Annotated in this window: 48 protein-coding genes, 1 tRNA gene and 1 pseudogene (1 of these 50 cut by a window edge); 22 read left to right on the top strand and 28 right to left on the bottom strand. The window is 73.0% G+C overall.

Annotated features, from left to right (window positions below; genetic code table 11):
• Together ACFQ79_RS17910 and ACFQ79_RS17905 are read left to right on the top strand one after the other, a co-directional pair.
• On the top strand, window positions 1–411 hold the 3' portion of the coding sequence (locus ACFQ79_RS17910) for a methyltransferase domain-containing protein (RefSeq protein ID WP_383584385.1). 759 nt of this gene lie to the left of the window's left edge; 411 of the gene's 1,170 nt are visible here — the last part of the coding sequence; its start codon lies beyond the left edge, outside the window; its stop codon occupies window positions 409–411.
• Between the two features lie 260 nt (window positions 412–671).
• On the top strand, window positions 672–1,448 hold the full coding sequence (locus ACFQ79_RS17905) for a class I SAM-dependent methyltransferase (protein WP_383584383.1): 777 nt from the start codon (window positions 672–674) through the stop codon (window positions 1,446–1,448).
• On the opposite strand, the gene ACFQ79_RS17900 is transcribed toward ACFQ79_RS17905, so the two are convergent.
• A complete protein-coding gene (locus ACFQ79_RS17900) occupies window positions 1,426–1,944 on the bottom strand; it encodes a universal stress protein (protein WP_383584380.1) in 519 nt (172 codons plus the stop codon). The genes ACFQ79_RS17905 and ACFQ79_RS17900 overlap by 23 nt on opposite strands.
• Window positions 1,945–2,614: 670 nt before the next feature.
• Here ACFQ79_RS17900 and ACFQ79_RS17895 point away from each other — a divergent pair.
• Both ACFQ79_RS17895 and ACFQ79_RS17890 read left to right on the top strand, forming a co-directional pair.
• A pseudogene (locus ACFQ79_RS17895) lies at window positions 2,615–4,108 on the top strand (carboxylesterase/lipase family protein); the annotation flags it as partial.
• 41 nt (window positions 4,109–4,149) lie between these two features.
• On the top strand, window positions 4,150–5,352 hold the full coding sequence (locus tag ACFQ79_RS17890; RefSeq protein WP_383584378.1) for an ABC transporter substrate-binding protein: 1,203 nt from the start codon (window positions 4,150–4,152) through the stop codon (window positions 5,350–5,352).
• On the opposite strand, the gene ACFQ79_RS17885 is transcribed toward ACFQ79_RS17890, so the two are convergent.
• The 3 genes from ACFQ79_RS17885 to ACFQ79_RS17875 all read right to left on the bottom strand — a co-directional run bounded on the left by ACFQ79_RS17885 (window position 5,300) and on the right by ACFQ79_RS17875 (window position 7,702).
• Window positions 5,300–6,085 (bottom strand): DUF4239 domain-containing protein, encoded by a 786-nt coding sequence (locus ACFQ79_RS17885; protein ID WP_383584376.1) that lies wholly within the window; start codon window positions 6,083–6,085, stop codon window positions 5,300–5,302. The two genes, ACFQ79_RS17890 and ACFQ79_RS17885, sit on opposite strands and share 53 nt — an antisense overlap.
• 185 nt (window positions 6,086–6,270) lie before the next feature.
• Window positions 6,271–7,509 (bottom strand): hypothetical protein, encoded by a 1,239-nt coding sequence (locus ACFQ79_RS17880; protein ID WP_383584374.1) that lies wholly within the window; start codon window positions 7,507–7,509, stop codon window positions 6,271–6,273.
• A gap of 119 nt (window positions 7,510–7,628) precedes the next feature.
• A tRNA-Ser gene (locus ACFQ79_RS17875) sits at window positions 7,629–7,702 on the bottom strand.
• Window positions 7,703–8,079: 377 nt separating this feature from the next.
• Here ACFQ79_RS17875 and ACFQ79_RS17870 point away from each other — a divergent pair.
• Entirely contained in the window at window positions 8,080–9,279 is a 1,200-nt protein-coding gene (locus ACFQ79_RS17870) for a serine hydrolase domain-containing protein (protein WP_383584371.1), read from the top strand.
• Window positions 9,280–9,368: 89 nt separating this feature from the next.
• Here the strand turns inward: ACFQ79_RS17870 and ACFQ79_RS17865 are convergent, their stop codons facing one another.
• Window positions 9,369–10,373 carry an FAD-dependent oxidoreductase gene (locus ACFQ79_RS17865; protein WP_383584419.1) on the bottom strand — a complete coding sequence of 335 codons (1,005 nt, stop codon included), beginning with the start codon at window positions 10,371–10,373 and terminating at the stop codon, window positions 9,369–9,371.
• A gap of 243 nt (window positions 10,374–10,616) precedes the next feature.
• Here ACFQ79_RS17865 and helR point away from each other — a divergent pair, with 243 nt between their 5' ends.
• Both helR and ACFQ79_RS17855 read left to right on the top strand, forming a co-directional pair.
• Window positions 10,617–12,857: an RNA polymerase recycling motor ATPase HelR gene (helR, locus tag ACFQ79_RS17860; RefSeq protein ID WP_383584369.1), complete on the top strand. Its 2,241-nt coding sequence runs from the start codon at window positions 10,617–10,619 to the stop codon at window positions 12,855–12,857.
• 141 nt (window positions 12,858–12,998) lie between these two features.
• Window positions 12,999–13,418 carry a hypothetical protein gene (locus ACFQ79_RS17855; protein WP_383584366.1) on the top strand — a complete coding sequence of 140 codons (420 nt, stop codon included), beginning with the start codon at window positions 12,999–13,001 and terminating at the stop codon, window positions 13,416–13,418.
• Between the two features lie 100 nt (window positions 13,419–13,518).
• On the opposite strand, the gene ACFQ79_RS17850 is transcribed toward ACFQ79_RS17855, so the two are convergent.
• Window positions 13,519–14,010, bottom strand: coding sequence for an SRPBCC domain-containing protein (locus ACFQ79_RS17850; protein ID WP_383584363.1), 492 nt, complete (start codon window positions 14,008–14,010; stop codon window positions 13,519–13,521).
• Between the two features lie 406 nt (window positions 14,011–14,416).
• Here ACFQ79_RS17850 and ACFQ79_RS17845 point away from each other — a divergent pair, with 406 nt between their 5' ends.
• Window positions 14,417–14,938 carry a molybdopterin-dependent oxidoreductase gene (locus ACFQ79_RS17845; protein WP_383584360.1) on the top strand — a complete coding sequence of 174 codons (522 nt, stop codon included), beginning with the start codon at window positions 14,417–14,419 and terminating at the stop codon, window positions 14,936–14,938.
• Window positions 14,939–15,138: 200 nt separating this feature from the next.
• Entirely contained in the window at window positions 15,139–16,893 is a 1,755-nt protein-coding gene (locus tag ACFQ79_RS17840; RefSeq protein ID WP_383584358.1) for a beta-galactosidase family protein, read from the top strand.
• 68 nt (window positions 16,894–16,961) lie between these two features.
• Here ACFQ79_RS17840 and ACFQ79_RS17835 read toward each other — a convergent pair whose 3' ends face one another.
• Window positions 16,962–17,759, bottom strand: coding sequence for a helix-turn-helix domain-containing protein (locus ACFQ79_RS17835; RefSeq protein WP_383584355.1), 798 nt, complete (start codon window positions 17,757–17,759; stop codon window positions 16,962–16,964).
• A 245-nt stretch (window positions 17,760–18,004) separates the two neighbouring features.
• Here ACFQ79_RS17835 and ACFQ79_RS17830 point away from each other — a divergent pair, with 245 nt between their 5' ends.
• Window positions 18,005–18,670: a DUF4097 family beta strand repeat-containing protein gene (locus tag ACFQ79_RS17830; protein ID WP_383584352.1), complete on the top strand. Its 666-nt coding sequence runs from the start codon at window positions 18,005–18,007 to the stop codon at window positions 18,668–18,670.
• Between the two features lie 82 nt (window positions 18,671–18,752).
• On the opposite strand, the gene ACFQ79_RS17825 is transcribed toward ACFQ79_RS17830, so the two are convergent.
• Both ACFQ79_RS17825 and ACFQ79_RS17820 read right to left on the bottom strand, forming a co-directional pair.
• A complete protein-coding gene (locus ACFQ79_RS17825; protein WP_383584349.1) occupies window positions 18,753–21,185 on the bottom strand; it encodes an RICIN domain-containing protein in 2,433 nt (810 codons plus the stop codon).
• Window positions 21,186–21,355: 170 nt separating this feature from the next.
• On the bottom strand, window positions 21,356–22,810 hold the full coding sequence (locus tag ACFQ79_RS17820) for an RICIN domain-containing protein (RefSeq protein WP_383584346.1): 1,455 nt from the start codon (window positions 22,808–22,810) through the stop codon (window positions 21,356–21,358).
• A 463-nt stretch (window positions 22,811–23,273) separates the two neighbouring features.
• Between ACFQ79_RS17820 and ACFQ79_RS17815 the strand changes: the two genes are divergently transcribed.
• Entirely contained in the window at window positions 23,274–24,269 is a 996-nt protein-coding gene (locus tag ACFQ79_RS17815; protein ID WP_383584343.1) for a LacI family DNA-binding transcriptional regulator, read from the top strand.
• 70 nt (window positions 24,270–24,339) lie between these two features.
• On the opposite strand, the gene ACFQ79_RS17810 is transcribed toward ACFQ79_RS17815, so the two are convergent.
• Together ACFQ79_RS17810 and ACFQ79_RS17805 are read right to left on the bottom strand one after the other, a co-directional pair.
• Complete coding sequence (locus ACFQ79_RS17810; protein WP_383584340.1) at window positions 24,340–24,501, bottom strand: hypothetical protein; 162 nt, start codon at window positions 24,499–24,501, stop codon at window positions 24,340–24,342.
• Window positions 24,502–24,604: 103 nt separating this feature from the next.
• Complete coding sequence (locus ACFQ79_RS17805; RefSeq protein WP_383584417.1) at window positions 24,605–25,588, bottom strand: LacI family DNA-binding transcriptional regulator; 984 nt, start codon at window positions 25,586–25,588, stop codon at window positions 24,605–24,607.
• A 298-nt stretch (window positions 25,589–25,886) separates the two neighbouring features.
• On the opposite strand from ACFQ79_RS17805, the gene ACFQ79_RS17800 reads away from it, so the two are divergent.
• The 4 genes from ACFQ79_RS17800 to ACFQ79_RS17785 all read left to right on the top strand — a co-directional run bounded on the left by ACFQ79_RS17800 (window position 25,887) and on the right by ACFQ79_RS17785 (window position 30,721).
• Window positions 25,887–26,813: a carbohydrate ABC transporter permease gene (locus ACFQ79_RS17800; protein ID WP_383584337.1), complete on the top strand. Its 927-nt coding sequence runs from the start codon at window positions 25,887–25,889 to the stop codon at window positions 26,811–26,813.
• Window positions 26,814–26,817: 4 nt separating this feature from the next.
• Window positions 26,818–27,819 (top strand): carbohydrate ABC transporter permease, encoded by a 1,002-nt coding sequence (locus ACFQ79_RS17795; protein WP_383584334.1) that lies wholly within the window; start codon window positions 26,818–26,820, stop codon window positions 27,817–27,819.
• Window positions 27,820–27,937: 118 nt separating this feature from the next.
• Window positions 27,938–29,275: an ABC transporter substrate-binding protein gene (locus ACFQ79_RS17790; protein WP_383584331.1), complete on the top strand. Its 1,338-nt coding sequence runs from the start codon at window positions 27,938–27,940 to the stop codon at window positions 29,273–29,275.
• 165 nt (window positions 29,276–29,440) lie between these two features.
• Window positions 29,441–30,721, top strand: coding sequence for a radical SAM protein (locus ACFQ79_RS17785; protein ID WP_383584414.1), 1,281 nt, complete (start codon window positions 29,441–29,443; stop codon window positions 30,719–30,721).
• A gap of 82 nt (window positions 30,722–30,803) precedes the next feature.
• On the opposite strand, the gene ACFQ79_RS17780 is transcribed toward ACFQ79_RS17785, so the two are convergent.
• Complete coding sequence (locus tag ACFQ79_RS17780) at window positions 30,804–32,390, bottom strand: MFS transporter (protein ID WP_383584329.1); 1,587 nt, start codon at window positions 32,388–32,390, stop codon at window positions 30,804–30,806.
• Between the two features lie 189 nt (window positions 32,391–32,579).
• On the opposite strand from ACFQ79_RS17780, the gene ACFQ79_RS17775 reads away from it, so the two are divergent.
• Window positions 32,580–33,305 (top strand): TetR/AcrR family transcriptional regulator C-terminal domain-containing protein, encoded by a 726-nt coding sequence (locus ACFQ79_RS17775; protein ID WP_383584326.1) that lies wholly within the window; start codon window positions 32,580–32,582, stop codon window positions 33,303–33,305.
• Here ACFQ79_RS17775 and ACFQ79_RS17770 read toward each other — a convergent pair.
• The 4 genes from ACFQ79_RS17770 to ACFQ79_RS17755 all read right to left on the bottom strand — a co-directional run bounded on the left by ACFQ79_RS17770 (window position 33,254) and on the right by ACFQ79_RS17755 (window position 36,609).
• Complete coding sequence (locus ACFQ79_RS17770) at window positions 33,254–34,951, bottom strand: MFS transporter (protein ID WP_383584323.1); 1,698 nt, start codon at window positions 34,949–34,951, stop codon at window positions 33,254–33,256. The two genes, ACFQ79_RS17775 and ACFQ79_RS17770, sit on opposite strands and share 52 nt — an antisense overlap.
• A 101-nt stretch (window positions 34,952–35,052) precedes the next feature.
• Complete coding sequence (locus ACFQ79_RS17765) at window positions 35,053–35,418, bottom strand: ArsR/SmtB family transcription factor (protein ID WP_383584320.1); 366 nt, start codon at window positions 35,416–35,418, stop codon at window positions 35,053–35,055.
• A gap of 160 nt (window positions 35,419–35,578) precedes the next feature.
• Complete coding sequence (locus ACFQ79_RS17760) at window positions 35,579–35,785, bottom strand: cold-shock protein (protein WP_383584317.1); 207 nt, start codon at window positions 35,783–35,785, stop codon at window positions 35,579–35,581.
• Window positions 35,786–36,012: 227 nt separating this feature from the next.
• On the bottom strand, window positions 36,013–36,609 hold the full coding sequence (locus tag ACFQ79_RS17755; RefSeq protein ID WP_383584314.1) for a TetR family transcriptional regulator: 597 nt from the start codon (window positions 36,607–36,609) through the stop codon (window positions 36,013–36,015).
• A gap of 209 nt (window positions 36,610–36,818) precedes the next feature.
• Between ACFQ79_RS17755 and ACFQ79_RS17750 the strand changes: the two genes are divergently transcribed.
• A complete protein-coding gene (locus tag ACFQ79_RS17750; protein WP_383584312.1) occupies window positions 36,819–38,327 on the top strand; it encodes a right-handed parallel beta-helix repeat-containing protein in 1,509 nt (502 codons plus the stop codon).
• A gap of 167 nt (window positions 38,328–38,494) precedes the next feature.
• On the opposite strand, the gene ACFQ79_RS17745 is transcribed toward ACFQ79_RS17750, so the two are convergent.
• Both ACFQ79_RS17745 and ACFQ79_RS17740 read right to left on the bottom strand, forming a co-directional pair.
• Window positions 38,495–39,508, bottom strand: a complete 1,014-nt coding sequence (locus ACFQ79_RS17745) for a LysR family transcriptional regulator (RefSeq protein ID WP_383584309.1) — start codon at window positions 39,506–39,508, stop codon at window positions 38,495–38,497.
• A 151-nt stretch (window positions 39,509–39,659) separates the two neighbouring features.
• A complete protein-coding gene (locus tag ACFQ79_RS17740; RefSeq protein WP_383584305.1) occupies window positions 39,660–40,208 on the bottom strand; it encodes a carboxymuconolactone decarboxylase family protein in 549 nt (182 codons plus the stop codon).
• Window positions 40,209–40,352: 144 nt separating this feature from the next.
• On the opposite strand from ACFQ79_RS17740, the gene ACFQ79_RS17735 reads away from it, so the two are divergent.
• Entirely contained in the window at window positions 40,353–40,931 is a 579-nt protein-coding gene (locus tag ACFQ79_RS17735; RefSeq protein ID WP_383584302.1) for a TetR/AcrR family transcriptional regulator, read from the top strand.
• A gap of 77 nt (window positions 40,932–41,008) precedes the next feature.
• Here the strand turns inward: ACFQ79_RS17735 and ACFQ79_RS17730 are convergent, their stop codons facing one another.
• From ACFQ79_RS17730 to ACFQ79_RS17700, 7 genes are all read right to left on the bottom strand, one after another.
• The gene (locus ACFQ79_RS17730; RefSeq protein ID WP_383584299.1) at window positions 41,009–42,718 is read right to left on the bottom strand and encodes an acyl-CoA synthetase; all 1,710 of its coding nucleotides are present in this window, start codon (window positions 42,716–42,718) and stop codon (window positions 41,009–41,011) included.
• A complete protein-coding gene (locus ACFQ79_RS17725; RefSeq protein ID WP_383584296.1) occupies window positions 42,715–46,014 on the bottom strand; it encodes an FAD/NAD(P)-binding protein in 3,300 nt (1,099 codons plus the stop codon). The genes ACFQ79_RS17730 and ACFQ79_RS17725 overlap by 4 nt, the downstream gene beginning before the upstream one ends.
• Window positions 46,011–46,970, bottom strand: a complete 960-nt coding sequence (locus ACFQ79_RS17720) for a cobalamin B12-binding domain-containing protein (protein WP_383584294.1) — start codon at window positions 46,968–46,970, stop codon at window positions 46,011–46,013. The genes ACFQ79_RS17725 and ACFQ79_RS17720 overlap by 4 nt, the downstream gene beginning before the upstream one ends.
• 186 nt (window positions 46,971–47,156) lie before the next feature.
• Window positions 47,157–47,582 (bottom strand): cupin domain-containing protein, encoded by a 426-nt coding sequence (locus tag ACFQ79_RS17715; protein WP_383584291.1) that lies wholly within the window; start codon window positions 47,580–47,582, stop codon window positions 47,157–47,159.
• On the bottom strand, window positions 47,575–48,486 hold the full coding sequence (locus tag ACFQ79_RS17710) for a sulfurtransferase (protein ID WP_383584289.1): 912 nt from the start codon (window positions 48,484–48,486) through the stop codon (window positions 47,575–47,577). The genes ACFQ79_RS17715 and ACFQ79_RS17710 overlap by 8 nt, the downstream gene beginning before the upstream one ends.
• 73 nt (window positions 48,487–48,559) lie before the next feature.
• Complete coding sequence (locus ACFQ79_RS17705; protein WP_383584287.1) at window positions 48,560–49,099, bottom strand: HPP family protein; 540 nt, start codon at window positions 49,097–49,099, stop codon at window positions 48,560–48,562.
• Between the two features lie 193 nt (window positions 49,100–49,292).
• Entirely contained in the window at window positions 49,293–50,843 is a 1,551-nt protein-coding gene (locus tag ACFQ79_RS17700; RefSeq protein ID WP_383584285.1) for a vanadium-dependent haloperoxidase, read from the bottom strand.
• A 329-nt stretch (window positions 50,844–51,172) separates the two neighbouring features.
• Between ACFQ79_RS17700 and ACFQ79_RS17695 the strand changes: the two genes are divergently transcribed.
• Window positions 51,173–51,673 carry a hypothetical protein gene (locus ACFQ79_RS17695; RefSeq protein ID WP_383584283.1) on the top strand — a complete coding sequence of 167 codons (501 nt, stop codon included), beginning with the start codon at window positions 51,173–51,175 and terminating at the stop codon, window positions 51,671–51,673.
• A gap of 420 nt (window positions 51,674–52,093) precedes the next feature.
• Window positions 52,094–52,744, top strand: coding sequence for a ScbR family autoregulator-binding transcription factor (locus ACFQ79_RS17690; RefSeq protein ID WP_383584281.1), 651 nt, complete (start codon window positions 52,094–52,096; stop codon window positions 52,742–52,744).
• Window position 52,745: 1 nt separating this feature from the next.
• Here ACFQ79_RS17690 and ACFQ79_RS17685 read toward each other — a convergent pair whose 3' ends face one another.
• From ACFQ79_RS17685 to ACFQ79_RS17675, 3 genes are read right to left on the bottom strand one after another with little or no spacing between them, the layout of a single operon-like run.
• The gene (locus tag ACFQ79_RS17685) at window positions 52,746–53,510 is read right to left on the bottom strand and encodes an SDR family oxidoreductase (RefSeq protein ID WP_383584279.1); all 765 of its coding nucleotides are present in this window, start codon (window positions 53,508–53,510) and stop codon (window positions 52,746–52,748) included.
• 23 nt (window positions 53,511–53,533) lie between these two features.
• Window positions 53,534–54,484, bottom strand: coding sequence for an NAD-dependent epimerase/dehydratase family protein (locus ACFQ79_RS17680; protein WP_383584277.1), 951 nt, complete (start codon window positions 54,482–54,484; stop codon window positions 53,534–53,536).
• A 14-nt stretch (window positions 54,485–54,498) separates the two neighbouring features.
• A complete protein-coding gene (locus ACFQ79_RS17675; protein ID WP_383584274.1) occupies window positions 54,499–55,449 on the bottom strand; it encodes a ScbA/BarX family gamma-butyrolactone biosynthesis protein in 951 nt (316 codons plus the stop codon).
• A gap of 132 nt (window positions 55,450–55,581) precedes the next feature.
• Here ACFQ79_RS17675 and ACFQ79_RS17670 point away from each other — a divergent pair, with 132 nt between their 5' ends.
• The gene (locus ACFQ79_RS17670; protein WP_383584270.1) at window positions 55,582–56,262 is read left to right on the top strand and encodes a ScbR family autoregulator-binding transcription factor; all 681 of its coding nucleotides are present in this window, start codon (window positions 55,582–55,584) and stop codon (window positions 56,260–56,262) included.
• A 128-nt stretch (window positions 56,263–56,390) separates the two neighbouring features.
• A partial coding sequence (locus ACFQ79_RS17665; RefSeq protein ID WP_146250805.1) for an acyl-CoA dehydrogenase family protein occupies window positions 56,391–56,497 on the top strand: 107 nt, incomplete at its 3' end.

Raw genomic sequence — 56,497 nt, 5'->3', positions numbered from 1 at the left:
GGGCAGGCCGGCCGGGTGCTGGGGATCGATGTCACGCCGGCCATGCTGGCCTCCGCAGCCCGGCACGGCCGGACCCGTCACGGCCAACTCCTCGCGGCCGACTGCAACAGGCTCCCGCTGCCCCGCCGTTCCGTCGACGGGATCTTCTCGGCAGGCCTCCTCGACCACCTCCCCCACCCCCGGACCACGCTCCTCGAATGGGCCCGTGTCAGCGCCCCGGACGCCGTGCTGATCCTGTTCCACCCCTCGGGCCGCGCCGAGCGTGCGGCTCGCCACGACCGCCCGCTCGACCCCGACGACCTCCTGGCCGAGCACAACCTCCGGCCCGCCCTCGAGTCGACGGGCTGGCGCCTGGAAGAGTACGAGGACGCCGCGGGGCATTTCCTGGCCCGGGCCCTGCGCCGCGACTGACCGGCACCGGCACCGGCCGCCGTTGCCGCGGCATCGACGCCGCCGACACGGCCGACACTGTCGGTACCTCCAATCCTCCACATCACATTTGCATGCCGATACGGGTGATCCACCAAGCATTCGCGAATCAATTGTGGGATCGGGCCAGCAGATGCAGGATGGTGCGAGCGACGGGCGGAGCGGCGGCGGCCGGGCGATGACACCGTCGCCCACGTTCCGACCAGCCCCGCTGTTCCTGCTCACGAGGCGAGGTATGGCTGATGAAGGCACGTCCGTACGACGGCGGCGCCCACGATGTCGACGACCGCACGACCGGATGCGGCTCGTCGGGCTACCGCGGGCCGGACGAACGCGTCGCCAAGTTCGTCGCCGACGCCCTCGGCGGAGCCCGCAACGTGCTCAACGTCGGTGCGGGCACCGGATCGTACGAGGACGTCGCCGACGCCGTGACGGCCGTCGAGCCGTCCGCGTCGATGCGTGCCCGGCGACCGCTCCGCCTCACCCGGGCCGTCGACGCGGTCGCCGAGGACCTGCCGTTCGCCGACGGCGAGTTCGACGCCGCGATGACGCTGTTCAGCGTGCACCAGTGGAGCGACGCGACCGCCGGTCTCCGCGAGGTACGCCGGGTGACCCGCGGCCCTGTCGTGGTCCTCACCTGCGACCCGGCGACGGTACGGGACTTCTGGCTGTACGACTACGCGCCCGAGGTCCTCGACACGGAGGCCCGCCGCCACCCGCCCGTCGACGAGATCGCGGCCGCGCTCGGCGGATCGTGCGCGGTCGAGGCCGTACCGATCCCCCTCGACTGCACCGACGCCTTCAACGAGGCGTACTACGGCCGCCCCGAGATGCTCCTCGACCCTGCGGCCCGCCAGGCCTGCTCCGCCTGGAGCTTCGTCGACGACGGCGTCCGCGAACGCTTCGACCGCGCCCTGCGCCACGACCTGACGTCGGGCACCTGGGACGGGCGCTTCGGCAACCTGCGCACTCGACCGACGTACGAGGGCTCACTCGTCATCGTCCGCGCCACGCCCTGAACCCCGCGGCGGGAACCGGCCGCGGCCGGTTCCCGCCGTCCGCGAGGCGGTCCAGATGCTCCAGGTCGGCCTGGAGGGGGCTGGGCGGCACCGCGAGAACCGGGCAGGGGGCGTGCGCCAGACAGTGTCGGGCCACCGACGGTCGCAGGACCCTGAGCAGCAGCCCGCGCGAGCCGGTGCCGACCACGAGGAGGTCGCCGGGGTCGTGGACCGCGTCGACGAGGGCGACACCGGGGGTGCCCCGGACCAGGAGCCCGACCGGAGTCACACCCGGCCGGCAGACGCCGAAGGCTTCGAGCGTCTCGCGCAGCAGCCCGGCCGCCGCGTCCCGGCAGTCGGCGAGCACGGAGGGCCCGCAGGAGGCCCTGCTGCCGGAGCCGCCGCCGGGCGGCTGCCAGGCCAGGACGACCACCAGCTCCGCGTCCCGCGCCCGGGCCTGGGTCGCGGCCTCGTGCAGGGCCGCCAGGCTGCCCAGGGATCCGTTCGTCCCGACCACGACTCGTCCTCGCACCGTCACGCCTTCCTCTCGCGGCTCGTCGGGTACAAGGGAAGACCCGGCGGGAGGCGTGCGGAGACCTGTGACGGTGACGCTGACGGTCCTCTGACGCCGGGAACCGGATCCCTGGCGGATCCCTGACGCGTGCAGTGGACACCGGTCGGGGGTGCGGGTCGGGGGTGCGGGTGCCGGTCGCCAGTCGCGGTCGCGGGTGCCCGTCGCCGGTCGCCGGTCGCGGACACGGGTGGCGTACACCGGTCGCGTACACCGGTCGCGGTCGCGGACACCGGTCGCGGTCGCGGACACCGGTCGCGGTCGCCCGTCTCGACGCGCCGTCGGCCGACGGCCGGGGTCGGTCGCCGCGCGGCGCGGCGCGGCGCGTACATGATGACGGCCATGCCCGCGAGGCAGACCAGCGCGGGCACGGCTGCGGTGGGCGAAAACGGATGGCGTGGCTTCCGGACCCGGCGGATCATTCGAAGGGTCCGTGCTCGTCACGAGCCCGCTCACCCGTCCGGGAGAAGTCGCGATGGCCGTCACCCCGTCCGAGCCGACCGAGCCGACCCCGTCGTCCGGGTCCGCCCCCTCATCCCGGCCCGCCCCCTCGACCGGGCCCGCCCCCTCATCCCGGCCCGCCCCCTCGCCCCGGCCGGCCGGTTCCCGCCCCGAGGTCCGCTCAGTGGCCGGTGTGGTCCGCGGTACGCATGAGGCGGGGGTGGCGGTCTTCCGGGGCATCCCGTTCGCCGCGCCCCCCGTCGGCGCGCTGCGCTTCGGCGCGCCCCGGCCCGCTCGGAGCTGGAGCGGGGTGCGGGAGGCCGTGTCGTACGGGCCGCCGCCTCCGCAGGCCGGTCATTTCGGCATGGACGCCCTGTCGCGGGAGGCGCCGGGCGACGACTGGCTGACGGTGAACGTCTGGTCGCCCGAGCCGACCCCCGGCGCCGGGCTGCCGGTCATGGTCTGGATCCAGGGCGGCGCGTACGTCTTCGGGACGTCCGGCCTCCCCGAGTACGACGGCGGCCGCCTCGCCCGGGACGGCGGCGTGGTCCTGGTGACCTTCAACTACCGTGTCGGCATCGAGGGGTTCGGGCAGATCGAGGGGGCTCCGCCCAACCGCGGGCTGCTCGACCAGGTCGCCGCCCTGGAGTGGGTCCGCGACAACATCCGGGCCTTCGGCGGCGACCCCGAGCGGGTCACGGTCTTCGGCCAGTCGGCGGGCGGGGGCTCCGTCGCCGCGCTGCTCGCGATGGACCGGGCGGCCGGGCTCTTCCGCCGGGCCGTCGCGCAGAGCGTGCAGGGCACGTACTTCTCCCCCGGCCTCGCCTCGGACATCGCCGCGGCCTGCGCCGCCGAACTCGGACTGCGGCCCACCGTGGCCGACCTGTCCGGCGTCGCCCCGTACGACCTGCCGGCCGCGGGCGACGCGCTCGGTGCCACGATGGCCGAGCGGGCGGACCGCTGGGGCCGGCCCGCGTACCGGACGATCCCCTTCTCGCCGGTGGTCGACGGCGACATCCTGCCCACCACACCGTGGCAGGCCCTGTCCGACGGCGCCGGCCGTGACGTCGAGCTCCTCGTCGGCCACACCCGCCACGAGCAGCGGCTGTTCACCGCGGTCACCGGCCTGCTCGGAGAGGTGAGCGAGGAGCAGGCGGCCGCCGCCCTCCGCTTCCTCGCCCCGGGCCCGGACGGCCCGCGCCGGTACCGCGAGGCCTTTCCGACGGCGGACCCGGACGACCTCTACGAACTCGTCCACTCCGACTGGCTCTTCCGCATGCCGTCGCTCCACCTCGCCGAGGCCCAGGCGGCCGCCGGTGGCCGCACCCACGTGTACGAGCTGACGTGGGCCGCGCCCGGCATGGGCGGCGCCTTCGGCGCCTGCCACGGCCTCGACGTACCCCTCGTCTTCGGCAACCTGGACCGGGGGCAGCCCGCGGTGCTGATCGGTGAGGAACCGTCCCAGGAGGCCGAGGCCCTGTCCGCCCTGATGCGCGCCGCCTGGACGTCCTTCGCCGCCCACGGCGACCCCGGCTGGCCCGCGTACGACACCGGGCGACGGCTCGTCCAGGTCTTCGACACCTCCCCCGTCGTCACCGCCTACCCGGAGGAGGCCTCCCGCCTGATCTGGCGGGACCACGCCTTCCCCGTCCTTTCGGTGGTCGCTTGACCGCTTGCCCGCGGGACACGGTGGCGGGTGCAATGACCGGCATGATCACTCACTCGACGCCCGGAGCAGCTCCGACCGAAGGACCGCCCCTCCGGATCGGCGCTCTCGTTCCGCTGACCCCGCCCGGCTGGGTCGAGGCCGGCCGGCACCTGCTCGCCGGATTCGAGCTGGCCGTCCGCGAGGTCAACGACGCCGGAGGGATCGCCGGCAGCGGACCGGCCGGCGCGCTCCGCGGAAGGCCGCTCGAACTGGTGGTCAGGGACACCGCGGCCGACCCGCAGCGGGCCGCGGCGGCCGTGGAGGAACTCGCCGGGCTCGGCGTGGCCGCGCTGGCCGGGGAGTATCACAGCGTCGTCGCCCGCTCCGCTGCCGCCAGGGCCGACGCGCTCGGCCTGCCGTACCTCTGCTCGTCGGCCGTCCTCGACACGCTCACCGACGAGCCGACGGACCGGGTGGCGCGCCTCGCCCCCGCGCAGTCCCACGGCTGGCGGATCTACGCGGACTTCCTCCTGGCCGCGGGTCACCGTCGTATCGCCGTCGCCGCCCAGCAGAGCGTCTACTGGGCGTCAGGGACCCGCGTCCTGCGGGACCACCTCGCTCCTCGCGGCGGCACCGTCGTCCCGCTCGACATGGGCGGGCTCACGCCCGCGGCGGTGTGCGACGCCCTCGTCGACCGGCGTGCCACCGCCCTCCTCCTTCTCGTGGGCCACCCCGAGCCGGCCGTGCCGCTCGTCCGGGCCGTCCGCCGTGACCGGCGCCTCGCCGAGATCCTGATCGGCGCCCCGGCCGGGCAGCCGGAGTTCGCCACGTGGGCGACGTCGCTCGGCGACGACGGCGCCGCGATCCCGTTCCTCCGCTATCTGCCCGAGCGCCTCGGTCCGCTCGGCGCCCGCGTCGGGACGGCCCTGCGCGAGCGGCTGGGCGAAGCGCCGTCCTTCGTCGCCTTCGAGGGCTACGACACCGTCACCGTCCTCGCCGAGCTGCTGCGCGCCCACGGCACGGACCGCGCGGGCATCGCGGCGTCCTGGCCGCACGTCGACGTCGAGGGCACCCGCGGGCGGATCCGGTTCTCCCGCACGCCGGGCACCGGCGTGTGGCAGTGGGCGTGGCCGCCGGTCCAGGTCGTCGACCGGGATCCGGCGGCGCCCGAACGTTTCCGCGTCCTGCACACGGGACCGGCCCGAACCCCCGCTACCAGTAGCGCTCCAGTGCCCCCTCCTTGTACGGGGCCGGACTCACGCTGAGTTCGCCCGCGAAGGGGCGGTCGAGGACGAAGACCAGGAGCAGGCTGAAGCCGATCAGGGCGGCGACGGAGGCGACGAAGAGAAGCTGGATCCGCAGCTTGCGCATGCCGTACAGGAAGGTGAGCGGGATCAGGACGAGGGCGCCGCCGAAGGCGAGGACCTGGAGGAGCGGAGGCAGTTCCTGTTCGGCCATGGTCAGGCGGGCCCGGCGCTGCGAGGCCACGCCGTTGAGGTGGCTGACGGCCTCCTCGTAGAAGACCTCTTCGCGCGGGGTCTTGGGGTCGTACGCCTGGAGGACGTCGTAGACGGTCTGGAGCTTCGCGGCGGTGGCCCCGTAACTCGGCTGCCCCTCCCGCATCCGGGGCCACTGGACCTCGACGACGGAGTGGACGTAGCCGCTGAGCGCCTCGTCGACGCGGGCACGGACCGGGGGCGGGAAGGCGGCGGCGTCGCGGGCGATGAGCGCGACGTCGGTGGCCTCGGAGGCCACGATGGTCTGCGTGCTCTCCAACTGCGTCCAGAGGGTCACGATGACGAAGGCGAGGATGATCCCGTAGATGGCGCCGAACATGCCCAGGGTCACCCCGACCATGTCGTTGTGCTCGCCGTCGGCCAGCGAGGGGTGCCTGCGGCGCAGCAGCACGCTGCCGGCCACCGCGACGAGGACGGTTCCGCCGACGGTGACCACGGCCAGGGTGAAGGTGCTGAATTGATTGAGCAGCCAGAGCGACATGTGCGGGAAGTCTAGGGATCCGGCCACCGTCACCCGGCGCACGCGCAGCACGCGTCCCCCGCCCCGACCGCCGGAGCGCACGCCTGCGCGCGGGTGCGCGCCGCGGACGTCCGCACCCGAGGTTCACACCATCGAGTGAGCGGGCCGGGGGCACCCCCGGCCGACAGCGTCCTGCCGAGGGCGGGTCAGTCGTGGGTGCTCTGGCGGCCCGCCTCCTCGTCGACGGCGTACGGGTGGACGTAGCGGTCCTCGTCGAAGGGGGTGAACCACGTGCCGATGGCCTGCGGGGTGACGCCCGCGCCGGCGAGGGCGGGGTCCTCCTCGACGTCGTCCCGCTCGTCGTCGTAGAGCCACTCGAAGTCCGTGTCCTCGTACACCTCGTCGGCGAAGCGGCCCAGGGCCTCCGCGACGTCGTCGCCGAGGAGCCCGTACAGGTCGAGCGTGGAGTGCGCCTGCTGCAGGAGCAGTCTCAGTACGAGCTCCTCCGCGAGGCAGCCGAGCTCGCGGAAGCTCCCGTCGGTGAACCGGGTGGTCAGGGCTATCGCGGTCACGAGGAAGCGGCGCGCGAAGAGTTCGTCGTACGCGAGGCCGTAGCGCGGCGGCAGCTCGGCGAGGTGCCACAGTTCGGCCCGGCACTCCGCGACGTTGGTCTCCTCGTCGGCGAGGGTCTGGACGTCGTCGTACAGCTCGTCGATGAGGACCTCCGAGGCGTAGACCAGGGCTCCGGCGGCCAGTTCGGCGGCCTCGGAGGCGATGGCGGCCTCGGAGGCGATGGCGACCGTCGCACCGCCTCCCGAAGGCTCCCGGTGCTCTCCCCGGTCCTCGCCCTGGTCCTCGCCCTGGTCCTCGGTGTCGGTGTCACCGAAGAAGAGAGGGCCGAAGGAGATCAGGCGCGGGGCCAGGGCACGGATCTGGACCTCGAGCTCGTCCCGGCCCTCGTCGTCGTCCCCGCTCCCGTCGTCGGCGCCGTCGAGGGCGTGGGCGGGATGCGCGACGCCGCCGGGGCCGGACCCCGCCGTGTGACGGGCGCGGCGGGCCCCGAGGTCGCTGGGCGGCGCGTCCGGCCCGTCGGCGGCCTCCAGGCTCTCGCGCGTCAGATCGATGTGGAGCTTGACCTCGCTGCTCTCGACCACCCAGTCGGCGAGGAGCTCGGAGCGCTCCAGGACCTCCGCGGCGACGGAGCCGACGGCGTCCTCCGCGGTCTCCAGGGAGGGAGCATGGACGAACACCTTGACGATCGACCCGCGCGGGTGGACGGCGACGATCGTCTCGAGGACGTCCACCTCGACCCCGTCGGGCCCCTCGATCCCCTCCACCGCGTCGAAGCCGTGCTCCAGGAGTGCGGACGCGCCGACCTGTTGCAGCGCGTCCAACTCGTCGGCGTCTTCGGGCAGGCACGCTTCCACTGTTACGACGTAGCTCACGTCGGCAAGCGTGCCAGGCGAGGACCCGTCACCGGGGCGGAATCCCAGGAGTACACGTCCGCCGGGAGCATCGACCCGACCATGTTGCCGAGGTGCTTGATCCCGTTGATGCAGGGGGACGGGGCCGGCCGGATTCGAACCGGCGTCCTCCTCATGAGCAGTGAGGCGCGACGACCGCTGCGCTACGAGCCCCGTCCGCCGGCGATCCTACGAGCCGCCCGCCCTCCACCGCGCGCGCATTTCCGTGGGTGCCGCCCGGGCGCGAAGGACGGCGCCGCAGGACGCACCACAGGACGCACCACAGGGCGCGCCGTAGGACGCACCGCCGGACGCACCGCCGACGCACCGCCGGGGACGCGCGGCCGGTGACGCGCGGCCGGTGACGCGCGGCCGGGGACGCGCGGCCGGTGCCGTGGCGGCGACCGCCCGGACCCCAGGGCCGCCCCGGTGACCCGGTGGCGCCGAACGAGTGGACTTGGCGGGCGGTGGGGCGGGGCGCGGGACCGGCGCGCGGGGTGGCGGTGGTGATGTGGCCGTCCCTGACCGTGACCCTGGAAGAGGTCTGCCGACATGCGACGTACCCCCTATCGCCGATTGTTCGCCGCGACGGTCCTCGTGGCCTCCGTGCTCGCGCCGATGGCGGCGACCCCCGCCACGGCCGTCCACGCCGCGGCCGTCGTCGACCGGGACGGCGACGACTGTCCGCCCGGCGGCCTGGGGCCGGAGCTGACCGCCCGGCTCGACAGGACGATCGCGGACGTCCGCAAGCAGGCCGGCATCCCGGGTGTCGTGGTGGGGATCTGGATGCCCGGCAAGGGGAGTTACGTCCGCGCATCCGGGGTCGCCGACAAGGTCACCCGCGCGCCGATGTTCACCGACACCTTCGTCCGGATCGGCAGTGAGACCAAGACCTTCACGGTCACCGCGCTGCTCAAGCTCGTCGACGAGGGCCGCATCGGCCTCGACGAGCCCATCGCCAAGTACGTCCGCGGCGTCCCCAACGGCCCCCGGATCACCCTGCGTCACCTCGCCGAGATGCGCAGCGGCCTCTTCCCGTACACCGCCGACGCGGACTTCGTCCACGACCTGCTGAGCGACCCGCAGCGCTCGTTCACCCCGCGGGAGTCGCTCGCGTACGGCTTCAAGCACAAGAACACCTTCAAGCCCGGCGCGCAGTTCCAGTACTCCAACACCAACCTCGTCCTCCTCGGCCTCGTCATCGAGAAGGTCACCGGTCAGCGGCTCGAGGACGTCATCGAGCGGCGGGTGCTCCGCCCGGCCCGCCTGCGGCACACGCTCTTCCCCGAGGGCCCCGAGTTCCCCGACCCGCACGCCCGCGGCTACACCGACCAGACGCTGGACGGCACGACCGCGGACGCCACCGACTGGAACCCCAGCTGGGCCTGGGCGGCCGGCGCGATGATCTCCAACCTGCACGACCTGCGCCGCTGGGCCAGGATCCTCGCCACCGGCGAGCTGCTCAGCCCCGAGACGCAGGCACAGCGCCTCGCGACGCTGCCGACCGGCTTCCCCGGCCTGAGCTACGGCCTCGGGATCTTCGACGCCGACGGCTGGATCGGGCACAACGGCTCCATCCCCGGCTACGAGACCGTGACGGTCTATCTGCCCTCGCAGAAGGCCACCATGGTCCTCATGCTCAACACCGACTCCCAGGTCGGGGGCCAGGAGCCGTCCACTCTGCTCGCCCGGGCGATCACGGCGGTCATCACGCCGGACAACGTCTACGACGGTGGGGTCGCCCCGCGTTAGGACTCTCGCGGGCTCTCGCGCGGGTCTCCCGCGTCAGGGCTCGGACGTCAGGGCTCGGACGTCAGGGCTCCCGCGTCAGGGCTCGTACCTCATGCTTCACGCGTCAGGGACGCGTAGTACGCCCGCAGCGCCGCCTCGCCGCCCGAACCCATGGCGGTCATGATCCGCTGGTAGCGGGCGGCGCGCAGGTCGCCCGCCACGAGGACGCGGGGGTGCTGGTCCGCAGGCCGGCAGTAGCCGTCCGCGCCGCGGACGAGGCAGCCGGCCGGGACGGTGGGCGCGCTCCCGATGCTCGCGTACGCGGCGTCCGCCGTGACCGTACGCCGTTCCCCGTCCCGGCACGTCAGCTGCGCCGTCGCCCCTTCGGGGCCGTGCCGGGTGAGCGCCACGTGCTCGACGGGGAGGAGCGTGACGCGGGGGTCGTCGCGGATCTCCTCGATCTTGTACGCGTCCGTCTCGGGGTACGCGACGAGGAGGCGGGTGCCGGTGGCCGGGTGGGCGCGGAGGAACGTGCCGATCGGCCGGTCGCCGCCCAGGACGAGGATCGTCCGGGATGCCAGGTCGGCGGCCGTGTCCGCCTGCCGGAGCGTGGGCAGCCTCAGCCCGCGCGGGGCGGTGATCCAGTCGACGTCGCGGGGCTGGAGCGGGACCACGCCGGTGGCGATCACCGCGAACGGGGCCGTGATCACTTTCGCGCTCCGGCCGGCGTCCGGCGCGACGGTGACGTCGGCGGTGATGTCGGCAGTGACGTCGGCAGTGATGTCGGCGATGACGGTGACGGTGACCCGGTCGTCGTCGGCGTGAACATCCGTGACACGACTGCCCAGTTCGAGTCGGCACAGCTCCGTGGCCCTGATCTCCGCCGCGATGGAGTCGGCGAGTTCCGGGCCGCTCGTCCAGCCCCCGAGGACGTTGTCCAGTGCCGGGATCCGGTGGAGGGTCCGGCACAGCGCGTCCGGCTCGATCAGGATCGTGCGCATGCCCACGCCGGCCGCCGTACGGACGGCCGCGCAGCCCGCCGGACCGCCGCCGACGACGATCAGGTCGGTCACGTCGTCCGTGCCGGACACCGGGGCGGGGGTGGGGGTGGGCATGGGGGCGGGAGCGTCTGTGCTGGACACCGTCTCGGCCATGAGGCCATTGCAGCACCGGGGGCCGGGGAGCGGTGGCAGTGCCTGAAACCGGCGGCGGGGCCGGCCGAAAAAGAAGGGCGAGAAGGTGTACTCACCTCTCGCCACTTACAACTTATAGCGCACAGGGGGGCTTGCGGCAAGGCCCCCGGTGTACCGCAGAATCACTCTCCTCAACCCCGGACCTGCAGAAATGAGACTCACCCCGTGCGTGTGCTTTCGTCGGTGGACCAGTCGCGCGGCACCAGTGCCTTCGACCTTCCCGACCGCCTCACCCTCAAGGCCGACCCGGCTCTGATCGCCGGTGACGAGCGGCACTTCGCGGCCATCGCGAAGTGCCTCGAGGAGACGATCGCCGAACTGTCCGACCGGCTGGACGCCACGCGCAGGGCCCCCGGCGGTGCCGGCCGGGAGGCGATGGACCGCGACGCGGAGATCCACCGGCTGACCGGGCGTCTGCGTACCCTGCGCCGCTTCGGCCTTGACCTGTGCCTCGGGCGCATCGTCGCCGCGGAAGGCACGGAAGACACGGAAGGCACGGAGGGTACGCAGGGTACGGAGGGTACGGAGGGGGTGGACGGCGGCGCCGGAGCGGAGCCCGTGTACATCGGGCGTCTCGGCCTCACCGACAGCACCGGCCGTCGTCTTCTCGTCGACTGGCGCTCGCCCGCGGCCGAGCCGTTCTTCGCGGCGACCCACGCCAGCCCGATGGGTCTGACGAGCCGTCGCAGGTACCGCTGGAGCGGCGGCCGGATCAGTGACTACTGGGACGAGGTGTTCACCGCCGACGGCCTCGACGAGCACGCGGCACTCGACGACCAGTCCGCGTTCATCGCCAGCCTGGGCGGCAGCCGTTCGCCCCGGATGCGTGACGTCCTCGCCACCATCCAGGCCGACCAGGACGCGATCATCCGGGCGGGCTCCCGGGGCACCCTCGTCGTCGACGGCGGACCGGGCACGGGAAAGACCGTCGTCGCGCTGCACCGCTCCGCGCACCTGCTGTACGCGGATCCGCGCCTCGGGCACCGTCGCGGCGGCGTCCTGTTCGTCGGCCCGCACCAGCCCTACCTGGCGTACGTCGCCGACGTCCTCCCCAGCCTCGGCGAGGAGGGCGTGCAGACCTGCACCGTGCGGGACCTCGTCGCCGAGGGCGCCAAGGCGGCGACCGAGCGGGACCCCGAGGTGGCACGGCTGAAGTCGACCGCCGGCATGGTGCGGGCGATCGAGACGGCCGTCCGGTTCTACGAGGAGCCGCCCACCCACGGGATGATGGTGTCGACCGACTGGGCCGACGTCCGGCTGACCGCCGGCGACTGGGCCGAGGCGTTCGAGGCTCCGGAGGCGGGGACGCCGCACAACGAGGCGCGCGAGCAGATCTGGGAGGAGCTGGGCTCCATCCTCCTGGGCAAGCTCGGCGACGAGGTCCCGGAGGACGAGTTCCGCCGGGCGCTGCGGCAGGACGAGGAGGTGGCCGGGGCCCTCCACGGCGCATGGCCGCTGCTCGAGGCGACCGACCTGGTCGGGGACCTGTGGTCGGTCCCCGCGTACCTGCGGAAGTGCGCCCCGTGGCTCGACCGCGAGGAGGTCCGGACGCTCCAGCGGGAGGACGCGCAGGCCTGGACGGTGTCCGATCTGCCGCTCCTGGACGCGGCGCGGCAGCGGCTCGGCGACCCGGAGGCGGCACGGCGGAAGCGCCGGCAGCAGGCCACGGTCGCCGCCGAGCGGGCCCGCATGGCCGATGTGATCGCCGACGTCCTCGCCGCCGATGTCGACGGCGAGGGCGCGGTGACGATGCTGCGCGGGCAGGACCTCAAGGACAGCCTGGTCGACGAGGCCGCGCTGCCCGGCGTCGAGCCCGACCTGCTGGCCGGCCCGTTCGCGCACATCGTGGTGGACGAGGCACAGGAACTGACGGACGCCGAGTGGCAGATGCTGCTGCTCCGCTGCCCGTCCCGCAGCTTCACCATCGTCGGTGACCGCGCGCAGGCGCGGCAGGGCTTCACCGAGTCGTGGCAGGAGCGGCTTGAGCGGGTGGGGCTCGACCGGATCACCGTGGCGTCGCTGAGCATCAACTACCGGACGCCGGAGGAGGTCATGGCGGAGGCCGAGCCGGCGATCCGTGCGGCGCTGCCGGACGCGAACGTGCCGACGTCGGTCCGCAGCAGCGGTGTTCCCGTCGTCCACGACTCGGTGACGGAGCTGGACGCGATCCTCGACGAGTGGCTCGACGCCCATGCCGAAGGGACCGCGTGCGTCATCGGCGACCCCCGGTTCCGGCCGAGGGCCCGCGTGCAGTCGCTCACGCCGAGCCTGTCGAAGGGCCTGGAGTTCGACCTGGTCGTCCTCGTCGACCCGGAGAGGTACGGCGTGGGCATCGAGGGAGCGGTCGACCGCTATGTGGCGATGACCCGCGCGACCAGGCAGCTCGTCGTCCTGACCAGCGCCTGACAGCGCTCGGGACCGCGTCCGGGCGCGGAGGCCCGGCACCTGTGCGGGTGCCGGGCCTCCCCTGCCTCCGTGGGGCGAACCGGTGTCGCGCGTGGGCGCGCCACGGACGTTCCTGCGATGACATGACGTATCGATAGGTGCATGACTCAGACACGCGCGCACACCGCCGCTCCTGTTTCCCACGACCAGGTCGTTCCCGGTGGGGAGTGCCCCGAGGTCGCGTCGCTCGTCGCGCCGTACCTGCGCATCATCCGGTCCGCCCTCCCTCCGGTAGAGGCGGAACGATTCTTCGTACGGGCCCTCGACGCGCACGAGGAGGAGCGGCGCCGGGCGGGCGCTCCCCAGCTCGGGTTCAGCGCTTACCTCTCGGACGGTCTCGGGGAGACCTGGGGCGGATCCCTTGCGCACACCTCCGCCTGGGAGGCCATGCAGGCGATCCGCCAGCTCGTCCGCAAGGCCCCGCGCGCGGACCTCGCCGCGTACCTGCGACTCGGTCTCCGGCTGGTCCGCGAACTCGGCACCGCGGCACCGGGCCGCGGCCCGGTGCCGGTGGGAGCCTGACCCCGCGCCCCCGTCCGGACCTCAGCCCTTCATCTCTCAGCCCCGCATCCCTGAGCCCTCAGCCCTCAGCCCTCAGCCCTCAGCCCTCAGCCCTCAGCCCTCAGCCCTCAGAAGGGTTGCGGTCGCTCTCCGGATGGTCCATGAGCCAGGCGTCCGGGCCGGGGTCACCGCCCTCGGCCCGGGTCGCGAGCCGGTCCACGTAGTGCTGCCAGCTCTCCGCGTGGGCCTCGCAGGCCTCCGAGGAGGGCAGGCCGCTGTGGATCAGGCGGAGAAGGGTGCCCTCCTGGGTGGGAGCCAGGGTGATCTCGATCGTGCTGGAGCCCGGCGGGACGGGCAGGGGGCCGGATTCCCAGCCCCAGCTGAAGACGATCCGCCGGTGCGGGTCGACGCTGATGAAGCGGCCGGAGGCGACGTTGTCCCCGGTGACCCGGGTGCGGTAGGAGCCGCCGGGCTCGAAGGAGAACGAACCGTCGGCCCCCATCCACGACAGCCACTTCTCCCGGTCGGCGAGGAAGCCGAAGACGGTCTCGGGGCGGGCGGCGATGCGTCGCTCCAGGGTGACGGTGTCCATGGGGGTCGGGGGGATCGTCATCAGGGCTTCTCGCTTCGTTCGGCCACTTCGGCGAGCCGGGCCGGGGTGTCGGGCCCGGGTGTCGGGCCCGGGTGTCGGGCCCGGGTGTCGGGCCCGGGTGTCGGGCCCGGGTGTCGGGCCCGGGTGTCGGGCCCGGGTGTCGGGCCGGTGGCACCGCCCGGCCCCTCCTTGCGCAGCGTAACGAGACCGACCTCCCTCGGCACGTCGGGGCGGCAGGAGACGGCACCGCGCGGGGACGTCCGCCCGCCTGTGGAGCTTGGACCGGAGAATGAGAACAGGAGACTCGTAGAAAGCTCACAATCACCGGCTGAATCGTGGGATTCGGCTGGCATGCACGGTTCCTCGATCCGGCGGTCGGGTATCACTGGGCGCAGTCGCCCGTACCGGCCGTCCGAAGGGGATTCCGATGAGTCGACCCAGCGCTCCGCCCACCGCGCACGGCGCCCCCACGGGTGTGTCCGGCGCGTTCACGCTGTGGGGGGAGGTGGCGGAGCCGACGCGTCTGACGGTCGCCGATCTCCGGACGGGCTGGGAGCAGCACCGCGCCGAGGTCGTCTTCGACTGCGCCACCGCCGGCCCCCAGCACCACACCTTCGAAGGACCGCTGCTCCGTGAGGTGCTCCGCCGTGTCCGGCCGGACTTCGACCCCGCCCGGCGCAAGGAGCGCTCACGGTTCCTGCTCGCCGTGAGCGGGGGCGACGGCCACCACACGGTGCTGTCCTGGGCGGAGATCGACGCCGACTTCGGCAACGCTCCCGTTCTCCTCGCGACCCGCATGGACGACGAGGAGCTCGACGACGTCGGCGCCCAGCTCGTCGTTCCCTCCGACCGGTGCGGCGCCCGGTACGTCAGCGCCGTGACCGGCATCTGGATCGGGGCCTGCCCGGCGCCGATGCCGCTGCCCGCGTCGGTACCGGTACCGGCCTGACCTGGAAGAGGACCGTCACGCGCGCGGCCGGCCGGGGAGGCCGACCGCGCGTTCGCCGTCGCGGCGCCACCGGGCGGCGACGGGAGCCGGGCACGAATTCCGTTCCCGGGCCGCCGACGCATCGCAAGGGCTTGCCCTACGAGTATGTTTACGTAAACATACTCGTAGCAGCCATTCCCGAGCACAGGAGCCGCCACCCCATGCCCGTTCTCCAGACAGACAAGGCCGGTTTCCTGCTCGACGGCCGACCCTTCCGGCTCCTGTCCGGCGGGCTGCACTACTTCCGGGTCCACCCCGGACAGTGGGCCGACCGCCTGCGCAAGGCCCGGCTCATGGGGCTCAACACCGTCGAGACGTACGTCCCCTGGAACCTCCACCAGCCACGCCCCGACACCTTCCGCCTCGACGGCGGCCTCGACCTGCCGCGCTTCGTCGAACTCGCCGCCGCCGAGGGGCTGCACGTCCTGCTCAGGCCCGGCCCGTACATCTGCGCCGAGTGGGAGGGCGGCGGGCTGCCGTCCTGGCTGCTCGCCGAGCCGGACATACGACTGCGCTCCCGAGACCCCCGCTTCCTGGCGGCCGTCGACGACTACCTCGGCCGCCTGCTCACCCCCCTCCGGCCGCACCTCGCCTCACAGGGCGGCCCGATCCTCGCGGTACAGGTGGAGAACGAGTACGGGGCGTACGGCGACGACACCGCCTATCTGGAGCACCTCGCCGACTCCCTGCGCCGCTGCGGGGTCGACGTCCCGCTGTTCACCTGCGACCAGCCGGTGGACCTGGAGCGCGGCGCGCTGCCCGGAGTCCTCGCCACGGCCAACTTCGGCAGCCGCTCGGCCCACCATCTGGCCGCCCTGCGCGCACAGCGCCCCGAAGGACCGCTGATGACATCGGAGTTCTGGATCGGCTGGTTCGACCGCTGGGGCGCGCACCATGTGGTCAGGGACCCGGACACGGCGGCTCGGGAGCTGGACGAACTGCTCGCCACCGGCGCGTCGGTCAACTTCTACATGTTCCACGGCGGCACCAACTTCGGCTTCACCAACGGCGCGAACGACAAGGGGACCTACCGCCCCACCGTCACGTCCTACGACTACGACTCACCGCTCGACGAGGCCGGCGACCCGACGGCGAAGTACACGGCCTTCCGTGACGTCATCGCCAAGTACGCCCCGGTTCCGAGCGAACCCGTACCCGCCCCCGGCCCCAGACTCTCCCTTCCCGCCGTCGTGTTGACGGAGAGCGCCGAGCTGCTGCCGCACGCGGCCGCGCTCTCCCCGGCGGCCGTGGAGTCGCGCCGCCCGCTCACGATGGAGGAGCTGGAGCAGGACTTCGGCTTCGTCCTCTACGAGACGGCGCTGCCCGTCAGGGGCCCGGCGCTCCTCGAGATCGAGCAGGTCCGCGACCGTGCCCAGGTGTTCGTCGACGGGCAGCCCGTGGGCGTCCTGGAGCGCGAACTGCACGAGCACGCACTGGCGTTCACCGTGCCGCGGGCCGGCAGCGTCCTCACCGTCCTCGTCGAGAACCAGGGGCGGGTGAACTACGGGCAGGGCATCCACGACCGCAAGGGCCTGCTCGGGAAGGTCCTCCTGGACGGGGTCGAACTCGCCGGCTGGACCCATCGCCCCCTCCCCCTGGCCGACCCGACCGGCATCCCCTTCGCACCCACCGCGGCGACACCCGTCGGTCCCGCCTTCCACCGGGCCCTCTTCGAGGTGGACGAGACCGCCGACACCTTCCTCCATCTGGACGGCTGGACCAAGGGCAACGCCTGGATCAACGGCTTCCCGCTGGGCCGCTACTGGTCCCGGGGTCCGCAGCGTTCCCTGTACGTCCCCGCGCCGGTGCTGCGCCCCGGCGCCAACGAGCTCGTCGTCCTCGAACTCCACGCCGCCCACCGGGCGCGCACGGTCGCGTTCCGCGCGACGCCGGACCTCGGCCCGACGGAGGAGTAGGGCTCCGTTCGGGCAGCGTCGTCCGGAGGTGTCGCCGTCTCGGACGCCGCGGCCCACGGCGCCGCTACCTACGGCGCCGCCGCATCCGGCGTCGTCGTCTCCGGCGTCGTCGTCTCCGGCGCCGCTGTCTCCGGCGCCGCTGTCTCCGGCGTCGTCGTAGCGGGCTTCGCGGAGAGGATTCCGCGGGCCTGCTCCGCGGCCCGGGCGGTGCTCTCGGAGACGAACTCCAGGAAGCGTGCGATGCCTTCGAGGCGGGCCCCGGCCGGCGTGCCGGAACCCAGGACGCCCACGCCCTGACGTGCGGTCTCGACGATCTGGAGGGCGGCGCGGGCGCTGGCCATCATCGACTGGTACCAGATGTCGTCGTCGACGACATAGCGCTCACGACGGCGCTCGTCGCGCTCACGCCGAACGAGCCCCTGGCTGTCGAGGAACGCGATCGCCTTGGAGATGGACGCCGGGCTGACCTGGAGATGCCGGACGAGCTCGGACGCGGTCAGGCTGCCCGAGTCGGTGAGACAGAGACAGGCCATCACCCGGGCCATCATCTTGGGCGTCCCCGACTGTATGAGGACGGTCGTGAAGACCTCCTCGAACTCGCGCACCGCTTCGGTGTCACGTCCGTCGGCCCGCACGGGCGCCTTCGGGTCCCGGGACGTGGCCTGCTTGCGGCGGGCCCGGTGCTCGGTCGCCCGGTGGGCGAGGTCGGAGCGGTAGGCCGTGGGGCCGCCGTTGCGCATGACCTCACGCGTGACCGTCGAGGTCGGGCGGTCGAGACGCCTGGCGATCTCGGCGTAGGCGAGGCCGTCCGCCAGTCCCAGCGCGATCTGCTGACGTTCCTGCTGGGTGAGCCTGCCTCCCGGCATCGGGCCTCCTTCGTGGTCCTCGGGGCCCCACTATAGCGTTCACCGTCAATCCATTGCAACGAACGGCAACATGCTTGTTGCATTAAGCAGGAGCCCGTTGCAATGAAATCCCGCCTTCCACCTGCAGAGATAGAACTTTCACGCAACGAGTGTGTTGCCAGACCCATGAACGCAACGTAGCTTTTCCCTCATCGGAAACAGCGGGCCACCGCACGGGCGGTCCACCAGGATGAAGGAGCAGCACCATGCAGAAGTTCGCCACCACCGCCGCCATCGCCGCCGTCCTCGACATCCCCGCCGGCCGTGTCCAGCTCATCGCCGCCGACCGTGACGACGCCACCGTCGACATCCGCCCCGTGAACGCCGCCAAGAGCGCCGACGTGAAGGCGGCCGAGCAGGTCACGGTCGAGTTCGCCGACGGCGTCCTTCGGATCACCGCCGCTCCCGCCAAGAACAAGATCCTCGGCGACTCGGGTTCGGTCGAGGTGACCGTCCAGCTCCCGGCCGGCTCCCGCGTCGAGGCCAAGAGCGCAGCGGCCGAACTCCGGGGCGTCGGACGGCTCGGAGACGTCGTCTTCGAGAGCGCGCAGGGTCCGGTCAAGCTCGACGAGGCCGCGAGCGCGCACCTCACCCTGCTCGCCGGTGACATCACGGTCGGCCGCCTGGGCGGTTCCGCCGAGATCAGCACCCAGAAGGGCGACCTCCGCGTCGCCGAGGCCATGGGCGGCACCGTCGTCCTGCGCACCGCCGCGGGCGACATCGCGGTCGGCGCCGCCCGCGGCGTCTCCGCCTCGCTCGACGCCGGCACCAGCTACGGCCGCGTCCACAACGCCCTCCAGAACACCGGCACCCCGGCCCTGACCCTGCACGCCACCACCTCCTACGGCGACATCACCGCCCGCAGCCTCTGATGCGGACCGCCCGAGGGCGGCGCCCTCCGACCGGATGTCGGAGGACGCCGCCCCTTCGGCGTCGGCGGCGGCGCCGCGTCCGTCAGCCGAACCGCAGCTGCTGGTGCGTGCCGCCGGTGCAGGCGGCCTGGCGCACGGCCGCCCCGTCGGACGTCGAAGCACCCGCCGCTTCCAGGCACTTGGCGCTGTGCCGGGCCACGAGGGTCACGTGGCCGGTGGTGGTCTGCCGTACCGCCCACTCCTGGTTCCGGCCGCCGTTGCAGGTGTACTGGAACACCTGGGCGCCCTCGGCGGTCGAAGCGCCGCTCACGTCCAGGCACCTGCCGCTGTGCCGGGCGACGACGCTCACGTAGCCGGTCGCGGTGGGCCGGAGCGCCCACTGCTGGTTCGCTCCCCCGTTGCATCCGTACTGCACGACGGACGCACCGTCGACCGTCGAGGCACCCACCACGTCGAGACACCTGGAGCTGTGCCGGAACACCGGGGTCCGCCAGGCGTCGGACGCCGCCGGACGGAAGGTCCAGGACTGGTTGGCCCCGGTCGTCGGCCGGTAGACGCCCGCCTCGGCCCCGTCGTGCGTCGCCGCGCCGAAGACGTCCAGGAGCAGGCCGGACGCGCTGTTGACCAGCGTGGCGTGGCCGTCGCCCGTGGTGGAACGCATCCACCGCTGTTCGGCACCGGTACCGGGGGCCACGAAGCCGAGCGTCGCGGACGTCACCGCGAGCGCCCTGCCCGTCCTGGCGTTGGTCACGCGGTACGTGGCCGCGCTGCCCCAGTCGGTCGCCGAGAGCTTGGTGAAGGTCCACTGCTGTGCCGCGTCCGCCGGGTTCGACGCGCGCTGCACCGGCAGGTCCTGCCCCGCGACGGTGGTGACGGCGAGCGCCATCCCGCTGTGGTCGTTGAGGATCTGCCGGGCCGCGCCGACGGGCGCGCCGGTGGCGGCGGCGTTCACCCCCGTGACGCCCGGCAGGACGAAGGTGGTGACGGAGCCGGCGCCGACGGTGGCCTTCAGCGTCCTGCCCGCCGTGGCCAGGTCCGTACCGCGCTGCACGTCCCGGGTCGCGTCGGTGGTGTATCGCTCGACGATCCCGCCGACGGTCCCGAAACCGTCCAGGTCGAGGGTGAGTTGACGGTCCGTGCCGCTCTGGTTGGTGTGGACGAGGACGAGCCCCCGCCCTCCGGGCCGTACCGCCGCGAGGGTGTCGGGGTCGTCGGTGGCGAGGACGCGGGCGCCGGGCCTGACGAACCGGCTGTACTGGGCCATCACCCCGTACTTCTTGTTCTTGCGGAGCGGTTCGGTGGCCGCGTCGGCGGGGGTGAAGTCGGTCTGGATGAGGCCCCAGTTGGAGTTCTCCCGGCCGGGGGTCATGTTCTCGTAGTCCTCGACGGCCTGCCACAACACCCAGGCGCGGGGCTCCAGTTCCCTGATGTCGTCGTTGATCCGGCGGGCCAGGTCGAGCCCCGGGCTCATGTCGGTGAAGCTCTGCGGCACGCTGCCGCCGAGGTCCACCTCCGACATCCACAGCGGGGTCGCCCCGCCCTTGGCGATGTCGCGGACGCCGGTGCGCCCGCCCGTCCCGTACGTGTGGGTGTTGATCCGGCCCACGGAGGCGCGGACGGCGGGTGCGTACTGCTCCCAGTTCGCGCGGGCCGTCGACGGGTTCGTCTCGTCCATGGCGGCGATCGGGGTGGTGTCGCCCCGGGCGTCGAGGGTGGCGCGCAGGGTGCTGATCATCCGGGCCTGCGAGGCGGGGTCCCAGTGGGAGCCCTCCTGGCGTCCGCCGGCTCGCCAGTAGTCGGTGTTCGGCTCGTTGACCGGGGAGATCGAGTCGAAGGCGACGCCCGAGCCCTGTTCGGCGCGCCGGAGGGAGCCGGCGAGGTAGGCGGCGAAGCGCTCGTACTGGTCGGCGCGGAGGTTGTCCTGCCGGGGGTCGGTCGCGCCGGAGACGAGACCGCTGCGGGTCATGAAGTAGGGGGCGGAGTTGGAGAAGGCCTCGAAGGTGTCGGCGCCGCGGGCCTTGGCGGCGGAGAGCCACCAGCGCTGGTTGGCGTCGGCCGCGTCGTTCCAGTGGGCGGGGTCGTCCGGATTCCACCAGTCGGGGGACTCGGCTCCCGGCCGGTTCCAGTAGCCGGGTACGGCGCCGCCGGCGCGCATGTAGGGGGCGGTCTCGGGGCTGTCGCCGCCGCCGATGTTGTAGCGGGCGACGGTGAATCCGAGGCCGTCCGCGCCGTAGAGGGCGTCCGCGAGGGCGTTGCGCCGCTCGTCGGGCCAGCCGCCGGTGACGTTCGCGAACCAGGCGAGAGCGGTCCCCCACCCTTCGAAGGCGGGCTGCTGATAGCCGGGGTCGGGCCGGACGGTCAGCGCGTCGACCGGGGCGGCGGCCACCGTGGGCGGCGCGGAGGCCGCCGGGGCGGCGGCGAGGGCGGGCAGGACGAGCGCGGCGGTGGCGGCGAGGGCACCGAGCCGGGTGTTCCGGCGGCGCCCGGATGCGCTTCGGACGGAGGGGGGCTGCACGTGGTCACTCCCTGAGGGGTGCGATGGCGTGGGTCGGCTGTGCGGGAACGGGCGTGCGGGAACGGGGGTACAGGGACGGGCGTGCGGGAACGGGGGTACGGAGAGGGGCGTACGGGGACGGCGTGCGGGGGCGGCGTGCGGGGGCGGACAGGTGTGCTCGGGTCGCGGGCTCAGGCCGCCGTACGGCTCCACCGCTGGTTGGTGCCGCCGTTGCAGGTCCACTGGACGAGCGCGGTGCCGTCGGCCGTGGACGTGTTGGTGACGTCGAGGCACCTGCCGCTGTGGACCGCGGACAGCCGGACGCCGCCCGCGCTCGCGGGGGTCACGCTCCACCGCTGCCCGGCCCTCCCGTCGCAGGCGTACTGCGCGACGGCGGCACCGTCGGCGGTCGAACCACCGTTCACGGTGAGGCACTTGCCGCTGTGGCGGGCGACGATCTGGACCTGGCCGCCGCCCACGCTCCGCAGCCAGAACTGCTGGTTGACGCTGTTGCCCCCGCAGGTCCACTGGATGACGGCGCCGCCGTCGGCGGTGGACCGGTCGGCGACATCGGCGCACTTCCCGCTGTGCGCGGCCGTGAGGGTCTCCCAGCTGCCGAGGCCGTTCACCGTGCCGGCCGCCGTGTCCACGGTGATCTGCGGGAAGTAGTCCATGGTCATGGTCGTCCTGGTGGGGAAGCGGAGCGGCAGCCAGACGTACTGTGAGTCGTTGACGTTGCCGCCCATGGAGTTGCCCCAGCGGTCGCCGAGATAGAGGTACGAGGTGCCGGCGGCGCCCTGGACGGGCAGGACGTACGCGGTCTGGGAGCCGTACGCGGTCCCGTCGCCGACGTCGTTCAGGCCGCTCCAGGTTCCGGTGACGCTGGTCGCGGTGCCGTACTTCTGCTGGTTCGGGGACCAGCCGGTGGCGCCGGAGGTGAGCAGGAAGTAGACGCCGTCGCGCTGGAAGAGGGCGGGGGCCTCGCGCCACTGCCCGGGCCAGAGCTTCTGGACCTGGGAGGCGATGCCGGTGTAGTCGGCGGTCAGCCGGTAGACGTGGAGGTCGGCGTTCTCGTTGGCTGCGGAGATCATGTAGCCCGCGCCGTCGGTGTCGACGAAGGTCGTGATGTCACGGGACATGTGGCCGAGCGGGCGGAAGCTGCCGAGCCAGGTGTAGTCGCCGTCGACGGTCGAGGAGACGGCGACCGCGGCGCGCGCCTCGCCGTAGTCCGTGGCGTTCTCCTTGTGCATCCACATCACGAACTGCCCGGTGGCCGCGTTGTACATGACCTTGGGGCGCTCGATGTTGGCCGACCGCAGCTCGGGGTCGGTGCTCTGGGTCAGGACGTGGTTCCGGAACTCCCAGGTCTTCAGGTCGGTGGAGCGGTAGGCGGAGACGTACCGGAAGGTGTTGTCGGCGTTCCGGTTCTCGCCGAACCAGTAGTAGTACGAGCCCGCCTTGACGACCCCGCCGCCGTGGGCGTGCACGGGGTTGCCCGCGGGGTCGGTGAACTGCGTGGCGTTGGTGACGGTCGCCGTGGCGGCCCGGGCCGTACCGACCGGGCCGAGGAGCGAGCCGAGGAGGGAGAAGAGGACGGCACAGAGTGCGGTGAGCACCGTGAACGTCCCCGAGGGAGTGCGTCGCATGATCGCGTACCTCGTGGCTGTGGGGAGGTGGGGAGGGAGGGCGCTGCGGTGCGGCCGGACGCACCGAGGGTGCGGGGCGCCGGCCGTGGGCCGTGCGCCTGCCCGAAGGCGGGGCGCCTGCCCGAAGGCGGGGCGCCTGCCCGGAGGCGGGAACGCGCACGCCGAGGCCTGGTGATCGCCGTGTTGCGTGGAGGTTTCGCCCTTCGATGTTCGCGTAAACACGAGCGGTTCGGGGGAGAGTCTGGGAGGGGCGAATCGGACTGTCAAGGAATCGGACAACATCCACGAGGGTTTGACCGCCCTCGATGTTTGCGTCAACATGCACGCAGTACGGCAGTACGGCCGGCAGTACGGTCGCCCGCGCGCGCGGACGGCCTCCAGTTCCCTCCGGAAGGTCCCGCGCGTGGTGACGGACAGGAAAGCGAAGTCCCCGCGGTCACGGCCGGCCCGGCAGTGGCCCTCCATGGCGGACGTCGCCACGATGGCGGGCGTCTCCTCGCAGACCGTGTCGCGCGTGGCCAACAACCGCGAGAACGTCGACGCGAGCACCCGCGAGAAGGTGCTCTCCGCCATGCAGACGCTCGGCTACCGCCCCAACACGGCGGCCCGCGCCCTGGTCACGGGCAGGTTCGGCGCCCTGGGCGTGGTCAGCTTCGACGTCGGCGCACACGGCAACGCCCGCACCCTGGCCGCGATCGCCGACGCCGCCCACGAGGCCGACTTCTCCGTCAACTTCATGGGCATCAGGGCCCAGACGGAGGCCGCCGTCCGGCGCGCGTTCCAGCATCTGATGCTGCAGTCCGTCGACGGCATCGTGCTCGTCGAGTCGCAGATGCTCGACACCTCGTCCCTCCGTCTCCCGCCGTCGATGCCGGTGGTGGTCGCCGACGGCGACACCGGCCACCGGTATCCCAACGTCGACTTCGACCAGGCCCACGGCGCGCACAGCGTCGTGAGCCACCTCCTGGGCCTCGGCCACCGGACGGTCTGGCATCTGGCGGGCCCCCGCGACTCGTTCGCCGCGCGGCGGCGCGCCGAGTCCTGGGAGCGCACCCTGGCCGCCACGGGCGCGCCCGTCCCCCCGGTGCTGTACGGGGACTGGACGGCGGAGTCCGGCTACCGGGCCGGCCTCGGCATCGCGCGCCGCCGGGAGGTGACCGCCGTCTTCGCCGCCAACGACCAGATGGCGCTCGGCATGCTGCGGGCCCTGCGCGAGTCGGGGCGCGACGTGCCCGGGGACATCAGCGTGGCCGGCTTCGACGACATCGCCGAGGCCGCCTACCTCTGTCCGCCGCTGACGACGGTGCACCAGGACTTCGACGTGGTGGGCCGGCACTGCGTCTCGCTGCTGCTCGACCAGATCGAGGGCCGCACGGACGGCCCCCGCCGCAGGGCGGTGGAACCGGTCCTGGTGGTCCGCTCGAGTACGGCCCCGCCACCACCGGGGACTTCGGCCTGAGGCCTCTCGGGCCACGCCACGACCGGGGACTTCGGCCTGAGGCCCCTCGGGCCACGCCACGACCGGAGACTCAGGCCCAACACCCCTCGGGCCACGCCACGACCAGGACCTCGGGCCCGACCTCCCCCGCACCCGCCTCCACCGGGCCGACCACCCTCACACCCGCCACCACCAGACGGGCCTCCCCCGCGTCCACCTCCACCGGGCCGACCACCCTGACACCCGCGACCACGGACCGACCTCCCTCGCGTCCACCTCCACCGGACGGCCTCCCCCCGCACCCGCCTCCACCAGCCCGGCCTCCCCCGGCACCGCCACCACCGGAGACCTCGGGCTCACCGCCCCGGCGCCCCCGTGCTCGCCCGCTCCGTCAGGGTCGTCGGGACGAGCCGTACCCCCGTGACCGTCTCGCCCCGCAGCTCCCGCAGCACCGCGTCCACGCACAACTCCCCCACCTGCGCGAAGTCCTGGCGCACGGTGGTCAGCGGCGGGATGAAAGAGGCCGACTCCGCGATGTCGTCGAAGCCGACGACGCTCACGTCCTCGGGCACCCGTCTGCCCCGCTCGTGGAAGGCCCTGAGCACGCCGAGGGCCATCTGGTCGTTGGCCACGAACACCGCGCGGCAGTCGGGCTCGTCGGCGAGCCGCAGCCCCGCCTCGTAGCCGGACTCGGGCGTCCAGTCCCCGCGCAGGACGGGCGGCACCTTCCGCCCCTCCTCGCGCAGGACCGCCTCCCAGGCCTCCGCGCGACGGCCGGCCGCGAAGGACTCCTCGGGGCCCGCGACGTGCCAGACCGTGGCGTGCCCGAGGTCGAGCAGGTGCCGCACCGCCGAGCGGGCGCCCTGCCGCTGGTCCGTGTCCACGACCGGGAAGCGGCCGGTGGCGTCGGAGTCCACGACGACCACCTTGACGTGCGGGGGGAGGGTGAGCGACGCGGTGTCGAGGAGGTGGACCTCCATGATGAGGACGACGGCGTCGACGGCCAGTTCGTCGAGCCGGGTGAAGGCTCCCCTGACGTTGTCCTGGGTGGGCGCGTCGAGCGGGATGAGGGTGACCGCGTATCCCGCCCGGGAGGCCGATCCGGCGATGGCCTCGAGGGTGCGGACGTTGCCGGTGCTGGAGAGACCCATGGTGATGACGCCGATGGCCCGGAACTCGCCGCGCTTGAGGGCGCGGGCCGCGCTGTTGGGCCGGTAGCCCAGCTCCTTCATGGCGTCGAGGACCTTCGCGCGGGTGCTCTCGACGACGGCCGCGTCGCCGTTGGAGACGCGCGAGACCGTCTGCGAGGAGACCCCCGCGAGCTGGGCCACGTCCGCCATGGAGACCCGGCGCGGCCTGCCGCGCGCTCCTCGCGGACCGTCGCCGCCGGCCTTCGCCGAGCCGCCTGCCGTGTTCTTCTCCGCCACCCGAATCCCTCTCATTCACCGCTGCTCCACGCTTGACGCCCCCCAGTGGGAGTGTCACCATCACGCTACCGATGATTACGTAAACATTTCTCGTCGGCCAGCCCACGCGGGGCCGATTCCCGGCCGCCAGGCCCTCTCGCCTCGCCCACGCCCCGCCCGCTCCGCTCCCCGTCTCCGGACCCGCTCGGTCACCGACGCAAGGAACCCCGCCATGACGCTCCTGTCGACGCGCGCTACGGCAGCACCACCGCCCCGCCCACGAGCCCGCTTCCGTCTCCGCAAGGAGGCCCTCGTGGGCTGGGGATTCGCCGGCCCGTTCGTCGCAGTCTTCGGCCTCGTCTTCCTCGCGCCGATCGGATACGCGCTGTACCTGAGCCTGTTCCAGGACCGGCTCATCGGCGGCACCTCCTTCGTCGGCCTCGACAACTACGGCAAGGCGCTCGCCGACCCCCGCTTCTGGGAGGGGCTCACCCGGGTCGGCCTCTTCCTCCTGGTCCAGGTGCCGGTCATGCTGGGCATCGCCCTGCTCGTCGCCCTCGCGATCGACAGCGGCCGGCTCTACGGCAGGACCTTCTTCCGCGTCTCGATCTTCCTCCCCTACGCCGTTCCCGCCGTCGTCGCCAGCCTCATCTGGGGCTTCATGTACGGCACGCGGTTCGGCCTGGTCGGGAACGTCAACGACGCCTTCGGGGTCTCCCTGCCGGACCCGCTCTCCCCCTCCCTGGTCCTGGCCTCCATCGGCAACATCGTGACCTGGGAGTTCGTCGGCTACAACATGCTGATCTTCTACGCCGCGCTCAAGGTCGTCCCCCGCTCGCTCTACGAGGCCGCGGCGATCGACGGCGCCGGCGAGTGGCGGGTCGTCACCTCGATCAAGCTGCCCGCGATCCGCAGCGCGCTCGTCATCGCCACCATCTTCTCGATCATCGGCAGCTTCCAGCTGTTCAACGAGCCGAGCATCCTGCAGAAGCTCGCCCCCAACGCGATCACCAGCGACTTCACTCCCAACCTCTACACCTACTCGCTGTCCTTCGCGGGTCAGCAGCACAACTACGCGGCGACCGTGGCGATCGTGATGGGTGTCCTCACCGCGATCATCGCCTACGCGGTCCAGCTGCGCGGCATGCGGAAGGGCTGAGCCGATGACCACCTCCCTCACGAGCACGACCTCCGGATCCGGTACGCCGACCGCCCCGCGTACACCCGGAACCGCCCCTGAAGCCCACACCCGCGCGGACTCCCGGACCCGCACCCGTACCGGCACCGCCAAGCGCGGGAAGCGCCCCCCGCACACCCCGCTCGACCCCCGCCCCAGCGTGCCCCTGACCCTCGTGACCGGCCTGGTCCTCGTGTACACCCTGCTGCCGCTCGCCTGGCTGGTCGTCAACGCCACCAAGGACCAGAACGGACTGCTCGACTCCTTCGGACTCTGGTTCGCCGACGAGAGCCACTTCTGGGACAACATCGGCCGGACCCTCTCGTACGACGACGGCGTCTTCGTCCGCTGGCTGCTGAACACCCTGCTGTACGTCGTCGCCGGCGCGGGCGGCGCCACGATCCTCGCCGTCCTCGGCGGGTACGCCCTCGCCACGTACGACTTCCCGGGCCGCCGGGCGGTGTTCGCGGTGGTCCTCGGGGCCGTGGCCGTGCCCGGCACCGCGCTCGCCGTCCCCACCTTCCTGATGTTCAGCAACATGGGCCTCACCAACACCCCGTGGGCCGTGATCATCCCGTCCCTGATCTCGCCCTTCGGCCTCTATCTGATGTGGGTCTTCGCCGCCGAGTCCGTCCCCACCGAACTCCTGGAGGCCGCGCGCATCGACGGCTCCGGCGAGCTGCGCACCTTCTTCACGATCGCGCTGCCGTTGCTGATGCCGGGGACCGTCACGGTGCTGCTGTTCTCGATGGTCGCGACCTGGAACAACTACTTCCTGCCGCTGATCATGATCAAGGACCCCGACTGGTACCCGCTGACCCTCGGCCTCAACGCCTGGAACGCCCAGGCCCAGACGGCGGGCGGCGAGGCCGTGTTCGACCTCATCATCACCGGCTCCCTGCTGACGATCGTGCCGATCGTGGCCGTCTTCCTGCTGCTCCAGCGGTACTGGCAGTCCGGCCTGGCCGCGGGCAGCGTCAAGGAATAGCGCCCCCGCACACCCCCTCCCGTCTTTCCCTCCCGCCTCTCCCAGTCTCCTTCCTTCCTCTCCCTCTCCCTCTCTCCTTCCCTCCCCTCCGCCGTACCCTCGACCAGGAGCACAGCCCATGAGAACGCACATCACCCGCCGACTCCTCGGCGCCCTCGCCGTCGTCTCCACGCTCGCGCTGACCGCCACGGCCTGCGGCTCCGACGCCTCGGACGGCGGTGGCGCCGGCGGACCGAAGGACGTCGCCGCCGCCCTCGCGAAGGGCGGCAAGGTGACCGTGTGGGCCTGGGAGCCCACGCTCAAGAAGGTGGCGGAGGACTTCGAGAAGAAGTACCCCGGGGTCGACATCGAGCTGGTCAACGCGGGCACCGGCGACAAGCAGTACACCGCCCTGCAGAACGCGATGGCGGCCGGCTCCGGCGCCCCCGACGTGGCGCAGGTCGAGTACTACGCCCTCGGCCAGTTCGCCATAGGCAGGTCCGTCGAGGACCTCGCCTCCTACGGCGCCCAGAAGTACGGCACGACCTTCACCTCCGGTCCGTGGAACGCCGTCACCGAGGACAAGGCCGTCTACGCCCTGCCCATGGACTCGGGCCCCATGGCGTTCTTCTACAACAAGAAGGTCTTCGACAAGCACGGCATCAAGGTGCCGACGACCTGGGACGAGTACGTGGAGGCGGCCCGCGCCCTCCACAAGGCCGACCCCAAGATCTTCATCACCAACGACACCGGTGACGCCGGCGCCACCACCAGCCTCATCTGGCAGGCCGGCGGCCGCCCGTACCGGACCGACGGCACGAACGTCACCATCGACTTCGGCGACAAGGGCACCAGGAAGTACACCGCGACCTGGCAGAAGCTCCTCGACGAGAAGCTGGTCGCGCCGATCAGCTCGTGGAGCGACGCCTGGTACAAGGGCCTGGCCGACGGCTCCCTCGCCACCCTCTCCATCGGCGCCTGGATGCCGGCCAACCTGACGTCCGGGGTCGCCTCCGCGTCCGGTGACTGGCGGGTCGCGCCGCTGCCGCAGTGGACGAAGGGCGACCGGACGAGCGCGGAGAACGGCGGCAGCTCGCTCGCCGTGCCGAAGGCCGCCAAGAACAAGGAACTCGCCTACGCCTTCACGGAGTTCGCGACCACGGGCGCCGGAGCCCGTGCCCGGGTCGCCGCGGGCGCCTTCCCCGCGACCCGCGCGGACCTGGAGTCGAAGGCGTTCCTCGACGCCCCCTTCCCGTACTTCGGCGGCCAGCAGGCCAACCGGATCTTCGCCGAGTCCGCCCGCAACGTCGGCGAGGACTGGTCCTACCTGCCGTACCAGGTGTACGCGAACTCGATCTTCAACGACACCGTCGGCAAGGCGTACGTCTCCCCCACCACTCTCGCCGACGGCCTGAAGCAGTGGCAGGAGGCCGGCGTGACGTACGGCAACGACCAGGGCTTCACGGTCAACAAGTAGCCGGAGGCGCACCACCGCGTTTCCCCGGCCGCCGGGCGGGTCCCGGTCGACAGGACCGACGCACGCGCGCGTAGCGTGAGGTGTGTCGGCTCCCGTCGTCTCACACCTGGAGATCCGCCTGTGTCCAGCGCCGCCCCGACCCGCACCGCCGTCGTCGAATCCCTCATGGACCGCTTCCCCGGAGTCCCTCCGGAGGCCGTGTTCAAGGAGGACCTGCTGCGCGGCGGGCTCGCCTTCGACCCGTCCGCACTGAGCGGGAACGAGGGGGGCGAGGTGAAGCCGAAGTCGTACTTCATCTTCTCCTTCGACCACCGCACGCTGCCGGAGCTCGGGGAGGCGGCGCTGAACCGCCCGCCGGAGGAGATCGTGCTCACGGGCGGGCCGTACGGGCTCCGCCGCACGGTGGTGTCGGTGCGGGTCAACCCGTCGTCCCCCTACCGGGTGGCGCCGGACGGCGACGGGGCCCTCGCGCTGTTCCTCGACGGCGTCAGGATCGCCGACGTGGGTCTGCCGCCGATGCCGGAGTACTACCGGCACCCGCTGGCGAACGGCAAGTCCGTGATGGAGGTCGCGCCGACCATCCAGTGGGGCTACCTGATCTATCTGACGGTCTTCCGGGTCTGCCAGTACTTCGGCGCCAAGGAGGAGTGCCAGTACTGCGACATCAACCACAACTGGCGCCAGCACAAGGCGGCGGGCCGCCCGTACACCGGGGTGAAGCCGGTCGACGAGGTCCTGGAGGCGCTGGAGATCATCGACCGCCACGACACGGCCCGTACCTCCACCGCGTACACCCTCACGGGCGGGGCCGTCACGTCCCAGGTCGGCGGCAAGGACGAGGCCGACTTCTACGGGCAGTACGCGCGCGCGATCGAGGAGCGGTTCCCCGGCCGCTGGATCGGCAAGGTCGTCGCGCAGGCGCTGCCGAAGGAGGACGTGCAGCGGTTCCACGACTACGGCATCCGGATCTACCACCCGAACTACGAGGTGTGGGACCGCCGGCTGTTCGAGCTGTACTGCCCCGGCAAGGAGCGCTACATCGGCCGGGACGAGTGGCACCGCCGGATCCTGGACTCCGCCGAGGTCTTCGGGCCGCGCAACGTCATCCCGAACTTCGTCGCGGGCGTCGAGATGGCCCGGCCCTCCGGCTTCCTGACGGTCGACGAGGCGATCGCCTCGACCCGCGAGGGCCTGCGGTTCTTCATGTCGCGCGGGATCACGCCCCGGTTCACCACCTGGTGCCCGGAGCCGACCACCCCGCTGGGCCGGGAGAACCCGGACGGGGCGCCGCTGGAGTACCACCTGCGACTCCTCGAGGCGTACACGGCGACGCTGGAGGAGTACGGCCTGACGGCGCCGCCCGGGTACGGACCGGCCGGTCCGGGACGCGCGGTGTTCTCGGTGAGCTCGTTCATGGACGCGCTGCCGCCGGCGCCGGGCGCGTAACAGGACGCGGGAACGACGCGAAGGAGCCGGTACCCCTGGGGGGACCGGCTCCTTCGCGAAGGCGGGGTCGGGCTCGGCCGCGTCAGACGGCGACCTCCTCCTTCGTCTGCTTCTCGCCAGTGGCATCGGTGACGTCCGTGGCGTCGACGGCGTCCGTGGCGTCGATGACGTCCGTCGTGTCGGTGGCGTCCGTGGTGTCGGTCGGCGCCTGCTTGCCGTCCCGCATCACCAGGGTGGCGAGGACGGCCGCCGCCAGGACACCGATGCCGCTGATGGTGAAGGTGGTGGACATCGAGGAGGCGAAGGCCTCCTTGGCCGCATCGACCAGACCGGCGTCGCCGCGGGCGGCGGCCAGTGCGCCGCCGATCGACTGCTTGGCCTGCTCGGGGGCGTCGGCCGGCATCGCGGAGCGGAACGTGCTGGTGAGCAGCGAGCCGAGGATGGCGATGCCGAGGGCCGTGCCGGCCTGCTGGATGGTGTCGTTGAGGGCGGAGCCGACGCCCGCCTTCTCCTCGGGGATGGTGCTCATCAGGGCGCCGACGGCGGCCGGCATCGCGAGGCCGGCTCCCAGGCCGAGGAGGCCGAGCGCGACGGCCGGGACGGTGAAGCCGGACCGGGCGTCGACCGTGGTCAGCAGGGCGAAGGAGCCCGCCATGGTCAGCATGCCGGCCAGGATGAGGAGGCGGTTGCCGATCTTCGCGGCGAGGCCGGCACCGGCGCCGTTGCCGATGAGGGCGGCGACGGCGAGCGGGACGAAGGCGAGGCCCGCCTTGACCGGCGAGTAGCCGAGGACGAACTGCAGGTACTGGGTGAGGACCAGGAGCAGGCCGCCGTTGCCGATCTGCACGAGGGTCAGCGAGAGCGAACCGCCGCTGAAGTTGCGGTGCTTGAAGAGGACCAGCGGCACCATCGGCTCGGGGGTGACGTTCTCCCAGATCACGAACCCGGCGAGGGCCACGACCGCGACGGCCAGGGTGAGGAGGCCGCGGCCCTCGAAGGCGCCGTGCTGCGGGATCTCGATGATCCACCAGATCATCGCGGTCATGCCGACCACGGAGAGGATCGCGCCGAGCGGGTCGGGCTTCTGCCACGGGCCCTTCGACTCGGGCATCAGGGTGAGGGCGGCGAGGACGGCCAGGACGACGACCGGGACGTTGATGAAGAAGATCGACTGCCAGGAGAAGTGGTCGATCAGGAAGCCGCCGAGGACCGGGCTGCCGACCAGCCCCAGCATCGAGACCGAGCCCCAGGCCGCCATCGCCTTGGGCCGCTCGTCCTCGTCGAAGACGGTGATGAGGATGGAGAGCGTCGAGGGCATGATCAGTGCGCCGCCGATGCCCATGGAGACCCGGGCGGCGATGACCTCGCCGGGGGTGGTGCAGACCGTCGCGGCCAGCGAGGCCGCGCCGAAGAGCAGCAGACCGATGATCATGATCTTCCGGCGGCCGAAGCGGTCACCGAGGCTTCCCGAGGTGAGCAGCAGCCCCGCGAAGACCAGGATGTAGGAGTCCAGGATCCACTGGATGTCCTGGGCGCTCGCCCCGATGTCCGCCGTCATGGACGGGACGGCGACGGTGAGCGCCATGCTGTCGACCACCAGGACCAGGGTGCTGAGGCACAGCACGACCAGGATCCACCAGCGGCGTGGGTTGCGGGTTCGGGTTTCCACGGGACTTCCCCCTCGGCTTCGGAAGCGCCCGGCTTCCGTCGGCGCTCGCTTTCCTTCGTTGCGAACACTGTACGCAGCTGCGCACAGTGTTCGCAACTCTCGATCGCTGTACGCTGGATGCGAACGTTGTACGCAGGGCGCGTCCCGGGCCACCCCGGGGCCGTACGCAGCGAAGGAGGACCCAGGACCATGGCCGCCAAGGCGAATCCCGTTCCGTCCGTATGGGCACGACAGCAGGCCGCGCCGGATCAGCCCGCGCTCAGCCGGGCCTCGATCGTCCGCGAGGCGATCGTCATGCTCGACGCCGACGGCATCGAGGCGCTGAGCATGCGCAAGCTCGGCGCCCGCCTAAACGCGGGCGCGACCTCCCTCTACCGCCATGTGGCGACCAAGGACGAGCTGATGGAGCTCGCCGTGGACGAGGTCGCGGCCGAGTTCACCGTGCCGCCGCCGGGCAGCCCCTGGCGCACCGCCGTCACCGAGGCGGCGGTCTCGTTCCGGGCCACCGCCCTGCGCCACCCGTGGCTGTCCTCCGTCCTCGGGCAGGCGGGCCTCGCCTATCTGGGCCCCAACCTGATGGCGTACTCGGAGCGGCTCGCCGGTCTGTTCACGGCCGCCGGCTTCCCGGAGCCGAGCCGGGCGATCGACACGGTCCTGTCGTATGTGATCGGCATGAGCACGACGGAGGCGGCCTGGCTCATCACGGTCGCGCGCTCCGGGCAGACGGAGGGGGACCTCATCGCCGGCCTGATGCCGGCCGCGCAGCAGGCGGCGGCCGGGCACGACCACCTGACCGAGGCGTACGCGGACGCCGCGGTGCACGCGCCGCTCGACCCGGTCGCGATCCGGGACCGGAAGTTCTTCTACGGGCTCGAGGTCGTCCTGGACGGCCTGGAGATGCGGCTGCCGCGCTGAGGGGAGGCGGGAGCTGTCGCGGCGGGGGCGCCTGCGGCGGGGGCGGGCGCGCGCCGGTCCGCGATCGGGTCCGCGATGGGGTCTGCGATCGGGTCCGCGGCCGGGTCCCCGGTCGGGTCCGCGGCCGGGTCCGCGATCTGGTCCGCGGCCGGGTCCCCGGTCGGGTCCGCGCGCGGGTCCACGGCCGGGTCCACGCGCGGGTCCACGGCCGGGTCCGCGCGCGGCCACAGCCGCGCCGCGCCCGTGGCGCCCGCGAGGGCCACGGCGGTGAGTACGGCCGCCGAGGCGGCCGGGCCGGTGGTCGCGGCGAGCCAGCCGGCGAGCGGGTAGGTGAGCAGCCAGCAGGCGTGCGAGAGGGAGAACCGGGCCGCGAAGGCGGCGGGCAGGTCACCGCTCCGGACGGAGCCGCGCACCACCCGGCCGCCGGGGGTGAGCACGGCCGAGCCCGCCGCGCCCGTGATCAGCCACACCGCGAGCAGGGCGGGCCAGGACCAGGCTCCCGGCGGGACCGTGAGGCCGAGGGCGAGCAGCCCCACGGCCCCGGTCAGCACGAAGGCCGCCCGCACCATGACCGCGCGGTCGCCGCCGCGTTCCAGGACGCGCGGCAGCAGCAGGGCCACCGCCATCGAGCCCGCGCCGTAGGCGCCGAGGGCGAGGGGGACGTCACCGGCGGGGCGGCCGAGGGTGTCGCGGACGAGGATCACGGTGCCGACGAGGACGACGGCCCCGGCGGCCGCGACGGCCAGGTCGAGGGCGAGGAGGGCGCGCAGACGCGGGGTGGCGAGGACGAGCCGGATACCGGCGAGCGCTTTGGCGTACGTACGGGGGCAGGGGACCGCGCCACCGGTGGGCTTCGACTCCCGGCCCGGGTCGCGAGCCGCCCCCTGACCAGGGTCGGGGTCCGCGCCTCGGCCAGGGTCGGGGTCCGTGCCCCGGCCAGGGTCGAGGGCCGCGCCCCGGCCAAGGTCGAGGGCCGGGCCGGAGTCCGCGCCCCGGCCCGGGTCGCGAGCCGCGCCCCGGTCCGGGCCGGAGTCCGACTTCGCGCCCGGGTCAGGCTCCGCGCCCGGGTCGGGGTCCGGGTCGGGCAGGGCCGTCGTGCGGACCAGGAGGGCGGAGGCGACGAAACCCACGGCGGTGCCGGCGAAGAGCCAGTCGTACGGGACGACCGTCAGCAGCGCGGCGGCGAGCACCGGACTCGCCAGACTCTCCAGGTCGTACGCGAGTCGGGCGAGCGACAGGGCGCCGGTGTAGTCGCGTTCGTCGGGCAGCACCTGCGGGATCGTCGCCTGGAAGGCCGGCGTGAAGGCGGCCGAGGCGGCCTGGAGCAGCAGGATCAGGACGTACACCTGCCAGACCCGGCTGACGAACGGCAGGGCGAGCACGACCGCCGCACGCGCCAGGTCCATGGAGACGAGCAGCGCGCGCCGGGGTACGCGGTCGGCGAGGGCGACGACGAGCGGGGCGAGCACCACGTACGCGGCCATCTTGATCGCGAGGGCGGTGCCGAGGACGGCGGCGGCGTCCGCGCCCGCCAGGTCGTACGCGAGGAGGCTCAGGGCCACGGTCGCCAGGCCGGTGCCGGTGAGGGCGACGACCTGCGCGCCGAACAGACGGCGGTAGGTGGGGTTGCGCAGCACGGACAGCATGAGGACGCCCCCGGTCGGCCACGGCGGACTGCGGACGTCACCAACGTAGCGGACATGTGCATACTTGCGCACATGTTGACTTCAGGGTCGTGCCGCGGCCCTCAGTCGTGCCAGGGTTCGCCGCTCACCTCGTGATCGGCGCGGCTGATCGCCTCGACCACGAGCCGCTTCAGATGGCCGTCCGGCATGGCGTACACGACCCGGCGTCCGTCCTTGCGCGACTGGACGAGCCCGGCCAGACGCAGCTTGGCCAGGTGCTGGCTGACGGCGGGGCGCGCGGCCCCGCAGGCCTCCGTCAGGGCGGTCACATCGGCCTCGCCGCGGGTGAGCAGCCAGACCAGGTGCAGCCGGGTGGGGTCGGAGAGCAGGCCGAACACCTCTGCCGCCGCCGAGAGTTCGAGCGCCCCCGGCGTCCGCTCGTGCGGCCGGGACGCGGCCGGGGCCGTGGGATCTACGCGCTCAGACATGGGCCCATCGTAGGCAGGCGGACCGTCGGCCCCCAGCCGCCCGCACCCCGGACCGCCCGTCAGACGCGCAGTTCCTTCACCTCGGCCCGCCCGCCGGACGCACAGCCCTTCGCCCCGGACCGACCGCCGGACGCGCAGCCCCTCCGCCCCGGCCCGCCCGTCAGACGCGCAGCTCCTTCGCCTCGAAGCGGCCGTCGCCGAGGACCAGGACGAAGGAGACCTGCTGCCCCTCGGAGAGCGTGCGACCCTCCCCCTCGATGTCCTCGGCGCTGAAGTACACCTGCTCCTCGGAGCCCACGGGAACGACGAACCCGTACCCGCCGGCACGATTGAAGGACTGTACGAACCCTTTGCTTCTGCCTCCCACGACGGCCTCCTCGTCGTCGTCACCGGGGCGCGGCGGAGGGGCGGGAACCCCGGTCGACCGCATCCGCGCCTCAGAGGACTTGTACCCCGTGCGGCCGCGCCCCGCCCGTCGGCAGAGGCATCCGCGCGAGTGGTGCAGACCACTCCCCCGGACCTAGTAGAATCTTCAACTGAGGCCCGGTGCCGGAGATCCCCCGTGTCCGGCACCGGGCCTCTTCGTACCCTCCGTCAGACCCTGCCGCCCGGGTACGCGATCCTCGCCGTGATCGCGGCGATGCGCCGCGCCGACTCCTCCGGGGACGTCACCGGCTGGACGATGTGGCTGACGGTGAGCCGCACGATCGTCTCGACCGCGAGCCCGCGGGACTCCTCGTCCACATCGGGCCAGGCCTCGACCGCGTACGCGTCGAGCATCGTCATCGCCGTGCCGAAGACCGGCTCCGGGCGGGTCGTGAGGTAGGCGAGGAGGTCGTCCTCGCCGCCGCGGTCCGCGAGCAGGACGCCCTTGACGAGGGGGTTGTCCATGGCCTGCTGAAGCGCATAGCCGACCCCGGCGGCGGCCGCGGCCTCCAACTCCCCCCGGTGTGCGTCGAGTTCGCCCTGAATGCCGAGCAGGAAGCCCTCCAGTTCACGCTGGACCAGGGCCTTGCCGATGGCCTCCTTCGAGCCGAACTCGTTGTAGAGGGTCTGGCGGCTGATACCGGCGGCGCGCGCGATGGAGGTCATGCGCAGCCCACCCCAGCCGTCGGCCGCGACGAGGCGATAGGCGGCGTCGAGCACCTGCTCGCGCAGCAGGGACCGAACGCTCTCGCGAAAACGTGTCATCGTGCCCCCACCTTAGCCACCGGGCACGGTCCGGAGCCGTGCCCCGGACCCCGCATCCCCACCCGGCACGGGACGACCGCTCCGGCCCGGGAGTCGACCAATCAACCGCATCCTGATCGATATTCGATCATTCGACACTTCTGCATTGACTCGCTCATCGGCCACACCTAGCTTCTGGCGGCACCAGACCTCGAGAAAGGTGTCGCGTCATGACCATGGAGGCATTCCCGGGACGGCGTGCGTCGGTCGGTGGGCTCATCGCCGTCGCGCTCGCCCTCGCCGGCAGCGTCGCCCTCCCCACCGCCCCCGCCTCGGCCGCCGGAAGCACCACCCATGTGGACTGCTCGCGTGCGGTCGGCGGCGACGGCAGCCAGGCCTCGCCGTTGAACAGCATCGCCCAGGCCAACGGGAGGACGTACGCGGCCGGGGACACCCTCGCCTTCGCGTCCGGCACCACCTGCACCGGGTCCCTCACCCCCAAGGGCAGCGGCACCGCCACCGCCCCCATCACGCTGACGCGCTACGGCACCGGCGCACTGCCCGTGATCGACGGCGGCGGCGCCCCGGACGCCGTCTCCCTGACCAACCAGGACCACTGGCGGATCAGCGACCTGAAGCTGACCAACCCCGCCACCCCCCTCGCCCGTCGTACCGGACTGCGGATCTCCGCTACCGACGGACGGGCACACCGCGGATTCGACATCGGCTATCTGGTCGTCGACCGTGTCGCCGGTCAGACGAGCAAGAACAGCCCGACCACCGAGGACTTCGTCCAGTCCGCCGGCATCGTCACGGGGGCGAGCGGCACGAACTCGACGCTCCACGACGTCCACGTCCACCACAACCAGATCTCCAACACCGGCGGGGGCGGGCTCAAGATCCGGGTCGGCGCCATGGCGGTCAAGGGCTCCGGGGTCCTGATCGAGCACAACGTCATCAAGGACGTCGGCGGCGACGGCATCATCGCGAGCTACGCCGACGCGCCCATGATCCAGTACAACAACGCCTCCGGCGTCGGCAACGGCGTCTACCCCTTCTCCGGCGGCAACTTCGCCGGAATCTGGGTGCTCGGCGACCACAACCCGACCATCCAGAAGAACGCCGTGTACGGCATCACCAGGATGTCCGTGGCCGACAGCCAGGCGTTCGACTGCGACTGGGGCAACACCGGCACCTGTCTGATCCAGTACAACTTCAGCCGCGACAACATCGGCGGCTTCTTCCTGGACTGCGACGGCTGCGGCACCATCGGCGGCGCCCAGCAGGTCATCCGCTACAACATCTCCGAGAACGACTGTCGGATGAGCAGCGTCAGCGCGGGCCGGTCCGCGCTGCGCATGTACAACAACGTCCTCTACTGCACGGACAAGAAGTTCGACATCACCCTTCCCGACGAGAGCGTCGTCGAGAACAACATCTGGGTGGGCACCGCCGACTCCCGGCTCCCGACGGCCGCGGGGATCTCCTGGCTCTGGAACGTCTTCCAGGGTGTGCCGCGGCCGACCGCCAACGGCATCGTGGGCGACCCGCACTTCGTGAACCCGGGAACGGGCGGCGACTCGATCGACTCCGCGGACGGGTACCGGCTCCGCGCCACCTCTCCGGCGCTGAACAACGGCTCCGTGATCAGCGGCGGCGGGGGCCGCGACTACTGGGGGAACCCGGTGTCGGCGACCGCCAAGCCGCACCGCGGCGCCTACAACGGCCCCGGGCTGTAGCGGCCCGCACCCCCGGGCGCGCCGGGGCCGGGCCGGCGCGCTGGGGCGGCGGGGCGCAGGGGCGAGGGAGGTGCCACGGCGTGCCGCCGCTCCCGTTTGGACCCGGTCGGGGGTGGGGCCGGGGGGAGGCGGCGGTGCGCCGTGGCACCGGTCTGTGGGGCGGGGGGTTACGAGGCGATGCTCGGGTCCGGGTCGAGGGCCGGGGCCGCGTCGCCGAGCACGTCGACCGGGCTCGCCGGGCCGGGTTCGCCGGGGTGGACCGCGCAGGAGAGGGCGGTGGCCTGGCGGAGGGTCTCCGTCAGGTTCTGCCAGTCGAGGGCGGGCCGGGTGTCGGAGCGGCCGAGGACGAGGGAGGCGTTCCAGCGCATCCGGGGCACGCCGGGAAGCGGGCGCAGTCCCCCGGCCTCCTGGTGGGAGGCGGCGAGGGCCATGGGGAGCATGGCGCAGCCGAGGCCGGACTGGGTGGCGGCGCGGACGCCCGCCATGGAGCCGAGTTCGTGTATCTCGGGCGGGCTGTCGCAGCGCAGTCGGAGGAACTCGGGGAGCCAGCGCTGGGAGGGACAGTCGGGGTCGGCGATGACGACCTGTCGGCCGAGGTTGCCGCGGCGGTGGCCGACGCTGGTGACGGGGATGAACTCGACTTCCTGGAGGCGCACTTCGCTCAGTTCCTCGGAGCGTTCGGTGTGCAGCTGGTCGGCGAGCCGGACGGCCGGGTCCTCGGCGTCGACGACGGTGAGGACGAGGGCGCCGTCGATCGCGCCGGCCCGGAAGGCGTCGTGGACCTCGGCGGTTCCCATGACGCGCAGGGCGAGTTGGACGCCGGAGAGGAGCCGTCGCCCGATGTGGGTGACCCGGGCGAGCTGCTGTCCGTACGCGAGGGCGGGGACGATGCCCACGGTCAGCCGCGGCGGGTTGGCCGCGGGCCGGCGCAGGGCGGTCTCCATCTCACCGACGAGGGTGAGGATCTGGCGGGCGTAGTCGCACAGGACGGTGCCGGCGTGGGTGAGCCGGACGCCGTTGGGGAGCCGTTCGAAGACGGGCTCGCCGACCTGCCGCTCCAGGGCACGCATCTGTGCCGTGACGCTGGACTGCGAGTACCCGAGGCGGCGCGCCGCCTGGGTGAACGACCCGGTCAAGGTCACCTCGCGGAAGGTCCGAAGGGTTCTTGCGTCGATGTCCACGTGAAATTCCCCCCTGCCGCGCAGGCGGCAGTTCCTCGCATCAGGTGGTTGGTCGTCCACCCGTTTCGATCGCCCCAGTCGGTTGTCACACAAGCCGCAGGGGTGCCGGACGCCCCTTCGCGCCCGGCACCCCTGCACGGCCGCGAAGACTCTACTCGGCGAGCTGGGCCGGGACCAACGGAAAGTCCAAGTCCGGCTGCGCTACGTGATTGAAGAAGTTCGACAGCACGTTGAGCGCGACGTGGCCGACGATCTCCGCGATCTCGGCGTCGGTCACGCCGGCGGCGCGGGCGTCGGCGAGGGCCGCGTCGGTGACGCGGCCGCCGGTGGCCATGACGGCGCCGGCGAAGCGGAGCACCTGGTCCATGTGCGGGTCGCCGGAGTCGATGCCGTGGCGGGTGTCGAGCAGCTCCTGGTCGCTCAGGCCGACCTTGCCGCCGCGCAGGGTGTGCGCGGAGACGCAGTACGTGCAGTCGTTGTGCTGCGCGATGAAGAGCGCGAGCTGCTCGCGCTGCCGGGCGCTGAAGCTGCCGCCGACGAGGGCCTCGCGCATGGCGAGGTAACCGCGGAGCGCGGCGGGGCCGTTGGCGAGGGCGGCGTACAGGTTGGGCAGCTTGCCGAGCTGCTTGAGGGTGCCTTCGAGCAGCTCGCGCTGCTCCTCGTCGGCGGTCTCTACGGTCAGTTGGGGCAGGCGGGGCATGAAGCTCTCCTTGAGCCGGACCAAGACGGAACTGATCGGTACCATCCAGACGGTACCGATCGGTTCCATCTGGCGCAACGGGAGGCCCGCACTCCCCTTTTGCTTGCAGGATCACCTATACGGCACCGAGTGGTACCGTCTGGTATGGCCACGAACGCGAAAGAACGGCTCCTCAGCGCGGCGGAGCGTCTGTTCTACGAAGAGGGGATCCGGGCCGTCGGCATCGAGCGGATCCTGTCCGAGTCCGGAGTGGGCCGCGCCTCCTTCTACCGCCATTTCCCCAGCAAGGACGATGTCGTCGTCGAAGTCCTGCGGCGCCGGGACGGCATGTGGCGCGCCTGGCTCGACGGCCGGATCGCGGTGAGCGAGCGCTCCCCCGAGGAGCTTCCGCTGGCCCTCTTCGACGGCCTCGCGGAACGCTTCGCCGCGGCCTCGTTCCGCGGCTGCGCCTTCATCAACACGATGGTCGAGACGGCCGATCCGGACAGCCCGGCCCACCATGTGGCGGCCGAGCACAAGGAGAAGGTCATCGCGGTCCTGGACCGCCTGCTCGCCGAGGGCGGCTACCGCGACCACGAGGCCCTGGCCCGCCAGCTGGCCCTGCTCGGCGACGGAGCGATCGTGACGGCCCTCCGCGAGGGCACACCGGAGGCGGCGGTACGGGCCAGGGGCGTCGCGGAGATCCTGCTCAGGACGGCGGAGAGGGAGACGGCGACGGTGTAGGGGCGGACGGGCGCCCGCCTACCCGCCCCTCGGGCGAGCGGCGGCGCCCCGGCCGGGCCCCTCCCGGCCGTCGGTCGTCAGCCCGTGACGGGCGCCCCCGGGTGCAGTTCGCTCCGCCGCACCTTGCCCGAGCGGGTGCGCGGAAGGCGGGCGATCACCTCGACGCCGCGCGGCACGAAGACCGGCGCCAGCCGCTCGGCGGCGAGCGCGAGCAGCTCCGCGCCGACGCGCCCGCGCGCCTCGGCGATCGACTCCCCTCGCTCCGGGCGGAGTTCCACGACCGCGTACGGGGCGAGGCCACCCTCAGGGTCCTCGCACGGCACCACCGCCGCGTCGGCCACCTCCGGGTGGGTGCGGAGCACCGCCTCGATCTCCATCGGGGAGACCCGGTGGCCGTGGGACTTGAAGACCTCGTCCATCCGGCCCAGCAGCCGGATCGAGCCGTCCGCACACCGCTCGCCCCGGTCACCCGTGCGGTACAGACCGTCGGCGAACACCTCCGCCGTGCGCTCGGGCAGCCCCGCGTACCCGCGCATGAGGCCGGGCGGACGCTCCGTCAGATCGACGCAGACCTCACCGGATTCGCCCCGCTCCCCCGTCTCGGGATCCCGCAGCACGATCCGGTAGCCGGGGAGCGGGTGCCCGAGCGGGGCGAGGGGTTCCGCGCCGCCGGGGGCGCGCCCGATGAGGGCGGTCGCCTCCGTCTGGCCGTAGCCGTCCCGGACCCGTACGCCCCACGCCGTCTCGATCCGCCTCACCGTCTCGGCGGTCAGCGGTTCTCCCGCCGCCGTCGCCTCACGCAGCCGGGGTGCCGCGGCGCCCCCGCTCACGTACGGGAGCAGGGACCGCCACGCGCTGGGCGGCGCGCAGAAGCTGGTGACGCGGTGCGCGGCGAGGGCGCCCGGCAGGACGGCCGGCGGGAGGCCGCCGTCCGGGGGCGCGAGCACGGTCGCCTCCGCCGCCCAGGGGACGAAGAAGCTCGACCAGGAGTGCTTGGCCCAGCCGGGCGCGGAGAGGTTGAGGTGCCGGTCGCCGGGGCGCAGGCCGCTCCAGTACAGGCTGGAGAGGTGCCCGACGCCGTATCCCGCGTGGCTGTGCTCGACGAGTTTGGGCAGCGAGGTCGTCCCGGAGGTGAAGTAGCAGAAGGACGGGTCGGCGGCGCGGGTCGGCCCGTCCGGGACGAAGCGGGGCCGCCCGGGGCCACGGGTGTCGGGGTACGGGACCCAGCCGGCCCGGTGTGCGCCGCCGACGGCCATCCGGACACCCGGCACCGCTCCCGCACCTGGCAACTCGTCGATCAGCGAGATGAGTTCGGGTGCGCTCACCACGTGCCGGATCCCGCCCCTGTCGATCCGGTCGGCCGCCTCGGCCGCGGTCAGGTCCTGGTAGCCGGGGACGACGACCGCGCCGAGCTTGACGCAGCCGAGCAGGGTCTCCCACAGCTCGACGCGGGTGCCGAGCAGGATCAGGACGCGGTCACCCCGTACGACCCCGTGCGCGCGCAGCGCCGTGGCCAACGCGTCCGAGCGGGCCGAGAGTTCGGCGAACGAGGCCCGGTCGACGACGGGGACGCCGCCGTCCGGCCCCGGGTGGCCGAGGAGTTCGAGCGCCGGCCGGTCGTTGCCCTCGGCGATGGCGTCGAACCAGTCGAGGGCCCAGTTGAAGTGCAGGGCGCGCGGCCACCGGAAGGCGGCACGGGCCGCCTCCCGGTCGCCGCGCAGCCGTAGCAGCAGGTCCCGCGCGGCCCGGTACTCCTCGTGGGCGGGTGTTCCGGCGGCGCCGTTCACCTCATGCCCCCGAGCGGCCCGCGGCCGGGCGCCGGTCGGCCGGCCCGCGCGGCCCCCGGTTCCGCCGCGCCCTTCACCAGTGCCTCGGCGATCGCGTCGGCGTCCCGCGTGAACGAGCCCCACAGGCCCGGCCGGCCGCTGCCCACCTGCGTGAACCAGCGGGTGAACTCGCTCGGGATGCCCAGGACATGGGTGCCGGTGTCCACCGAGCCGTCGGCCCGCACCGGGTGGAACGGGGAGTCGGTGCAGTCCAGGCCGCCGGTGGCGAACTCTCCCGCTCCGTCGGCGGCGTTGGTGAAGGTACGGATCTCCCCGTCCGCCATCAGGCAGCGGATCAGCGGGTCCCGGTCGGCGGTCAGGTCGGTGCCCGGCACCCGGGCGTCCACGACCACGTCCAGCGGCACCCAGGAGTTCTCCACCTGCGCCGACTCCACCACGAAGCGTCCTTCGACGGGATCCGCGCCGAACCGGGCGCCGGGGCCCACCGGTTCGAGGACCCCGGCCGCGAGCAGCGCGAGGAACTGTTCCGAGCGCAGCTGCGGCGGCCCGGTCGAGACCATCGCCGCGATCGGGCCGAACTCGGCGAGGAACCAGCGGTGCGAGGCGGGGGTGAGTCCGCCGAAGTCGACGACGCCGCGGATCGTCTGCCGGACGTCCCTGAGGACGTCGGCGGCCGCCTTCAGGGGCCCGTCGGCGTTGCCCTGGCGCGCCTCGAAGAGGTCGGCGCGCAGCCACTCGGTGAGCACCTTGTGGTACTCGGCGGGGGAGCCGAAGCGTCGGCTGCCGAACGGCCGGGCGAGCGCGTCGAGTCCGGCGATCGGCCGGGCGTCGACGCGGTGCCCGGCGGCGAGCCGTTCCAGGACTCTGAGGTCGGGCCGGCCGTCGGGCCGGTCGGAGAGGGCCTGCGCACCGCGCTCGGTGAACTCGTCGGCGGCCTCCGGACCGTGGACCTGGCGGATGCGGGTGGCGAGGAGGACGAGGTTGACCTCGGCGAGCAGCCAGGGCAGGACAGACTCCTCGAAGTCGAGCGGCGCCTGCTCCGCCCGTAGCGCGGCCATCCGCCCGGCGGTGAACAGCCTTGCCCGGTAACGGTGTTCGGGCGCCTTCTGGTTGGCTCCCCGGGTGAGCAGGGGCACTCCCCCGCGTGAACCCGCGAGGATCCTGGGCTCCTTGCCGCTGGGCAGGTACAGCAGCCCTTCGCAGCCCTCGGTGAAGGTGCCGCCCCGTCCCAGGGTGAGTTCGGTGAGGATGTCGTAGAAGGTGAGCCCCATGCCGAGGATGCCGACGCTCGCGCCGGCGGGGATCTCGGCGAGCGGCATCTCGCTCGCCGAGCCGCCGGCGATGTGACGGACGGGGCGGGCGGGTGTGCTGTGTGCGCGGGCGAACCGGGTCCAGGCGCGCTGGTCCGCGTCGGGCTCGTTGACGGGATGGCCGGTGGCGAGGACCAGCCGGTCGACGGTGAGGACGTCACCGCGGTCGAGTCTCAGCCGGTGGGCGGCTCCGTCGGCGCCGTCCTTCCCGCGCACCCGGTCCGCGCAGATCACCCGGGCGGGGACGCGGTGGACGGTGAGGGAGGGCGGCAGCGTCTCCTCGATCCGCCGCATGACATGGGTGAGGTAGCGGCCGTAGACCGCGCGGGGTGCGTACCCCTCGGGCTCGGCTCCCGCCGGGTCGTCCTCCGCCCACCACTCGCCGAGGGACGGTCCGGCGCCGGGCCGGTGCGGTCCTTCGTCGGCCGGCCCGGAGAACATGGTGACCTCCTGGGCCGGGGTGTTCATCAGGAACCACGGCGACTGGTCCGTCCGCCAGATCCGCCCGGCCCCCGCCTCGTACGGATCCACGGCGAAGACCTCGATCGGCCGGGCGGGCGGCGTCTCGGCGCAGCGGGCCGCGAGCCGCTCCAGTACGGACAGGCCGCGCGGGCCCATGCCGACGCACGCGATCCGCAGCGGCTCCGCGGACGGCGCGGGGGTGTCCCGCGGCGCCGGCTCCGGCGGCGGGTTCGCGGCCGCGGCCTGGTCGTGCTCACGGGCGACCCGGCCGAGCATGCCGGAGAGCTGGCGTGAGGTCATGGGAACGGTCCTCCTGCTGGTCGTGAGCAGCGGCAGCGCGCCCAGATCCGTCCAGTGCAGGCGCCCGTCCGGTGCGACGGTGGACCGGACGGCGCCCCGGTTGTCGGGGTGCAGGCAGAACGGCACGTCGAGGAGGCCTCGGTCGAAGGCCTTGAGCAGGGCCACGCCGAGGTCGTCGGAGAGCCCGAGGACGGCGGTGACCAGGGCGCGGGCCTCGACGAGCGTCTCCTCGGCTTCGGCCTCGGCGGCGGACCTGGCGCCCTGGTGCGTGGCGCGCCGGGGCGCGGAGCGGGCGGCGTCGGCGGCGATGCGCAGGGCGGTCAGGTTCTCCTCGACGGTCGGGATGCGGTGCGCCTCGGTCTCGGTCTTCACGATCAGGCGCTGGGCCCCGCCCCGTACGGCCAGTTCGGCGCTGCGGCGCAGCAGCAGCCGGGCGCCGGGCACGGTCCTCGGGTAGACGCCCATGTAGGTGTAGAGCACGATGTGGCGGTCGACGGACGGCGGAAGGAACTCGTCGGCGAGCAGGCGCAGCGCGGCGAGGGCGCCGGTGTCCTGGGCGGGATGGGTCTGCTGGGCGTAGCTGAGCGAGACGCTGGTGGCGCCGTTGGCCGCGAAGAACAGGCACTCCAGGAGCGAGACGGCGACGAGCAGCGACGGCGGGCAGAGCTGGCCGAGGAGGCAGCCGCCGAAGGATTCGAGATGGGCCCGTCGGCCGTGCGCGCGGCTCTCCTCGGTGAGGAACTGGACGGAGTCGCGCCAGGCGGCGACGGATTCGGCGAGCGGGGTACGGCCGTAGGGCAGGCAGTACGAGACGGGGCCGCCCTCGGAGGCGGCGAGCCCGGCGGCGGCCATGGTGCGGAAGATGGCCAGCGGGTCCGCGGAGCCGTGCCGGACCTGGACGGGCGTGCCGCGTCCGGCCGCGGCGGCGACCCGCGCGGTGGTCTTCGGGCCGTGGCTGACCAGCGGGAAGCCGTTGAGGGGCCGGCCGGAGCGCAGCGCAGCGGTGGCGGCGGCGTGGTCGCCGACGCGGGTGTAGCTGTCGATGGTGAGGGTGGCGACGGTCCTTTCGGTCAGGGCGGCGACGGCGGCGACTCCGCCGGCCATCACCTCGGGCGCGACCATCCCCATCCGGGGCTGGACGACCAGTTCACCGGCCGCGGCCGACTCCTGGACGAAGGCGCCGAGATCACCGGGGGCGAGCGGGGGCGGGGCGGAGGTCGTCAAGCCGCGGCCCGCCCGGTACACGCGCCGCCGAGGTCGGCCAGCCGGCGCAGCAGGGCGGTGGGCGGGGTGCCGTCCGCGTACACCTCGTCGTATCCGGCGTCGAGGAGTTCGCGGGTGCGGGTGGCGGCGCCCTCCGGGGAGATGCCGAGGAGCCCGCCGATGACCATGGGGAGGGTGCGGGTCTTGCGGTCGGCGCGCAGGGCGCGGGCGGCGCGCAGCCCGTCCTGGTGGCCGTGGCCGTTGACGGAGGAGAGCACGACGAGATCGGGGCTGGTCATCCGGGCGGTGTCGACGAGCAGTTGCTCGGGGACGCAGGGGCCCAGGTTGAGCACGGAGTGTCCGTGCTCCTCCAGGAAGAGCTGGAGGTGGACGAGGTTCCAGGTGTGGGCGTCGGACGAACCGGTGGTGAGCAGCACCCGGCGGGAGGGCTCGGGACTGCTGCGCAGGGGCTGGGGCCGTGCGGACGGGGTCATGGCGTCTCTCTCCGGAAGGGTGCGGGTGGTCGGGCGGGTGGTCGGGCGGGTGTACGGGCGGGTGTACGGGGTCGGTGCGGGCGCGACGCGGTCGCCGTGCGGGCGGCTCGGCTCGGCTCGGTGCGTTTCGGCCGGGCTCGCGCATCGGCCGGGGCGCGCCTCGTCGTGGGCGCGCCCCGGCTCGCGGCGCGGGGAGGCCGTCGGGACGTGCGCGGCGGGACGGCGGGCCCGGGCCCGTACCGACGCGAGCGGGACGTCGTACGGAGCGGGCGGTGTGTCCGTACGGACACGGGTGGGGCGGTATTCGGGCGCGAGTTCGGGCGCGAGCGACGTGGTACGCGGGCTGCGGCCGCGCGAGGCGAGTCCCTGCCCGATCCGGGCCGGGCGCCGCGCGCGTACGGGTCGGGGGTCCGGCGTGTACGGGGCCGGGGGTCCGGCACGTACGGGCCGGGGGTCCTGCTCCCGTAGGAGGTCGGGGTCCAACCCCCGTACGAGGTCGGGGTCCGGCCCGTACGAGGTCGGACGAGGTGGGTGACCCGCGGGCGGCGGGCCGGGGCCCTGCCGCGCAGGGGTCGGGGCCGCCGGGCCCCCGGGCGGGCCCGGTGGCCCCGTGAGCGTGCGGGGGTCCTGGCCTTCGCACGTGCCCGGGGAATGCCAGAGGGGGGTGGCTCAGGCGCCGGGGACCCCGGCGCCGACGCCCGTGGTGATCTCGCCGGCCGCGGGGGTGCGGGCGGCCGCCGGGCGGGCGCGGACGGCGAGGACGGTGCAGCCCTCGGCGCTTGACATCTGGTGCCGGGTGCCCGGTTCCTCGACGACGAGGTCGCCGCGGTGGAAGCGGCGCCCGTCGCTGTGGTCGAGGGTGCCGTCGAGGACGAGCATCAGCTCGTGGCCGAGGTGCTCGTGGAAGTCGCCGTGCGCGCCGGGCGGGAAGCGCAGCAGCAGTGAGGCGGAGTCCTCGTCCTCGGCCGGGTCGGGGCCCCAGAGGACGACGAACTCGACGCCGACGCGTCCGGGTTCGGTCCAGGGCACCCAGGGCAGGTCGGTCTGGTCGAAGCCGTTGCGGAGCACGTTGGGGTAGACGGTCACGTCAGGCATGGGCGCGGACCTCCGAGGCGGCGTCGCGCTGGGCGACGATGGACGGGATGCCGTCGGGGCCCCACGGCTCGGGCCCGTTGACGATGGGGGCGCCGATGAGCGATCCGAACTCGCGCCAGGCGCCGTCGTAGTTGCGGATGCCGGGGAGGCCGAGGAGCTCGCTCAGCACGAACCAGCTGTGCGCGGAGCGCCAGCCGACCCGGCAGTAGACGACGGTCGGGACGTCGGTGCGGACCCCTGCGTAGGCGGCGGCCAGCTCCGCGTCGTCCCGGAAGGTGCCGTCGGGACGGACGGCGGTGTGCCAGGGGATGTGCTCGGCGGAGAGGGCGTGACCGCAGCGCACACCGAGGTCCTCGGGCACGCCGGGCGGGGTGTTGCTCTGCCCGAGGTACTCCTCCAGGGAGCGGACGTCGAGGAGCTGGTGGCGTCCGATGTGGTCGAGCATGTCCTCGCGGCGGGCGCGGATCGTCTCGTCGGCGGCCGGTACGGGGTACGTGACCGGCTCGCGCGACGGTACGTCCCGGGTGAGGGCGCCGCCGAGCGCCTCCCAGCGGAGCCGGCCGCCGTCGAGGATCCGCAGCTCCCGGTGGCCGTACAGGGTGAACTGCCAGTATCCGGCGGCGGCCCACCAGTTGTTGTTGCCGCTGAGGAGGACGACGGTGTGGTCGGCGGAGATGCCGTGCCGGCCGAGGAGCCCGGCGAAGGCCTCGGGGCCGATGACGTCCCTGCGGACCGGGTCCTGGAGGTCGCCGGTCCAGTCCAGGCGGACCGAGCCGGGGATCCGGCCCGGTTCGCCGCCGCCGTCGGTGATCTCGACGAGGACCGTGTTCTCGTCCCCGGCCGCGGGGTCGCGCAGCTGTTCCATGATCTGCTCGCAGCTGACGAGCAGTCTGTCTCGGTTCACGAGCGCCTCCGTTGAGGGTGGGTACGCGGAAGTGCGGGCGGGACAGGGGTGGTTCGGCGCCGGCGGGCGCCGGTCACCACCAGTAGGCGGGGTACTTGCCGATCACTCCGAGGCGGGAGGCGAGCAGGCCCACCAGGACGAGCAGACCGCTGCCGACGGCGAGAAGGACCAGGAAGCGCAGCGGCGCGGGGTCCTGGAGGACGGCGAGTACGGCGGTGGCCGCGGCGGGCGCGTGGACGGCGCGCAGAAGCAGCATGAGGCCGACGCTGAGGCCGGCCGCGACGGCCGCCACCCAGAGGGAGCGGCCGAACAGGGCGACGGCGACGAGGCCGAGGACGCCGGAGCCGACCTGCCCGAGCATGACGCCCCGGGGCTGCGCCGGAGGCAGCACCGGGGTGCTGCAGATGATCATGGCGGTGGCGGCCAGCGGGGCGATCATCAGGAGTTGGCCGGTGGCCTCGCCGAGGGCGACCAGGAACACCAGGGACACGACGGTGGCGAGGGTGCCGAGGGCGGCGGGCCGGCTGCCGGGGAAGGGCGGGGCGCCGCCCGCCCAGCGGCTGCGGGCGGGCGGGGGCGCCGCACCCGCGGGGGTCTGGGTCTGGTTGCTCACGGCGTTCTCTCCTTGGCGGGGCGGGGCGGGGCGGGACGGAGGCAGGGCAGGCGGGGCGGGCGAGGCGGGTGGGACGGAGGCAGGGCAGGCGGGGCTGGCGGCAGGCGGGGCGGATGCGCGGCAAGGGGGCGGTGGACGGCGGACGGCTCGCCCCGCGGGTGCCTGCTCCACCGCGGGACGGGCCTGCCCGGGGTCAGCGGTGGGTGCCGCCGAAGTAGCGCATGGCCTGGCGGTGGACGACCTTGCCGATGCGGTGGCCCATCTCGATGCCGGGCTCGTTGTCGAAGCTCCAGTGCATGCCGCCGTAGACCCGGGAGATGCCGGCCTGCCGGGCGGCCTCGCTGAAGGTGGGCCAGTGCAGGACGACGTCGGTGCGCGGGGTGAGGCCGGGCTCGACGGTGGAGGCGCCCGCCTTGAAGCGGTACGAGTCGCCGAAGGAGTCGGAGCCGGTGAAGCGGCGGAGGAACTCGGCGGCGGCGCCGGAGAAGGTGCTGTGTCCGGAGACGGTGGCCGGGAAGGGCGGAACGGCCACGTACGCCTGCCAGTCGACGCCGTCCATGGTGACGGTGCCCCGGCCGGGGCCGCCCCAGGAGCGGATCTGCCGGCCGCGCTGGTCGAACGGGATGAGGGTGGAGGGGCGCGCGAAGTCGTACTGGGCCTTGACGGCCCAGGAGCCGATGGCGGCGTCGCACTCGGCCATGTTGAGGCCGAAGAAGATCTGGGCGTCCTCGTCGACCCCGTGGCCGTCGCGGGCGGAGACGTACCGTCCCCACATCTGCTGGGCGCCGGGCGGGGTGACGTCGTCGTTGAGCCAGAACTCGGCGATGGCCTTCTGCTCGTCCGTCAGACGGGCGCTGATGTCGAGGAGTTCCTCGATGGCGGCCGTCATCCGGACCGAGGGGTACGCGGGCGGGGCGGCGACCGTGAACTGGTCGGGGCGGGACAGCGCGAACGGCCGCATCACGGCGAACTGCGGGGTGAGGTAGCGCTGGGTCTTGCCGCCGACGATCAACGGGGTCCAGTGCGCCGGGTCGGTGACGGTGGCCGGGTCGAAGGCCCCGGCGGTCTGCGGGCTGTTGCGCGGCTGGTAGCCGGTGGTGTCCGAGTACGCCGGGGTGCCGAGCTGGTTGGCGCCGTCGGCGTGGCGGTGGTCGAGGACGGCCTGCGCGGTGCGGCGGCCGATCCAGGCGGGGCTGTCGCGGCGGGGATCGGTGAGCTCGGGGTCGTGGCCGAGGCTGCGGAGCATGTTGTCGATGGCGACCTTGTACTCGGGGTACAGGTCGAGCAGGGCGAGGTGGGCCGCGTAGCTGATGGCCTCGTTCTTGTTGTCGAGGGTGCGCTCGGAGCGGGGCCGGCGCAGGGCGCCGCCGAAGCGGGTGCCGACGGCACAGCGGTCGTAGCAGGCCCAGGCGTCGTAGATGGCGTTGTGGATGATCGCGAGGGCCCGGGCGTTCACGGTGGCGGGGCCGAAGCGGTTGCCGGCGGCCTGGTAGCGGCCGAGGATCGCGTCCATCGCGGCCTGGTTCCAGCGGATGACCACGCTGGGGTCGGTCACGCTGCCGGGCCGGCGGCGGCCGGTGCGCGTCTCCGCCTCGAAGCTGGTGGGCACGGCCCACGCCGCGCTGCCGGGCAGGGCGAGCGCCCCGGCCGCGGCGGCCGACGTGGTGAGCACCCGGCGCCGGGTGAGGGCGGTGCGGGCCGCGGGGGTCGTGGTGGAGGCGGGGGCGGCGGGTCGGTGGGACATCCGTGGATTCCTTCGCATGCTGCCGGGAGCGGATGGACGCGGATCGAGCCGATGGATCACACACAAACTCGAACAGTGCTCAGGCTGGCGAGATTTGATCGCGGGCGGCAACGCCCGATCGACTTCTTCCATCGCGGGCATGCAAGGAACCGATGGGCGTCGCGGGGGCGCTCGGGACGTGGTTAGCGTGGCCCACGGCGTCGGATCCTCCTGCCGGGATTTCGGCGTGATCCGAACGGTCCGCGCCCCGGCTCCGCCCCACCCGGCCTCGATCCGCCCGCACGGCCCCGCCCGGCCCCCGCGTCGACTCGTGATGGAGATGCCCGCGCATGACCCTTTCCTCGCAGGTGATCCCTGCCGCCACCCCTTCCGCCCCGGGGACCGCCACCCCGCCGGCCGGTTCCCCCGCTCCCCTCGGCCGCTTCGACCGGCTCGCGCCACGGCTGCACCGGTACGGCCTGGCGATGCTCGGGGCCGGACTCGGCGGCGTGTTCGTGTGGTTCGGGATCCTCAAGGTCATCGGGCTCAGCCCGGCGGCCGCGCTCGTCGTCGACGTCCTGCCGTTCCCCGCGGGCGGCTGGTTCGTGCCCGCGCTGGGCTGGGCCGAAGTGGCGCTCGGCCTCTGGCTGATGTCGGGGCGCGTCCGCGCGCTGGCCCTGCCGGTGCTGACCGCCCACCTCTGCGGCACCTTCGCGGTGCTCGTCCTCACCCCGGCGGTGGCCTTCGCCCACTCCAACCCGTTGCTGCTCACGCTGGTCGGCGAGTTCGTCGTCAAGAACGTGGTGCTGCTCGCGGGAGTGGTCGTGGTGACGACCCGCCCGCACCGCTGAGTCCGTACGCCTCCTCGGGGAGCCGCCCGCACCGCTGAGTCCGTACGCCTCCTCGGGGAGCCGCCCGCACCGCTGAGTCCGTACGCCTCCTCGGGTAGCCGGCTGCCCTCCGCGCCCACGGAGCCGTCGTCGCACCTCCTCTGAGTGGTCGACAAACCTGTGGCTCGGTTTGCGCGTTGGGATGCACCATGACCCACGGAGGAGTGCCCACGCCCACGGTCGCCATCCAACTCACCACCCCCGTACGTGTTCCGTACCCGTCGGAGAAGGAGCCCGGTCACCCACCCGCACCGAAGCGCTCGATGACGCACCCAAACCCCGTACAATACCAAGCAGTCGGTTTGGAGTCGTCGAACGGAACGGCGCGACGGGGCGGGCACGCCCGTGCCACCGCGACGCACGGTGCTACTGGAGCCACGGGTGACCAAACAAGAGCGGGCCGCGCGGACCCGCGAGGCGCTGATCACGTCGGCGGCCAGGGAGTTCGACCAGCACGGCTACACCCTGGCCAAGCTGTCGGCGATCAGCACGGGCGCGGGGGTGAGCCCCGGCGCGCTCCACTTCCACTTCGAGAACAAGCCCGCGGTGGCCGCGGCCGTCGAACACGAGGCGTCCACCGCCCTGCGCAGGACGGCCCGGATCATGTACCGGCAGGGATCCAACGCCCTGCAGAACCTCGCCGACACCACACACGCCCTGGCCCGGCTGCTCCGTGAGAACGTCGTCGTCCGCGCGGGATACCGGCTCAGCTGCTCCCGGGGCTGTCGTACGGACCTGAACCTGCGCCAGGAGTGGCAGAGCTGCGTCCAGCAGCGGCTCGCGGAGGCGGCCGACGAAGGTCTGCTCGCCACCGGCCACGGCGGTCAGCAGGACCTCGTCCGCACGGTGGTGGCCGCCACCGTCGGCCTGGAGGCCCTGTGCCGGGAGAACAACGAGTGGCTGTCCCCCGACACGGTCACCGGCCTGTGGCGAACGCTCCTGCCGATGCTGGCCGCCCCCGGCACGCTCGCCGGCCTGGAAGCGGCGGGCAGCTCGGCCGCGACCGGTCGCGCACACGCACCGGTGGGCTGACTCAGAGCGCGGTCCCTCCCGTGGCATCCACGTTCTGGCCGGTGATCCAGCGCGCGTCGTCGGAGACGAGGAAGCCGACCACGTCCGCGACGTCGGCCGGCGCCCCGATCCGGTTGAAGACCGAGAGCGCCGCGAGGGCCGCGCTCGCCTCCGGGGTCGCCCTGCGCCGCGCGTTCATGTCCGTCGCGATGTAGCCGGGGGCCACGGCGTTGACCGTGATCCCCCGGGGCCCCAGCTCCTTGGCGAGGGCGAGGGTCATGGTGTCGACGGCACCCTTGGTCATCGCGTAGGTGACCGAGTCCGGAAAGGCGTGCCTCGTCGCCGCCGAGGAGATGTTGACGATCCGGCCGCCGTCCCGCAGCCGGTCGAGGCCCCGCTGGATGAGGAAGAGCGGGGCCTTCACGTTGATCGTGAACAGCCGGTCGAACGCCTCGGTGGTGAGCTGCTGGATGCGGCCCGAACCGCTGGCGGCGGCGTTGTTGACGAGGATGTCGAACCCAGGACCCTCGTCGCGCTCCGCCAGGCCCGCGTCCAGGGCGGCGTAGAACGCGTCGACGGCGCCGGGCGCTTCGAGGTCCGCGCGGAACGCGAAGGCCCGGCCGCCCCGCCCCTCGATGATCTCCACCGTCTCGCGGGCGGCCTTCTCGTTGCTGCCGTAGTGGACGGCCACCAGGGCTCCGTCCCTGGCCAGCCGCTCGGCGATGCCTCTTCCGATGCCTCGGCTCGCACCTGTGACGATCGCGGTCCTGCCGGCCAGCACGGGCATGTCGGTGGTGCCTTCCTTCTTGTTCAGGAGTGGTCGAGGAGACCGCTGTACCACGGAACGTGGTCGGCGAACCCCGCGGTGAAGCCCGGCCCGGGGTCGCAGCCCAGCTCCCGCCAGGGGCGGTCGTCCGCGAACCAGTGGTCGGTGGCGAGCATGTCCAGATGGTGCTGGGCGAAGGGGACTCCGGCGAACAGCGCCCGGGCGGTGGCGACGTCCACCACCGCGTCCCGGACCCTCCCGGTCCGCCGCGTGAGCAGTTCCTCGCCGGCCGCGAGCAGCTCCCCGACCGGGACCGGATCGGGGTGCTGGACGTAGTACGGACCCGGCTCGGTCACCGGCGAGAGCGCGGCGCCCACCAGGGCGCCGGCCAGGCTCCCGACATCGATCAGGGAGTGCAGCGAGGCTCCGCCGTCGAGAGGTCCGGGCAGGGCGGCGAGGAGCCGGACCAGGCCGGGGATCACCTGCCGGTCGCCGGTGCCGTAGACGAGATGGGGCCGCAGGACGGTCCCTCCGGCGTCCATGACGTGCCGGTCGCCGGCCGCCCGGGTGCGACTGGTCGCCGAGACCGGGGCCGGCGGCAGGGTGCCGGGCGCGGCGGCCCGGAAGGGGCCGCGGCCGTGGACGGACGCGGTGCTCAGCGAGACGATCCGGGTCACCCCGGCGGCCACGGCGGCGTCGACCAGGGCGCGGGTGCCCTCGTCGTTGACCGTGCGGGCCAGTTCCGCGTCGCCGCCGATCGCCGAGGCGCAGTGGATCAGGACGTCGATCCCCTCGCAGGCGCGACGGAGCGAGCCGGGGTCCCGGAGGTCGCCGGGCACGGTCTCCGTCCCCGGCCCGGAGAGTTCCTCCGGGACGGCCGCCGGTGTACGGGCGAGCAGGCGTACGTGCGCGGGTTCCTTCGCCGACGCCGCCGTCGTCGCCACCCGGGCGCCGATGAATCCGGTCGCGCCGGTGATCAGAATGCGTGGGCCCATCGTTCCGCTCCGGTTCAGCCCGCCAGCCGGCGGTCGACGCCGGCTCCTGCCACGGCGAGTTCCGGGGACGGGGAAGCGAGCGTGCACACGAAGACCGGCATGCCCTCCTGCCGGCCCGTGACCCGGACCACGGTCGTCGGGCGGCCGGGGGTGGGGACGACCTCGGCCTCGATCCAGCAGGGGGTGTCGAGTTCGGCGTAGCGCTCGAAGGAGACGTTCACGGCGGTGGGCAGGAACGGTCCGCCGCCGGTCGTCATCACCGCGGCCTGCCGGGCGGCTTCGAGGAGCATCATGCCGGGCGCGTGATCGTTCTGGCGCCGGAAGAGTATGGAGTGGTCGGTGTCGACCCTCAGCCGCCACTGGCCCGCCCGGGTACCGGGACCGAGGACGACGTCCTGCGGTCTGCGGCGGCCCACCAGGTGCGGAGCGACCCCCTGGACCAGGGGGACGGGTCTGCCGAGCGCCGCCATCCGGTCGCCCCGGAGCCGGCGGTAGGCGGCGGCCGAGGTGTACCCGGCGAGGCCGCCGCCGGTGGCGAGCGGGCGCCCGCCCCGGGTGAGCCGCACGAGGGTGGGCAGGTTCCTCGCACGGCCGCGGCGGCTGCCCAGGTCGGGGAAGTGGATGTCGACGGTGACGTTCGACGGGAGGCCGTTGACGGCCAGTGCCGCGGGGTCGGCGGTGAAATGGAGGTCCCACATGACGAACTGGTCGTCCACGGGTACCCCCAGTTCCGCATGAGCGACGAGCATGGTGGCCTGGCGTATCGTCTCGGCCACCAGAACGGGGTCGTGCCGGTCCCCGGTCATCGGAGCGAAGAAGGGATGTGAGGCGGGCCAGTGAGCAGAGACGGAGAATCGGTTCTCTCCCCGCTGCGTCCAGCCGGTGGGAAAGATGTCGGCGGGGTCGGCTCGGTGGACGAACTCCCCGGGGACGTGCGTCGTCGCTCCGCGGCAGTTCTGATCCATGGTTTCCCCTCGCATCCCCGCGCACCCCTGGGTGGCAGACCCACCCGCCGTAGAGAATACGTACAGCGCGGTTTTCTTTTCAATGCTTCACGTCACACGTCGAGCACAGTCAGCGATACAGCAGGAGGCGCCTTGGCACAGCAAGCGCGTGCAATCCGAACCCGGCGGGCGATCCTGGAGTCGGCCGCAGCCGTCTTCGCGGAGCGTGGCTACGAGCGCACGACCATCGGGGAGATCTTGGTGCGCGCCGGGGTGACCAAGGGGGCTCTGTATTTCCACTTTGCTTCCAAGGAAGATCTGGCCCTCGGCGTGCTCGACGCCCAGATGCTGGACGAGCCCCTCACGCCGCAGCCGGTGAAGCTCCAGGAGCTGGTGGACCAGGGCTTCCTCCTCGCCCACCGGCTGCAGCGTGACGCGCTGGTGCGCGCGAGCGTGGCACTGGCCCTCGACAGCGGCGCGACCGGGGTCGACCGGGCGGCTCCGTTCAAGGCCTGGATCGACCAGGTCTCGGAGGTCCTGACGGTGGCGAAGGCCCGCGGGGAGCTCCTCGTCCATGTCGACGTGACGGACACGGCCGAACTGTTCTCGGGTGCCTTCGCAGGCATCCAGACCATGTCCCAGATCCTGTGCGATCGCAAAGATCTCACCCACCGCGTTCTGGTGCTGCTCCGCCACGTGCTGCCGACGATCTGCACCCCGGCCCTGCTGACCACGCTCGAGATGACCGAGGAGCGCGCACGGCGGCTGGCCGCCGAGTACGACCTGCAGCGGCTCAAGAGGGGGGACGGAAACCTCGCGGACACCTCTGCTTAAGAAAACCGACCAACCGGTCCCCTGAGCGCCCCGACGCAGATCTGCGTCGGGGCGCTCTGGCATCATGGCACTGAGTGTGTTTTGCTGAGGGTACTCAGTGCCACAAGCGTCTAGGGGAGCTCCACATCATGGGCAAGGACTTCGACCTGTATCGGCCCTCCGAGGAGCACGACATGCTCCGGGAGTCGGTGCGTGCGCTCGCGGAGGCGAAGATCGTGCCGTTCGCCGCGGCGGT

It is taken from the genome of Streptomyces sp. NPDC056480, from assembly GCF_042795405.1.
In the GTDB taxonomy this organism is placed as follows: Bacteria; Actinomycetota; Actinomycetes; order Streptomycetales; family Streptomycetaceae; genus Streptomyces.
The sequence above is the reverse complement of the archived record's forward strand: the minus strand, read 5'-3'. Positions and strand labels throughout refer to the sequence as shown.

What these genes read in the sequence shown, in the direction of transcription:
- ACFQ79_RS17905 (WP_383584383.1), top strand. Translation starts at nt 672, where the DNA reads ATGAAGGCACGTCCGTACGACGGCGGCGCCCACGATGTCGACGACCGC.
- ACFQ79_RS17890 (WP_383584378.1), top strand. Translation starts at nt 4,150, where the DNA reads ATGATCACTCACTCGACGCCCGGAGCAGCTCCGACCGAAGGACCGCCC.
- ACFQ79_RS17885 (WP_383584376.1), bottom strand. Translation starts at nt 6,085, where the DNA reads ATGTCGCTCTGGCTGCTCAATCAATTCAGCACCTTCACCCTGGCCGTG.
- ACFQ79_RS17870 (WP_383584371.1), top strand. Translation starts at nt 8,080, where the DNA reads ATGCGACGTACCCCCTATCGCCGATTGTTCGCCGCGACGGTCCTCGTG.
- ACFQ79_RS17865 (WP_383584419.1), bottom strand. Translation starts at nt 10,373, where the DNA reads ATGCCCACCCCCACCCCCGCCCCGGTGTCCGGCACGGACGACGTGACC.
- ACFQ79_RS17855 (WP_383584366.1), top strand. Translation starts at nt 12,999, where the DNA reads ATGACTCAGACACGCGCGCACACCGCCGCTCCTGTTTCCCACGACCAG.
- ACFQ79_RS17850 (WP_383584363.1), bottom strand. Translation starts at nt 14,010, where the DNA reads ATGACGATCCCCCCGACCCCCATGGACACCGTCACCCTGGAGCGACGC.
- ACFQ79_RS17845 (WP_383584360.1), top strand. Translation starts at nt 14,417, where the DNA reads ATGAGTCGACCCAGCGCTCCGCCCACCGCGCACGGCGCCCCCACGGGT.
- ACFQ79_RS17840 (WP_383584358.1), top strand. Translation starts at nt 15,139, where the DNA reads ATGCCCGTTCTCCAGACAGACAAGGCCGGTTTCCTGCTCGACGGCCGA.
- ACFQ79_RS17835 (WP_383584355.1), bottom strand. Translation starts at nt 17,759, where the DNA reads ATGCCGGGAGGCAGGCTCACCCAGCAGGAACGTCAGCAGATCGCGCTG.
- ACFQ79_RS17830 (WP_383584352.1), top strand. Translation starts at nt 18,005, where the DNA reads ATGCAGAAGTTCGCCACCACCGCCGCCATCGCCGCCGTCCTCGACATC.
- ACFQ79_RS17820 (WP_383584346.1), bottom strand. Translation starts at nt 22,810, where the DNA reads ATGCGACGCACTCCCTCGGGGACGTTCACGGTGCTCACCGCACTCTGT.
- ACFQ79_RS17815 (WP_383584343.1), top strand. Translation starts at nt 23,274, where the DNA reads ATGGCGGACGTCGCCACGATGGCGGGCGTCTCCTCGCAGACCGTGTCG.
- ACFQ79_RS17805 (WP_383584417.1), bottom strand. Translation starts at nt 25,588, where the DNA reads ATGGCGGACGTGGCCCAGCTCGCGGGGGTCTCCTCGCAGACGGTCTCG.
- ACFQ79_RS17800 (WP_383584337.1), top strand. Translation starts at nt 25,887, where the DNA reads ATGACGCTCCTGTCGACGCGCGCTACGGCAGCACCACCGCCCCGCCCA.
- ACFQ79_RS17795 (WP_383584334.1), top strand. Translation starts at nt 26,818, where the DNA reads ATGACCACCTCCCTCACGAGCACGACCTCCGGATCCGGTACGCCGACC.
- ACFQ79_RS17790 (WP_383584331.1), top strand. Translation starts at nt 27,938, where the DNA reads ATGAGAACGCACATCACCCGCCGACTCCTCGGCGCCCTCGCCGTCGTC.
- ACFQ79_RS17785 (WP_383584414.1), top strand. Translation starts at nt 29,441, where the DNA reads ATGGACCGCTTCCCCGGAGTCCCTCCGGAGGCCGTGTTCAAGGAGGAC.
- ACFQ79_RS17775 (WP_383584326.1), top strand. Translation starts at nt 32,580, where the DNA reads ATGGCCGCCAAGGCGAATCCCGTTCCGTCCGTATGGGCACGACAGCAG.
- ACFQ79_RS17770 (WP_383584323.1), bottom strand. Translation starts at nt 34,951, where the DNA reads ATGCTGTCCGTGCTGCGCAACCCCACCTACCGCCGTCTGTTCGGCGCG.
- ACFQ79_RS17765 (WP_383584320.1), bottom strand. Translation starts at nt 35,418, where the DNA reads ATGTCTGAGCGCGTAGATCCCACGGCCCCGGCCGCGTCCCGGCCGCAC.
- ACFQ79_RS17755 (WP_383584314.1), bottom strand. Translation starts at nt 36,609, where the DNA reads ATGACACGTTTTCGCGAGAGCGTTCGGTCCCTGCTGCGCGAGCAGGTG.
- ACFQ79_RS17750 (WP_383584312.1), top strand. Translation starts at nt 36,819, where the DNA reads ATGACCATGGAGGCATTCCCGGGACGGCGTGCGTCGGTCGGTGGGCTC.
- ACFQ79_RS17740 (WP_383584305.1), bottom strand. Translation starts at nt 40,208, where the DNA reads ATGCCCCGCCTGCCCCAACTGACCGTAGAGACCGCCGACGAGGAGCAG.
- ACFQ79_RS17735 (WP_383584302.1), top strand. Translation starts at nt 40,353, where the DNA reads ATGGCCACGAACGCGAAAGAACGGCTCCTCAGCGCGGCGGAGCGTCTG.
- ACFQ79_RS17715 (WP_383584291.1), bottom strand. Translation starts at nt 47,582, where the DNA reads ATGCCTGACGTGACCGTCTACCCCAACGTGCTCCGCAACGGCTTCGAC.
- ACFQ79_RS17700 (WP_383584285.1), bottom strand. Translation starts at nt 50,843, where the DNA reads ATGTCCCACCGACCCGCCGCCCCCGCCTCCACCACGACCCCCGCGGCC.
- ACFQ79_RS17695 (WP_383584283.1), top strand. Translation starts at nt 51,173, where the DNA reads ATGACCCTTTCCTCGCAGGTGATCCCTGCCGCCACCCCTTCCGCCCCG.
- ACFQ79_RS17685 (WP_383584279.1), bottom strand. Translation starts at nt 53,510, where the DNA reads ATGCCCGTGCTGGCCGGCAGGACCGCGATCGTCACAGGTGCGAGCCGA.
- ACFQ79_RS17680 (WP_383584277.1), bottom strand. Translation starts at nt 54,484, where the DNA reads ATGGGCCCACGCATTCTGATCACCGGCGCGACCGGATTCATCGGCGCC.
- ACFQ79_RS17675 (WP_383584274.1), bottom strand. Translation starts at nt 55,449, where the DNA reads ATGGATCAGAACTGCCGCGGAGCGACGACGCACGTCCCCGGGGAGTTC.